At 70.3% G+C, this 57,671-nt stretch carries 41 protein-coding genes (2 of these 41 only partly in view); 19 read left to right on the top strand and 22 right to left on the bottom strand.

The window, feature by feature from the left end; translation table 11 throughout:
* Window positions 1-651, bottom strand: partial view of a protoporphyrinogen oxidase gene (gene hemG, locus OG247_RS33175; RefSeq protein ID WP_327255646.1) — the 5' end (the start) only. The gene continues 843 nt to the left of window position 1, outside the view; only the first 651 of its 1,494 coding nucleotides appear in the window; it begins with the start codon at window positions 649-651; its stop codon lies beyond the left edge, outside the window.
* Window positions 652-825: 174 nt separating this feature from the next.
* Between hemG and OG247_RS33170 the strand changes: the two genes are divergently transcribed.
* Together OG247_RS33170 and OG247_RS33165 are read left to right on the top strand one after the other, a co-directional pair.
* Entirely contained in the window at window positions 826-1,863 is a 1,038-nt protein-coding gene (locus tag OG247_RS33170; RefSeq protein ID WP_327255645.1) for a DUF4349 domain-containing protein, read from the top strand.
* 64 nt (window positions 1,864-1,927) lie between these two features.
* Window positions 1,928-3,316 (top strand): FAD-dependent oxidoreductase, encoded by a 1,389-nt coding sequence (locus OG247_RS33165; RefSeq protein ID WP_327255644.1) that lies wholly within the window; start codon window positions 1,928-1,930, stop codon window positions 3,314-3,316.
* On the opposite strand, the gene OG247_RS33160 is transcribed toward OG247_RS33165, so the two are convergent.
* Together OG247_RS33160 and hemE are read right to left on the bottom strand one after the other, a co-directional pair.
* Window positions 3,313-4,452: an NADAR family protein gene (locus OG247_RS33160; RefSeq protein ID WP_327255643.1), complete on the bottom strand. Its 1,140-nt coding sequence runs from the start codon at window positions 4,450-4,452 to the stop codon at window positions 3,313-3,315. The genes OG247_RS33165 and OG247_RS33160 overlap by 4 nt on opposite strands.
* A gap of 35 nt (window positions 4,453-4,487) precedes the next feature.
* Window positions 4,488-5,552, bottom strand: a complete 1,065-nt coding sequence (gene hemE / locus OG247_RS33155; protein WP_327255642.1) for a uroporphyrinogen decarboxylase — start codon at window positions 5,550-5,552, stop codon at window positions 4,488-4,490.
* 91 nt (window positions 5,553-5,643) lie between these two features.
* Between hemE and OG247_RS33150 the strand changes: the two genes are divergently transcribed.
* The 6 genes from OG247_RS33150 (at window position 5,644) to OG247_RS33125 (ending at window position 13,143) form a co-directional block, all read left to right on the top strand.
* The gene (locus OG247_RS33150; protein WP_327255641.1) at window positions 5,644-6,306 is read left to right on the top strand and encodes a DUF3000 domain-containing protein; all 663 of its coding nucleotides are present in this window, start codon (window positions 5,644-5,646) and stop codon (window positions 6,304-6,306) included.
* 278 nt (window positions 6,307-6,584) lie between these two features.
* The gene (locus OG247_RS33145) at window positions 6,585-7,247 is read left to right on the top strand and encodes a response regulator transcription factor (RefSeq protein WP_214956508.1); all 663 of its coding nucleotides are present in this window, start codon (window positions 6,585-6,587) and stop codon (window positions 7,245-7,247) included.
* A 133-nt stretch (window positions 7,248-7,380) separates the two neighbouring features.
* The gene (locus tag OG247_RS33140; RefSeq protein WP_327255640.1) at window positions 7,381-8,697 is read left to right on the top strand and encodes a ribonuclease D; all 1,317 of its coding nucleotides are present in this window, start codon (window positions 7,381-7,383) and stop codon (window positions 8,695-8,697) included.
* Window positions 8,698-8,847: 150 nt separating this feature from the next.
* Window positions 8,848-9,600 (top strand): ferritin-like domain-containing protein, encoded by a 753-nt coding sequence (locus tag OG247_RS33135; protein ID WP_442813481.1) that lies wholly within the window; start codon window positions 8,848-8,850, stop codon window positions 9,598-9,600.
* 187 nt (window positions 9,601-9,787) lie between these two features.
* Window positions 9,788-11,014: a thiolase family protein gene (locus tag OG247_RS33130; protein ID WP_112447308.1), complete on the top strand. Its 1,227-nt coding sequence runs from the start codon at window positions 9,788-9,790 to the stop codon at window positions 11,012-11,014.
* Window positions 11,011-13,143, top strand: coding sequence for a 3-hydroxyacyl-CoA dehydrogenase NAD-binding domain-containing protein (locus OG247_RS33125; protein ID WP_327255638.1), 2,133 nt, complete (start codon window positions 11,011-11,013; stop codon window positions 13,141-13,143). The genes OG247_RS33130 and OG247_RS33125 overlap by 4 nt, the downstream gene beginning before the upstream one ends.
* Window positions 13,144-13,230: 87 nt before the next feature.
* Here OG247_RS33125 and OG247_RS33120 read toward each other — a convergent pair whose 3' ends face one another.
* The 6 genes from OG247_RS33120 to OG247_RS33095 form a co-directional block, all read right to left on the bottom strand.
* A complete protein-coding gene (locus OG247_RS33120) occupies window positions 13,231-14,490 on the bottom strand; it encodes a phosphodiester glycosidase family protein (protein ID WP_327255637.1) in 1,260 nt (419 codons plus the stop codon).
* Window positions 14,483-15,211, bottom strand: coding sequence for a hypothetical protein (locus tag OG247_RS33115; protein ID WP_327255636.1), 729 nt, complete (start codon window positions 15,209-15,211; stop codon window positions 14,483-14,485). The genes OG247_RS33120 and OG247_RS33115 overlap by 8 nt, the downstream gene beginning before the upstream one ends.
* Window positions 15,208-15,987 carry a rhamnogalacturonan acetylesterase gene (locus OG247_RS33110; protein WP_327255635.1) on the bottom strand — a complete coding sequence of 260 codons (780 nt, stop codon included), beginning with the start codon at window positions 15,985-15,987 and terminating at the stop codon, window positions 15,208-15,210. Before OG247_RS33110 ends, OG247_RS33115 begins: the two co-directional genes overlap by 4 nt.
* A gap of 21 nt (window positions 15,988-16,008) precedes the next feature.
* Window positions 16,009-20,448 (bottom strand): bifunctional glycosyltransferase/CDP-glycerol:glycerophosphate glycerophosphotransferase, encoded by a 4,440-nt coding sequence (locus OG247_RS33105; protein ID WP_327255634.1) that lies wholly within the window; start codon window positions 20,446-20,448, stop codon window positions 16,009-16,011.
* Window positions 20,445-21,626 carry a CDP-alcohol phosphatidyltransferase family protein gene (locus OG247_RS33100; RefSeq protein ID WP_327255633.1) on the bottom strand — a complete coding sequence of 394 codons (1,182 nt, stop codon included), beginning with the start codon at window positions 21,624-21,626 and terminating at the stop codon, window positions 20,445-20,447. Before OG247_RS33100 ends, OG247_RS33105 begins: the two co-directional genes overlap by 4 nt.
* A gap of 217 nt (window positions 21,627-21,843) precedes the next feature.
* Window positions 21,844-23,418 (bottom strand): hypothetical protein, encoded by a 1,575-nt coding sequence (locus OG247_RS33095; RefSeq protein ID WP_327255632.1) that lies wholly within the window; start codon window positions 23,416-23,418, stop codon window positions 21,844-21,846.
* 189 nt (window positions 23,419-23,607) lie between these two features.
* Here OG247_RS33095 and OG247_RS33090 point away from each other — a divergent pair, with 189 nt between their 5' ends.
* On the top strand, window positions 23,608-24,684 hold the full coding sequence (locus OG247_RS33090; RefSeq protein ID WP_442813480.1) for an LCP family protein: 1,077 nt from the start codon (window positions 23,608-23,610) through the stop codon (window positions 24,682-24,684).
* Between the two features lie 83 nt (window positions 24,685-24,767).
* Here OG247_RS33090 and OG247_RS33085 read toward each other — a convergent pair whose 3' ends face one another.
* From OG247_RS33085 to OG247_RS33060, 6 genes are all read right to left on the bottom strand, one after another.
* The gene (locus tag OG247_RS33085) at window positions 24,768-26,282 is read right to left on the bottom strand and encodes an amino acid permease (protein WP_327255630.1); all 1,515 of its coding nucleotides are present in this window, start codon (window positions 26,280-26,282) and stop codon (window positions 24,768-24,770) included.
* Between the two features lie 111 nt (window positions 26,283-26,393).
* Entirely contained in the window at window positions 26,394-28,310 is a 1,917-nt protein-coding gene (dxs, locus tag OG247_RS33080) for a 1-deoxy-D-xylulose-5-phosphate synthase (RefSeq protein ID WP_327255629.1), read from the bottom strand.
* Between the two features lie 251 nt (window positions 28,311-28,561).
* Complete coding sequence (locus tag OG247_RS33075; protein ID WP_327255628.1) at window positions 28,562-29,833, bottom strand: sugar ABC transporter permease; 1,272 nt, start codon at window positions 29,831-29,833, stop codon at window positions 28,562-28,564.
* A complete protein-coding gene (locus OG247_RS33070; RefSeq protein ID WP_112447331.1) occupies window positions 29,830-30,618 on the bottom strand; it encodes an ATP-binding cassette domain-containing protein in 789 nt (262 codons plus the stop codon). The genes OG247_RS33075 and OG247_RS33070 overlap by 4 nt, the downstream gene beginning before the upstream one ends.
* A gap of 157 nt (window positions 30,619-30,775) precedes the next feature.
* On the bottom strand, window positions 30,776-31,891 hold the full coding sequence (locus OG247_RS33065; RefSeq protein WP_327255627.1) for a substrate-binding domain-containing protein: 1,116 nt from the start codon (window positions 31,889-31,891) through the stop codon (window positions 30,776-30,778).
* Between the two features lie 118 nt (window positions 31,892-32,009).
* Window positions 32,010-33,224, bottom strand: coding sequence for an ROK family transcriptional regulator (locus tag OG247_RS33060; RefSeq protein ID WP_327255626.1), 1,215 nt, complete (start codon window positions 33,222-33,224; stop codon window positions 32,010-32,012).
* A 602-nt stretch (window positions 33,225-33,826) separates the two neighbouring features.
* Between OG247_RS33060 and mgtA the strand changes: the two genes are divergently transcribed.
* Window positions 33,827-36,547 carry a magnesium-translocating P-type ATPase gene (gene mgtA, locus OG247_RS33055; RefSeq protein ID WP_327255625.1) on the top strand — a complete coding sequence of 907 codons (2,721 nt, stop codon included), beginning with the start codon at window positions 33,827-33,829 and terminating at the stop codon, window positions 36,545-36,547.
* Between the two features lie 48 nt (window positions 36,548-36,595).
* Entirely contained in the window at window positions 36,596-37,321 is a 726-nt protein-coding gene (locus OG247_RS33050; protein ID WP_266885779.1) for an MgtC/SapB family protein, read from the top strand.
* Window positions 37,322-37,330: 9 nt separating this feature from the next.
* On the opposite strand, the gene OG247_RS33045 is transcribed toward OG247_RS33050, so the two are convergent.
* The 5 genes from OG247_RS33045 to OG247_RS33025 form a co-directional block, all read right to left on the bottom strand.
* Window positions 37,331-38,260: a carbohydrate ABC transporter permease gene (locus OG247_RS33045; protein WP_327255624.1), complete on the bottom strand. Its 930-nt coding sequence runs from the start codon at window positions 38,258-38,260 to the stop codon at window positions 37,331-37,333.
* 12 nt (window positions 38,261-38,272) lie between these two features.
* A complete protein-coding gene (locus tag OG247_RS33040) occupies window positions 38,273-39,217 on the bottom strand; it encodes a carbohydrate ABC transporter permease (RefSeq protein ID WP_327255623.1) in 945 nt (314 codons plus the stop codon).
* A 43-nt stretch (window positions 39,218-39,260) separates the two neighbouring features.
* Window positions 39,261-40,712: an N-acetylglucosamine/diacetylchitobiose ABC transporter substrate-binding protein gene (gene ngcE, locus OG247_RS33035; RefSeq protein ID WP_327255622.1), complete on the bottom strand. Its 1,452-nt coding sequence runs from the start codon at window positions 40,710-40,712 to the stop codon at window positions 39,261-39,263.
* 305 nt (window positions 40,713-41,017) lie between these two features.
* Window positions 41,018-43,747: an aconitate hydratase AcnA gene (gene acnA, locus OG247_RS33030; protein ID WP_327255621.1), complete on the bottom strand. Its 2,730-nt coding sequence runs from the start codon at window positions 43,745-43,747 to the stop codon at window positions 41,018-41,020.
* Between the two features lie 139 nt (window positions 43,748-43,886).
* Window positions 43,887-44,960, bottom strand: coding sequence for a LacI family DNA-binding transcriptional regulator (locus OG247_RS33025; protein ID WP_327255620.1), 1,074 nt, complete (start codon window positions 44,958-44,960; stop codon window positions 43,887-43,889).
* Between the two features lie 132 nt (window positions 44,961-45,092).
* Here OG247_RS33025 and OG247_RS33020 point away from each other — a divergent pair, with 132 nt between their 5' ends.
* The 5 genes from OG247_RS33020 to OG247_RS33000 all read left to right on the top strand — a co-directional run bounded on the left by OG247_RS33020 (window position 45,093) and on the right by OG247_RS33000 (window position 51,527).
* On the top strand, window positions 45,093-47,051 hold the full coding sequence (locus tag OG247_RS33020; protein ID WP_327255619.1) for an amidohydrolase: 1,959 nt from the start codon (window positions 45,093-45,095) through the stop codon (window positions 47,049-47,051).
* Between the two features lie 143 nt (window positions 47,052-47,194).
* Window positions 47,195-47,779 carry a MarR family winged helix-turn-helix transcriptional regulator gene (locus OG247_RS33015; RefSeq protein ID WP_327255618.1) on the top strand — a complete coding sequence of 195 codons (585 nt, stop codon included), beginning with the start codon at window positions 47,195-47,197 and terminating at the stop codon, window positions 47,777-47,779.
* A gap of 67 nt (window positions 47,780-47,846) precedes the next feature.
* Window positions 47,847-49,376 carry a helix-turn-helix domain-containing protein gene (locus OG247_RS33010; protein ID WP_243331486.1) on the top strand — a complete coding sequence of 510 codons (1,530 nt, stop codon included), beginning with the start codon at window positions 47,847-47,849 and terminating at the stop codon, window positions 49,374-49,376.
* 258 nt (window positions 49,377-49,634) lie between these two features.
* The gene (locus OG247_RS33005; RefSeq protein WP_327255617.1) at window positions 49,635-50,336 is read left to right on the top strand and encodes a hypothetical protein; all 702 of its coding nucleotides are present in this window, start codon (window positions 49,635-49,637) and stop codon (window positions 50,334-50,336) included.
* A gap of 423 nt (window positions 50,337-50,759) precedes the next feature.
* Window positions 50,760-51,527 carry a hypothetical protein gene (locus tag OG247_RS33000; protein WP_327255616.1) on the top strand — a complete coding sequence of 256 codons (768 nt, stop codon included), beginning with the start codon at window positions 50,760-50,762 and terminating at the stop codon, window positions 51,525-51,527.
* A 26-nt stretch (window positions 51,528-51,553) separates the two neighbouring features.
* Here the strand turns inward: OG247_RS33000 and OG247_RS32995 are convergent, their stop codons facing one another.
* On the bottom strand, window positions 51,554-52,201 hold the full coding sequence (locus OG247_RS32995) for an ADP-ribosyltransferase (RefSeq protein WP_327255615.1): 648 nt from the start codon (window positions 52,199-52,201) through the stop codon (window positions 51,554-51,556).
* A gap of 272 nt (window positions 52,202-52,473) precedes the next feature.
* Here OG247_RS32995 and OG247_RS32990 point away from each other — a divergent pair, with 272 nt between their 5' ends.
* The gene (locus OG247_RS32990) at window positions 52,474-53,058 is read left to right on the top strand and encodes an excalibur calcium-binding domain-containing protein (protein ID WP_327255614.1); all 585 of its coding nucleotides are present in this window, start codon (window positions 52,474-52,476) and stop codon (window positions 53,056-53,058) included.
* 131 nt (window positions 53,059-53,189) lie between these two features.
* Window positions 53,190-54,626, top strand: a complete 1,437-nt coding sequence (locus tag OG247_RS32985) for a cytochrome P450 (protein ID WP_327255613.1) — start codon at window positions 53,190-53,192, stop codon at window positions 54,624-54,626.
* Between the two features lie 3 nt (window positions 54,627-54,629).
* Here OG247_RS32985 and OG247_RS32980 read toward each other — a convergent pair whose 3' ends face one another.
* A complete protein-coding gene (locus tag OG247_RS32980; protein WP_442813479.1) occupies window positions 54,630-56,207 on the bottom strand; it encodes an MFS transporter in 1,578 nt (525 codons plus the stop codon).
* 97 nt (window positions 56,208-56,304) lie between these two features.
* Here OG247_RS32980 and OG247_RS32975 point away from each other — a divergent pair, with 97 nt between their 5' ends.
* On the top strand, window positions 56,305-57,671 hold the 5' portion of the coding sequence (locus OG247_RS32975; protein WP_327255612.1) for a S9 family peptidase. 721 nt of this gene lie beyond the right edge of the window; the window shows 1,367 of its 2,088 coding nt (coding positions 1-1,367); the start codon lies at window positions 56,305-56,307; its stop codon lies off the right edge, out of view.

Raw genomic sequence — 57,671 nt, 5'->3', positions numbered from 1 at the left:
GGCCCGGGCCTGCAGTTCCCGTACGCCCTCGCCGAGGGAGGCGTGGCTGCGGGCGGCCTCGAAGAGCTGGGGGACGGCGGCGCGCATCGAGATGCGGTAGGCGTTGCCGGCGTAGACCCCGCCGAGGAGGGGTTCCACGAGCCGGTCGACGACCTCGTGGCCCAGGCGGGCGGCGACGTACTCGCCGAGGGCCACGTCCTCGCCGATCTCCTGCGGTGCCAGCGCGTGTTCGGCTCCGGCCCGGGCCAGGCCCTCGGCGGAGAGCACTCCGGAGGCGGCGAGCGGGCCCAGGTCGCCGGGCACGCCCATGACGTGACCGCCCGGCAGGGGGCGCAGCACGCCGCGGGTCCAGAGGCGGGCGGTGGCGGTGGCGGGTGGCTGCAGGGCCTCGCCGAGGCCCACGGCGCGGGCCAGTTCGAGCGCTTCGGGGCGGCGGGCGAGTACGGATTCGGCGCCGAGGTCCACGCGCAGGCCCGCCAGTTCGCCCGAGCGCAGCTTGCCGCCGAGGCGCGGGCCGGCTTCCAGGAGGGTGACGCGAAGGCCCTCCGCGAGCAGCCGGTGGGCCGCCGCGAGGCCCGCGATCCCGCCGCCGATGACGACGACGTGACCGGCGGGGGCCGGCCGGTCCGTACGCGTGTCCGCTTCGTGCATGGACACATCGTCTCAGACCCCTCATCGGGCGATCGCCGAGGCCTGACCGTGACCGCTTCGGGATCACCTCGGGACCGCGCGTACGAAACCCGGGACGGGACCCCGTACGTCACAACGTCGAGGCACGGACAGATGCGCGTCCGACGATTCGGACACTTACGGGGGGACCCGACGATGCACACCCAGCACAGACGTTACGGCCGGCACGGACGGCGCTCGGCGACGGCTCTGGCGGCGCTCTCGCTGACCGGGGCGCTCGTCCTCACGGGCTGCTCCGCCAGTGACGGCCAGACGATGGGCAAGTCGGACGCGGCGGCTCCCCAGCAGCGGGAGGCCGTCGGGGAGGGCGGGGCGGCCGCGGCCGCGTCGGGCGCGCCGGCCCCGGGCGCCGACAAGAGCCAGCCGCAGGCTCCGGCCGTCCGCACGCAGATCATCCGCACGGCGACGCTCGGCGTGGAGACGGCCGACGTCCAGAAGGCGACGGCCGGTGCCCGGACGGCGGCGGAGAACGCGGGCGGGTACGTCGGCAACGAGGGCACCACGCGCGCACCCGACGGGTCGATGACCTCGACGGTGACCCTGCGGGTGCCGGGCGAGCGCTTCGACGCGGTGCTCGCCGCGATGGAGGGCGCCGGGAAGCTGCTCGCGCGCAAGGTCGAGGCGCAGGACGTGACGCAGAAGGTCGCGGACGTCGACAGCCGGGTCAAGTCCCAGCAGGCGAGCGTGGTGCGGGTGCGCGAGATGATGGAGAAGGCCTCGGGGCTGACCGAGGTGGTCACGCTGGAGGCCGAACTCGGCAAGCGCCAGGCCGATCTGGAGTCGCTGCTCGCCCAGCAGACGGCGCTCAAGGATCAGACCTCGCTCGGCACGATCACGCTGACGTTCTCGGAACCGGGGAAGCAGCCCGTCAAGGAGAAGGAGAAGCCGGATCCGGGCTTCTCCGACGCCCTGATCGGCGGCTGGAAGGTCTTCGCCGCAGCGGTCCTGTACCTGTTGATGGCGCTCGCCGCGGCCTCGCCGTTCCTGCTCAGCGGCGCGTTCCTGCTGCTCGGCTTCCGGCTGTACCGCAAGTGGCGGCCGGCGAAGCAGAAGCCCGACCCCGCGGCGCGGCGCCTTCCCGCGCAGAGCGGACCGGTGTGGCCGGGGCACACGGCCGCCACCCCGGCGGATGCGGCGCAGCCGGACGCGACGCCGCCACCGGTCCAGGACTGACCGGCCGTGCGCCCGTAGCGTGGGGCCCGCAGGCACAGGCGGCGGGGAAGGACGGTACGGGCACATGGGGAACGGCACGGAACGGCTGGTGGTGGTCGGCGGTGACGCGGCGGGGATGTCCGCCGCGTCACAGGCCCGGCGGCTCAAGGGTCCGGCGGAGCTGGAGATCACCGCCTTCGAGCGCGGGCACTTCACCTCGTACTCGGCGTGCGGGATCCCGTACTGGATCGGCGGCCTGGTCGGCGGCCGGGACGAGCTGATCGCCCGGACTCCCGAGGAGCACCGCGCGCGGGACATCGACCTGCGGACGCGGACGGAGGTCGTGGAGCTGGACCTCGCGGGTCGGCGGGTGCGTGCCCGGGATCTGGAGTCGGGCGCCGAGTACTGGACGGGGTACGACAAGCTCGTCCTCGCCACCGGCGCCCGGCCCGTCCGCCCGCGGCTGCCCGGCATCGGCGCGCACGGGGTGCACGGGGTGCAGACGCTGGACGACGGACAGCGGCTGATGGCGGATCTGGAACGGACGGCGGGCCGCCGGGCGGTGGTCGTGGGCGCCGGCTACATCGGCGTGGAGATGGCGGAGGCCCTGATCGGGCGGGGCTTCGAGGTCACCGTGCTGCACCGGGGCGAGCAGCCGATGTCCACGCTGGACCCGGACATGGGCGGCCTCGTCCACAGCGCGATGAACGCCATGGGCATCCGTACGGTCGCGGGCGCCGAGGTGACGGAGATCCTCACCGACGGGGAGGGCCGGGCCCGCGCGGTGGCCACGGCGGCCGGGGAGGAGTACCCGGCGGACCTGGTCGTCCTCGGCATCGGCGTCGAGCCGCGCACGGCGCTGGCCCGCGCGGCGGGCCTGCCGCTGGGCGAGTCGGGCGGGCTGCTGACCGACCTCTCCATGCGGGTCCGCGGCCACGAGAACATCTGGTCGGGCGGCGACTGCGTGGAGGTCCTGGACCTGGTGGCTGGCCGGATGCGGCACATCGCGCTGGGCACGCACGCGAACAAGCACGGCCAGGTCATCGGCTCGGGCGTGGGCGGCGGCTACGCCACCTTCCCGGGCGTGGTCGGCACGGCCGTGAGCAAGGTCTGCGACCTGGAGATCGCCCGTACGGGCCTGCGCGAGCGGGACGCGCTGTCCGCGGGGCTTCGCTTCGTCACGGCGACGATCCGCTCGACGAACACGGCGGGCTACTACCCGGGGGCGACGGAGATGACGGTGAAGATGCTGGCGGAACGCCGTACGGGCCGCCTCCTCGGCGTCCAGATCGTCGGCGGCGCCGGCTCCGCGAAGCGGGTGGACATCGCCGCGGTGGCCTTGACGGCCGGTATGACGGTGGACCAGATCGTCTCCCTGGACCTGGGCTACGCCCCGCCGTTCTCCCCGGTGTGGGACCCGGTGCTGGTCGCCGCCCGCAAGGCGGTCTCCGCGGTGCGGGCGGCGGGGGTCTAGTCGGCCCGACCCGCGTCCGCGCCCGCGGCGAAGAGTTCGGAACGGATCAGCTCCAGCAGGCGGCCGGTCCAGTTCCGGCCGCCGCGGGGGCCCTCGTGCCAGAAGGGAGCATCGGAGCCGCCGTAGAGGATCGAGCCCTCCCCGGTGGCGACCAGCAGCTCCGCCAGCCGCGGGTGCTGGTCGAACTTGGCCCGCAGCAGTCCCGCCATGACGGCGAGCCGCCTCGCGGGCCAGTCGGCGCTCCCCGAGGCCGCTGCACCCAGCTCCCGCGCCTCGCGGGCGCTCGCGGCGGCGCGGATCCGGTCGTGGTCGGCCCGGTCGGCGGCGAAGAGGGCCCAGTAGCCGTGCACCACGGTGGGGTAGGTCTCCCCTTCGTAGGTGAAGGGGGCGTCGTAGTCGTTGCGCAGCGCGAAGTCTCCGAGCTTGGCCGGCCATCCCCGGGTGTACACGGTCTCGCGGAGGACGACCGGGGGCTGCGGGTCACCGGCCGGCGCATCCGCGTAGCGGACGGCCCGTTCCCGCTCGGCCCGCTCGACGCTCGCGTCCCCGTCGGCGAAGTAGTCCAGGGAGTCCTGGTGCATCTCCGGCGTGGCCACGGGCCCGTCCCCGTCCACGGGCTCGCCGAGATCGGTCACCAGAATCCGCAGCGGCCGGTCCTGCTGGTCCATGTCCCCCAGGACGAAGACCCGGCGGTGGGCGGGGACGGCCAGGTACGCCTCTCGGAGCAGGGACCGGTTGGCCTCCGTCGTCTCGCGGCGGTAGGCCAGGACGGCCTCCATGAGCAGGTCGACGGTGGTGGGCCGGCCCGCCAGCCGGGAGATCTCGTCGGCCACTTCCACGAGGAAGCTCTCGTCGGTCAGCGGCTCGGGGTAGCGGGCGAGCCACTTCGAAGGCTTTGGGGTCCACTCCCGGCCGTCCGGCGGTGCGAGCGCGACCTTCCCGGAGGCCAGCAGTTTTCCCAGCCCTACAAGATCGGTCGCGTCGTAGTGGCCGCGAGTGATCCTGCCGTCCGCGTAGACGAACAGGTCCTCGGGGTAGTAGTCGTCCTGAAAGTCGTGCTTCCACCACACGAGGCGCCAGGCCCCGTCGATGGTTTCTCCGTCGGATATGCGAAACGTCGGCCCGTGCCATGTCATGCAGGGCACGGTACCGACGTCGGCGCAGTCTCGGGTCAGACCGCCGTCTGCGTGTGGACGTAGTCCACCAGGCGGGTCAGGGCGTCCGGGTTCGTCGTCGGGAGGACGCCGTGGCCCAGGTTGAAGATGTGGCCTTCCAGGTCCGCCGCGGCGTCCAGGACCTCGCGGGTCTTGGTCTCCACCGCCTCGGTGGTGGAGAAGAGGACCGCGGGGTCCAGGTTGCCCTGGAGCGCCTTGCCGGGGCCGACCCGGTGCACGGCGTCCTTCAGGGAGACCCGGTAGTCGACGCCCATGACGTCGGCGCCGGCCTCGCCCATGAGGCCGAGCAGCTCGCCCGTGCCCACGCCGAAGTGGATGCGCGGGACCCCGTACGAGGCGACGGACTCCAGGACCTTCGCGGACGCGGGCATCACCGAGCGGCGGTAGTCCGCGGGGGCGAGCGCGCCGACCCAGGAGTCGAAGAGCTGGATCGCGGAGGCGCCGGCCTCGATCTGGACCTTCAGGAAGGCGGAGGTGATCTCGGCGAGGCGGTCCAGCAGGTCGGCCCAGAGCTCGGGGTCCCCGTACATGAGGGCCTTGGTGTGCTCGTGGTTCTTCGAGGGGCCGCCCTCGACCAGGTAGCTCGCGAGGGTGAAAGGCGCGCCGGCGAAGCCGATCAACGGCGTGGAGCCCAGTTCACTCGTGAGCATGCCGATCGCCTCGGTGACGTACGAGACGTCCTCCGGGGTGAGGTCGCGCAGCTGTGCGAGGTCTTCGCGGCGGCGGATCGGCTGGGCGACGACCGGGCCGACGCCCGGCTTGATGTCCAGGTCGATGCCGATGGCCTTCAGCGGGACCACGATGTCGGAGAAGAAGATGGCCGCGTCCACGTTGTGGCGCCGGACCGGCTGCAGGGTGATCTCGGTGACCAGGTCGGGCCGCATGCAGGATTCCAGCATCTGCGTGCCCTCGCGCACCTTGCGGTACTCCGGGAGGGAGCGCCCCGCCTGCCGCATGAACCACACGGGGGTGTGTGGCACCGGCTCGCGCCGGCACGCCTTCAGGAAGGCGGAATCGTACGTCTGGCTCGGCGTGCCCGTGGGGCGGGTGTTGGCGCTCACGACTCAAATCTTCGCACGTATGAAGAAGTGCCCGGCCCGGCGCGGGTGTCCCTGCGCCGTACGAGCGCTCGTTCCGCCTAGTCTTCCCCGCATGGCTGCGGCTCAGGGACGATTTTCAGATGGCGCTGACGGTACGGACAGCGCGAAGGACAGCTCCGTCCCACTCCCGTTCCGGCGGGCGGTCGACGGCTTGAAGAAGGCGAGGCTGCGGCAGGGGATCGAGATCGACCCCACCAAACCGCCACAGAGGCTGGCACCCCACGCGTACGCGCTGGAAGCGGCGGTCGTGGACGGTGACGAGGACCTGGCCGACGGCCGGCTCATCCTCTTGCACGACCCGGCCGGGCACGACGCCTGGCAGGGCACCTTCCGGCTGGTGACGCTCGTACGGGCGGAACTGGAGCCGGAGATGGCCGTGGACCCGCTCCTCCCGGAGGTGTGCTGGTCCTGGCTGACGGGGGCGCTGGACGCGCGCGGGCTGACGTACGGGGAGGCGAGCGGGACCGTGACCATGGCCGCCTCGCACTACTTCGGCGGACTCGGAGAGCGGCGGCCGGCGACACAGATCGAGATCAGGGCCTCGTGGACGCCGCGCGAGGGGGTGGGCGGGGTGCCGGACACCTCCGCACACCTGTCGGCCTGGTGCGAACTGCTGTGCCAGATCGCGGGGCTGCCGCCGGTCGGACCGACCGAGACGGTGACCGGCGTGGTCTCGCTGCCCCAGCGCCGCGGTCCGCATCACCCTCAGGGGTAGTTCCGCGAGGCCGGGACCCGTGCCGGCCCGCGCCGATCCATACCGGCCCGGGCCCCTGCGCGGGGGCCGGATGTCGTTACAGGGCGCCCGTTGCGGGCTTCTGATCACCCTATGATCGATCGTGCGTCCGAATTGCCCGAATTGTTACTCACCAAATCGTGATCATTCCCTAAAGCCGGGCGGGTGACGTGCCGAAGGAGTCATAGACCATCCGCACGGTTCGCACCGGCTTCCTTCCCCGAGCCGGCCGTCCCGCCACTCCCCCCCAGGAGGCCTAGGTGTCCGTTCTTCTCGAGCAGCCCGCAAGCCTGGTCGCCTACCGCCCGAACAAGCCGACGGCCATGGTCGTCGTGGCCGACCCGCGCGTGCGTTCCACCGTGACCCGCCATTTGTGGGCCCTCGGAGTTCGCGACGTGATCGAGGCTTCGTCCATCGCGGAGGCCCGTCCACGCATCGGCAGCCCGCGCGACATCTGCGTGGCCGACGTACACCTGCCCGACGGTTCCGGTCTCACCCTGCTCTCCGAGACCCGCGCCGCCGGTTGGCCGAACGGCCTGGCCCTGTCCGCCGCCGACGACATCGGCGCCGTACGCAACGCCCTCGCGGGCGGAGTGAAGGGCTACGTCGTCACCGGCACCCGGACCAACATCGGGCTCCCGTCCCGGCCCGGCGCCGCCCCCATCGGCGCCGCCGCGGCCCGTATGCACCGCCGCCCCCCGGGTGCCCCGAGCCACCCGGGCGGCTACCGAGAGCTCTCCGGCCGCGAGGTCGAGGTCCTGCGCCTCGTCGCGGAGGGCCAGTCCAACAAGGCCATCGGCGTTTCGATGGGCCTGTCCGCCCTGACCGTCAAGTCCCACCTCGCACGGATCGCCCGCAAGCTGGGCACCGGCGACCGGGCCGGGATGGTCGCCGTCGCCCTGCGGACCGGGATCATCCACTGACCCGGCCGATACCCCCCGAAGGACCCCGGGAAAACTCCCGGAGAACCCGGGGAAACGTCCGTACTCCCCCCTCGCGCCCGTCGCCGGAACGTTCCGGCGACGGGCGCGTCGCATCCACGGATACCCTTGACCGGTGACCGACGCCCAAGAAACCGCAGCAGGCCTGCGCACCACCACCGGGGGCGGCCCCCCGGACGACGAGGTTTCGTCCGACGGGCTGCCCATTCCCTTGCTAGAACCCCGTGAGGGCATCCCTCCGGTGGTCGCCGACGCCGCCGCGCTCGCCGAGGTGGTCGCGGCCTTCGCCGCGGGCACCGGCCCCGTCGCCGTGGACGCCGAGCGCGCCTCCGGCTACCGCTACGGCCAGCGCGCCTACCTCGTACAGCTGCGCCGCGAGGGTGCGGGCTCCGCACTGATCGACCCGGTGGGCTGCCCCGACCTCTCCTCCCTCGGCGAGGCCCTGTCCGGCACCGAGTGGATCCTGCACGCCGCCACCCAGGACCTTCCGTGCCTGCGCGAAATAGGCATGGCGCCCACCTCCCTCTTCGACACCGAGCTGGCGGGCCGCCTCGCCGGCTTCCCGCGGGTCGGACTCGGCGCGATGGTCGAGGGGGTCCTCGGCTACGTGCTGGAGAAGGGCCACTCGGCCGTCGACTGGTCGACCCGTCCGCTCCCCGAGCCGTGGCTGCGCTACGCCGCGCTCGACGTGGAGCTGCTCGTGGACCTGAGGGACGCGCTGGAGAAGGAGCTGGACCGGCAGGGCAAGCTGGAATGGGCCCACCAGGAGTTCGACGCCATCGCCGCCGCACCGCCCGCGCCGCCCCGCAAGGACCCGTGGCGCCGGACGTCCGGGATGCACAAGGTGCGCCGGCGCCGGCAGATGGCCGTCGTCCGGGAGCTGTGGGAGTCCCGGGACCGGATCGCGCAGCGACGTGACGTGTCACCGGGCAAGGTGCTGGGTGACGCCGCGATCGTCGAGGCCGCGCTCGCCATGCCGCTGAACGTGCAGGCCCTCTCCGCCCTGCCCGGCTACGGGCAGCGCATGGGCCGGCGCCAGCTGGACCAGTGGATGGCCGCCGTGGACCGGGCGAAGGCCCTGCCCGAAGCCGAGCTGCCGCTGCCGGGGGCGACCCCGGCGGGTCCGCCGCCGCCGCGTTCCTGGGCGGACAAGGACCCGGCGGCCGCGGCGCGGCTGGCCGCGGCCCGGACGGCCGTGTCGGCGCTGGCGGAGGGGCTGAACCTGCCGCAGGAGAACCTGATCACTCCCGACACGGTCCGCCGGCTGTGCTGGGAGCCGCCCGAGCGCCTGGAGGCCGACGCGGTGGCCGAGGCCCTGGCGGGCTACGGCGCCCGCCCGTGGCAGGTCGAACAGGTGACGGCGGCGCTGACGACCGCACTGGCGACGACGCTGCCGCCCGAACCGGAGCCGGAGCCGGAGCCGGCCGACTGAGGCGTCGCGCCCGGGCCCGGGTCGGCCGCCCGTGATCGCGTGCAAGAGCCCCCCGTCCTGTGGACGGGGGGCTCTTGTGCGTCCAGGTCCCCTCGAAGAGTCCGGTCCGCACATCTTTTGAACACGCTCAAAGTCTTGTAGTTTTTGAACGTGCTCAAACATGGGTGGGGATACGAGGAATGGGTGGCCGAGTTCGAGGCCGAGCGCGAGCGGCGGGCCGAGCGGGGCGATCCGGACTGGAGCCGGGTCACGACGCTCCCCGCGGAGCTCACCGGAAGCCTGCAGCGGTTCCAGCTGGGAGAGGGCGGGGACGGCGCCGAGCTGGTCGCCAAGGCCGAGCGGGCGGGCGATCCGGTGTACGCGCGGGCCGTACGGCTCTTCGTGGCGGAGGAGCAGAACCACGCGCGGATGCTGGCCCGGCTCCTGGAGGCCGAGGGCGGGGGGACCTTGGCAGGTCACTGGAGCGATGCCGCCTTCGTCGGGTTGCGCAGGCTGCTCGGGCTGAAGGTGGAGCTGCTGGTGCTGATGGTCGCGGAGGCGGTCGCCCTGCGGTACTACGAGGCGGTGCGCGACGGCGCCGCCGACCCGCTGACCTCGGAGGTGGCGGGCCGGATCCACGCCGACGAGGTGCGCCACGTCCCCTTCCACTGCCTGCGCCTGCGCGAGGCCCTGGCACCCCTGCCCACCCCCGCCCGCCGGGCGGCGGCCCTGGCCTGGCGGGCCCTGCTGGCCGGCGCGGCCGCCCTGGTCGCGGTGGACCACGGCCCGGCGCTGCGCACCCTGGGCGTCAGCCGCCGCGCCTTCGTGGCGGACACCGTCCGCTCCTCCTCCCCCATGGCCGCCGCCATGAGCGCGGCCCGGCCCACCGCGCCGCGGCCCGGCCGACGGGTCCCGCTCGGGTAGCGCCGGGGCCGTGATGACCGGTGCGGCGGCCCTGAGGAGCGGGGCCGCGGAGTGTGACCTTCGCCGCTCCTCCCACGAGGGCTGTGCATGCCGGTTACCGGCAAGTAGCATGGAGAGGTGAGCGGGCGCTCAGTAATGGGCACGCCCCCGCGCAGCAGTGCACACCCGCACCTGGAGGAGAGCCAACGTGCCTCGTACCGTCAGGGACGTCGTCTTCGTCGACGGCGTCCGCACCCCGTTCGGCAAGGCGGGCCCGAAGGGCATCTACAACGAGACCCGCGCCGACGATCTCGTCGTCAAGGCGATCCGGGAGCTGCTGCGCCGCAACCCGGACCTGGACCCCGCGAAGATCGACGAGGTCGCCATCGCCGCGACCACGCAGATCGGCGACCAGGGCCTGACGCTGGGCCGCACGGCCGGCATTCTCGCGGGCCTCCCGCAGTCCGTCCCGGGCTACTCGATCGACCGCATGTGCGCCGGCGCGCTCACCGCCGTGACCGCCGTCGCGGGCGGCGTGGCCTTCGGTGCGTACGACGTCGCCCTCGCCGGCGGTGTCGAGCACATGGGCCGCCACCCCATGGGCGAGGGCGTGGACCCGAACCCGCGCTTCGTCTCCGAGAAGCTGGTCGACGAGTCCGCCCTGTTCATGGGCATGACCGCCGAGAACCTGCACGACCGGTACCCGACGATCACCAAGCTCCGCGCCGACGAGTACGCCGTGCGCTCGCAGGAGAAGGCCGCCAAGGCGTACGCCGACGGCAAGATCCAGCAGGACCTGGTGCCGATCTCGGTGCGCAACAACAACGAGGCGGCCGGTGAGACGGGCTGGGGCCTGGTCACCGCCGACGAGCCGATGCGTCCGGGCACCACCCTGGAGAACCTGGCGGGCCTCAAGACCCCGTTCCGGGTCCACGGCAACGTCACCGCGGGCAACGCCGCCGGTCTCAACGACGGTGCCACGGCCGCGATCATCGCGTCCGAGGACTTCGCCCGAGAGAACAACCTCCCGGTCAAGATGCGCCTGGTCTCGTACTCCTTCGCGGGTGTCGAGCCGGAGGTCATGGGCTACGGCCCGATCCCGGCCACCGAGAAGGCGCTGGCGCAGGCCGGTCTGACGATCGACGACATCGGCCTCTTCGAGGTCAACGAGGCCTTCGCGGTCCAGGTCCTCGCGTTCCTGGAGCACTACGGCATCGCCGACGACGACGCCCGCGTCAACCAGTACGGCGGGGCCATCGCCTTCGGTCACCCGCTCGCCTCCTCCGGCGTCCGCCTGATGACCCAGCTGGCCCGCCAGTTCGAGGAGCAGCCGGAGGTCCGCTACGGCCTGACCACCATGTGCGTCGGCTTCGGCATGGGCGCCACGGTCGTCTGGGAGAACCCGAACTTCACCGCCGAGGGAGACAGCAAGTGAGCACCACCACCACTGAGCTCCTGAAGGGCGCGGCCGAGCTGTTCCCGGACGAGGTCGTCACGCGCGCGCTCGTACGCCACCTGGACCTGCCCTTCGGCGCCGGGCGCTTCGCGCTCGTCACGCTGGACAACGGCCTGGACCACACCAAGCCGACCACCTTCGGCCCGCAGTCCCTCGCCAACCTGAACGCGGCGATCGACCAGGTCGAGCAGGAGGCCCTCGCGGGCTCCATCGTCGGTGCGGGCCTGACCGGCAAGCCGTTCATCTTCGCGGTCGGCGCCGACCTCAAGGGCGTCGAGCTGCTGAAGAAGCACGACGAGGCGCTCGCCATCGGCAAGGGCGGCCACGACGTCTTCAAGCGCCTCGCGGCGCTGGCCGTCCCCACCTTCGCGTACTACAACGGCGCGGCGATGGGCGGCGGTGTCGAGGTCGGTCTGCACTGCACCTACCGCACCGTCTCCAAGGCCATCCCGGCCTTCTCGCTGCCCGAGGTCTTCCTCGGCCTGGTTCCCGGCTGGGGCGGCTGCGCCCTGCTGCCGAACCTGATCGGCGCGGACCGCGCGGTCTCGGTCATCATCGAGAACTCGCTGAACCAGAACCGTCAGCTGGGGGGCAAGCAGGTCTTCGAGCTCGGCATCGCCGACGCGCTGTTCGAGGGTGCGGACTTCCTGGAGCAGTCGCTCCTGTGGACCGCCCGCGTGCTGAACGGCACCACCGAGGTCGTCCGCGACGAGATCGACCGCGGCGAGGCCTGGGACGCGGCGGTCGCCCGCGGCCGCTTCATCGCCGACTCCAAGATGCACGGCGCGGCCCCGGCCGCCTACCGCGCGCTGGAGATCATCGAGGCGGCCAAGGACGGCGACCTGCAGAAGGGCTTCGACGCCGAGGACGCGGCCCTGGCCGACCTCATCATGGGCGGCGAACTGCGCTCCGGCATCTACGCCTTCAACCTGGTCCAGAAGCGCGCCAAGCGCCCGGCCGGCGCCCCGGACAAGAACCTGGCCCGCCAGGTCACCAAGGTCGGCGTCGTCGGCGCGGGCCTGATGGCCTCGCAGCTGGCGCTGCTGTTCCTGCGCCGCCTGGAGGTGCCGGTGGTCCTCACCGACATCGACCAGGAGCGCGTGGACAAGGGCGTGGGCTACGTCCACGCCGAGATCCAGAAGCTGCTGGGCAAGGGCCGCATCAACCAGGACAAGGCCAACCGCCTGACCGCCCTGGTGACCGGTGTCCTGGACAAGGCCGAGGGCTTCGCGGACGCGGACTTCATCATCGAGGCCGTGTTCGAGGAGATGTCCGTCAAGCAGAAGGTGTTCGCGGAGGTCGAGGCGGTCGCCCCGGCGCACGCGATCCTCGCCACCAACACCTCCTCGCTGTCGGTCTCGGAGATGGCTTCCAAGCTCCAGCACCCGGAGCGCGTGGTCGGCTTCCACTTCTTCAACCCGGTCGCGATCCTCCCGCTGCTGGAGATCGTCCGCGGTGAGCAGACCGACGACGCCTCGCTGGCCACGGCCTTCGGTGTCGCGCGGAAGCTGAAGAAGACCGCGGTCCTCACCAAGGACGCCCCGGCGTTCGTCGTGAACCGCATCCTGACCCGCTTCATGGGCGAGATCCAGAACGTCATCGACGAGGGCACCCCGGTGGTCACCGCCGAGAAGGCCATCGAGCCGCTCGGCCTGCCGATGTCCCCGCTGGTGCTGCTCGAGCTCGTGGGCCCGGCGATCGGTCTGCACGTCTCCGAGACCCTGAACCGCGCCTTCCCGGAGCGCTTCACCGTCTCGCCGAACCTCGCTGCGGTCGTGAAGGCCGGCAAGCGCGGGTTCTACAAGTACGACTCCGGTAAGCCGGAGCTGGACCCCGAGGTCGCCGCCCTCCTCGTGCAGGGCGATGTCGTCCTGACCGAGGAGCAGGTCCGCGACCGCGTCCTGGACGCGGTGGCGCAGGAGATCGGCCTGATGCTGGAGGAGGGTGTCGTGGCCGAGGCCCAGGACATCGACCTCTGCCTCATCACGGGCGCGGGCTGGCCCTTCCACCTGGGCGGCGTGACTCCGTACCTGGACCGTGAGGGCGTCTCCGAGCGGGTGAACGGCAAGAAGTTCCTGGCCCCGGGCCTGGCGAGCGTTCCGGTCTGATCCGGGCTCCCACACGAAGACGGCCGGCGCCGCACCGCCCCGAAGGGGGTGGTGCGGCGCCGGCCGTCGTAGGCGGGCCGGTCGTGCTCAGCGCGCGAAGAGTGCCAGCGCGTTGGCCACGGGCCGTTCGATGACCTTCCCCGGGGTCTCCCGGGGGTTGTTGCGCAGTTCCCCGCGCACGACCATGCTCGTGGACCCGCCGCCGTCGAGGCCGATGGCGTCCTGGGCGCCGAGCGAGGCGAGGAGCTCGGCGGCCTCGGCGAGCGTGGCTCCGGCGTCCACACCGGGATTGCGGCCGTCGATCGTGACCAGGAGGAGCGCGCCGTCCGCGGTGACGCCGGCCAGCGTCCGCGGGGCCTTCCTGGGGGTGGCCGCCGCGGCGCCGAGTGCGGACTCCCCGTCCTTCAGCAGCCGGTAGCGGCCGCCCACCGCGGTGTCGACCTGACCCTCCACGGGCAGTCCGACCATGTCGTTCATCTGGACGGACCGCTTGATCCGGTGGCCCTGGCGGGCGTGGGACTGCAGCCAGTCCGCGCCGTCACCCGTCGCGTAGAGCGTGCTGCCGTTGCCGGGGAGGCGTCCTCCGGCGGGCTTGCGGACGTCCACCACCCGCCCGTCGGCGTCGAGTACCGCTTCCATGCTGCCCGGGGGGCCGGGCGGAGTGCGCTCGCCCCACTCCCCCGTGAAGGCCACGAGCTCGTCGCCGTCCGTGCACAGTCCGCCGTACGGCTCCTCCATCGGCTCTTCCGTGACGGCCTCGCGGTCGCCGCCCACGCCTCCGCAGCCGAGGACGCGGCCCGGGACCCGGTTGATGCCGTCCAGTTCCCCGCGCGATCCGTCGTCGGAGATCACCTGGCCCTCGGTGGTGACCTCGTCGATGCGGGCGTCGAGGCGGCCGTCGCGGGTGCCGAGCAGCAGGGTGGTCCGGCCGTTCGTCGCCTCGCTGAGCAGCCGTCCGCCTTCGGTGTAGAGGCCCAGCGGGTCCCCGTCGTAACCGCCGTAGTTCTTGCCGGTGCTGATGTCGAAGTAGGAGGCGTTGACGGCGGCCAGCGCCCCGGCGGCCGCGGCCATCTCCCGTACCGTCTCGGCGTGGGCGAGGGAGGTCCCGTGGACGGACCCGACGCGGACCTTGGCGTCGGGCCGGATCGCCAGCATCTGTACGTGGGATTCCGCGCGGCCGTCGAGTTTGCGGACGAACTCCTTGTAGGTGACCCCCTCGGGCAGCGCGTCGTCCGGGACCGGCGCCCGGGAGGGGAATCCGGAGTCCGGGAACTCCGACCCGCTCGAACATCCCGCCAGGGCCAGGGCCAGGGCCAGGGCGGCCGCCAGGCGGGCGTGTCTAGCCATGGAAGGCACTCAGCGCCCCCGGTGACATGCCCAGGTCGCCTATGCGGATGGTGACGTGCGAGCGGACGGAGTGCCCGTCCGCGTCCTCGTAGGTGCAGGTGAAGAAGTCGTAGCCCTGGTAGGCGGCGGGGGCCTGGTAGACGACCGTGCCGTCGGGGGCGCAGTGCAGCATGCCCTGCCGGGGGATGCCGACGCCGGTGCGGCGCAGACCGCGCTCGGCGTCCGGGGGCAGGGTGACCTGCGCGCCGGGGGGCAGGTGCAGGGCCCGGCCGGGGACGCTGTGGCGGCGGATCCAGAACCCCTGGTCCTCGATGCCCGAGCTGGGGATCAGCTTGTCGCCCTGGGCGGGCATCAGGCCGACCACCACGCGCGGGAGCATGATGGCGCCGTCGGGGGCGTCCGCCTTCACCTTCACGGTGCAGGTGTGGGTGGCGGCCTCGGTGCCGGAGGCGAAGCCCATGTAGCGGCCGTTCTTCAGCAGCCGCAGGCCCTGCAGGTCACCCATGACCACCGCGTCGCCCAGGGTTTCGCCGAGGACGTAGCCGTACGTGCGGTACGCGCCGCCGCTGGGGGTGATGGTCATGGCCAGGGTGAACTCCTGGCCGGGGACCAGGGGCCGGGCGGGGTCGGCCGAGGACGCCAGGTCGAGCACTCCGCTGTCGGCGCCCTGGGTGATCCAGGCGCGGACCACGGGGAACCAGGCGGTCACTTCGCTGCTCATGCCGTCGCTCCCACTATTGCTGCGCCGACCCGCTCCTTGGTGAGCCGGTCGAATTCGACGTCGTCCAGGAACTGCACGGCCTGGTTCGCGTCGAACTGGTTCTCGATGTTGCGGAAGAACGAGGCGGGCAGCAGCTCCCTGGACCGCAGCTCGCCCGCGACGAACCGCGCGCACTCCACCGCGCCGACCGGCCGCATGTGCGAGTTGTCCCCCACCCCGTCGGGGTAGTTGGGGTGCTCACCCGGTTCGAGGTACAGGAAGACCTGCTTGCAGCCCTGCGGGCCGAGCTGCCGCCACCAGGCGACGCTCCACTCGTTGAGGTCGATCAGGGGCGCGGACATCTGCGCCGCCACCTCGCGCTTGGCGGCCGGGTAGAGCTTCAGCGGCCGGCGGAAGTTGCCGAACCGGTCGAAGACCGCCCGCTCGTGGCTGGGGACGAGCACGGGGTGGGCGCCGCGCAGCCGGGTCTCGATGACGTAGCGGCGCAGGTTCCCCTGGTAGTCGTCGAAGGGCTCGGTGTGCAGGCCCGCGCCGGGCTTCATGTCATTGGGCCCGAAGGAGATCAGGTGCAGGTCGCCGGGACGGATGTTTTCCATGATCCATCCGAGCCTGCCGCGCTCCATGAAGCTCTTGGTGCTGGCCCCGGCCCGGGCACAGTTGATCACGTCCACGCCCTGCATGAAGAGCGGCATCGCCTGCCCCCAGCCGGTCATGGGCGCCATGCTGCCCTGGCGGCTGCACACGCTCGATCCGCCGGACAGGAAGATTGCCGTCATGGTGCGTCCTTCATGTGTCTCTCAGAACTCCCCGAAGCCCCGTGCCCCGAGGTGCAGCTGCGCCCGCTGGTCGCCGACGATGTTGGCGTCCATCGTGTCGATGACCTCGAAGGCCCGTTCGCAGTTGGACGTGTCGCGCAGGACGAAGAACTCCTCGGCGCGCTGCCTGTACTGCGGTTCCACCTCGAACTGCCGCTCGATGATGGCGATGATCTCGTGCACGGCGTGGTCGACCGTGCGGCAGGCCGGGCCGAAGCCGTCCCGCGCGAGGTCGAAGTAGCCCCGCTTGTAGTGCTTGCTGTAGAAGGACTCGTCGTCGAAGTTCGTGTAGACGATGGGCTTGCCCATGTACGCCACGTCGAAGAACACCGAGGAATAGTCCGTGACCAGCATCGAGCACTCGCGCATCGCGAGCTGCACGTCGCGGCCCGTCGTCGACACCGTGACCGACGGGTGGTCGATCTTGAAGTGGTTCAGGTACGGGCGGATCTCGTAGTGCGGCATGAACTCCAGCTCCACGCCGTAGTACTGGATCGCGCTCAGCAGCCGTTCGTTGCGCAGCAGTGCGGAGAAGAACCGGTAGTACTCGGACGCGGCGAAGGGGATCTCGGGCTTGGCCGCCCTGTTGTACGAGGGCGCCACGATGTCGCGGCGCCAGGTCGGCATGACCAGGATCCGCCGCGGCCCGTTGACCGGCTCCAGGGCGTCGAAGCGCGGCAGGCCGGTCGCCGCGACGCGCGCGTAGCCGTAGCCGCAGTGCTCGGCGTAGTACGACCGCTCGCTGCGCCCCGTGGTGAGCACCATGTCGACGTTGGTGGCCTGGCCGTGGATGGAGGCGACCACGTCGTTGTAGACGACTCCGTGCTGGAGGAAGACCCGCTTGTAGCGCAGCAGGTCTCCGTAGCCGCGCAGGAACGCCCGCTTGAGGAGGCCCGGGAAGCCCAGGTAGGCCTCCAGGTCGTAGGCGTTGATCAGCCGTTCCGCGTGGAGCAGGTAGGCGCGGTGCTTCCATGACAGCCGGTCGATGACCTGCCCGTACCGGGCGACCTTGTCCCAGTCGGGGGAATCGCCGTTGATCGAGTAGTAGACCTTGGTCTTGGGCCGGTTCTGCCGGATCCACTTGAACAGGTGGTAGCTGTTGTCCTGGGCGGTGTCCTCGCGCTCCCCGATGATCCAGATGCCCCGGTTGTGGAGATAGGGGTACGTGAACCAGTACATGAGGCGGGTGCGCCAGCCGGGGCGGCCCGGCAGCGAGTTGCGCAGCTCCCACTTGAACCGGCGCAGCTTGTCCTTGCACCGGGCCGCGAAGCCGCGTACCCAGCGGACGGTGACCTGCTCGTCGTCGTCGATGGACACGACGAAGCGCTGCCGGCCCTGGGTGTGCACGCCCTTGAAGCGGTGCAGCATCTGGCGGGCCGCCAGCGGGACGTCGTGGTGGCGGTCCTCGTCGATGACCCGGAGAACCATGTTCAGCTCGGTGTTGGCCAGCGAGTCGAGGGCGCCCGGGCGGGCCGTGGCGCGCCAGCCGGAGAACCAGTCCTGGTTCTTGCGGGTGCGCCAGCGGTCGCGGCGGTAGTGCTGCTCCACGGGGAGCGTGACCTCGCGCCGCCCGTCGGAGAGCACGAGCTGGATCCGGTTGGTGTACCGGGCGTTGATGTCGACGCCGGACAGGACGAGGAGCCCCTCGAAGTGGATCTCGCCGTCGGTCCAGTCGAAGGTCTCCAGGACGGCGCTGGCCCGCGGAACGCGCAGCAGCGTGGTGCGCACCGGGTCGGACACCAGTCTGCGGTAGACGCCCTCTTCGTCGAGGAAGAGCGTGGGCAGGTACTCCGACGCTCCCAGCGGGTCCGCGAAGAGGTCGAGGTTGCCGGTGACGATGGCGTGGTGCTGGACCTTGGACTGCGGGTGGACGGCGTACTGGAGGATCACGTCGTCGGGGATCTGGCTGTAGACCGAACCCAGCAGGGGCAGGACCGAGGCGAGCTCGGGCCGGCTCATGATGCGGTGCATGTTGCGCACGTAGGGCTGGAGCGTACGGACGACGAAGCGCTGGGCCAGGACGACGGTCCGCGGCGGGGCTCCCTGGACCGAGGCCAGTACGTGCGCGGCGAGCCGGACCCGGTCCACCGTTTTGACGGGGTCGTTCCACGGCGAGTCGAAGAGCGAGTTCTGGTTCTGCTCGTCGCGCTCGAAGAAGCGGGCGTCCTGCGCGATCGCCACGACCCGCGCGTACAGGACGGCCGGGACGGTGAACCAGTCGTCCTCCAGACCCGGGCCGGGACCGCCGCGGAAGCCGTGCTCCCGGATGTAGGAGGTCTTGAACAGCTTCCCGCCGAGCAGCGTGGAGAAGACGAGGTACGGCGCGTCGGCCAGTCGGCGGACGGAGTCATTGGCCGTGAAGTACCGCTGCCACGGCTCGTCCTCGCTGCGCCACGGGCCGGGGAAGTTGTCGGCCTGGCCGGCGACGACATCGGCGCCCTTGACCCGGCGGGCGGCCGCGAGCAGCCTGCCGATGGCGTCCTGGCCGAGGATGTCCCGGGCGCGCGCGAACATCACGTAGGGGGCGACGGCGTACTGCAGCCCGTGGTCGAAGGCCGCACTGGCGCCGAGGCTGTGCTGGGTGACGACGCCCGCGTTGGGGTAGTAGGCGGCGAAGGCCGCGAGCTGCCGCGCGGTGCTGTCGTTCGACCCGTCGTCGACGAACACCACCTGGGTGCGGGCGAAGCTGCGCTGGGCCACGAGCGAGGCGAGGAACTCGCGCAGGTGGTACTCGTCGTTGTGGCAGTGGACGACGAGCGTGGCGCCGTAGCTCTCGGGCTGTTCGACGGGCCCGGTCGGTTCGACGTCCTGCCACCACAGCCACGGGGTGCCCCGGTCCGAGGTCTTGGCCCGCTGCTCCCCGGTCTCCGGGCGCAGGCCCAGGTTGCCGCTGACGGTCTCGTAGACCTCGAAGACGCCCGCGTCGCAGGAGTGCCGCAGGCCGGCGACGTCGATACCGCTGATGTTCAGAGCGGTGGAGGCGCGCTCGCCGGCGTGCCGGATCTGGACGAAGAAGTTCCAGTTGCCCACCCGGTCGGTCTTGTCCAGGGTGGCCTTGAGATCGATGGTGGTGTGGTACCGGATCCAGTCCTTGTCGATCTCCACACCGGAGACGGGGAAGTGGTGGTCGGCCTTGGTGCTGCGGCGGCGCAGCACCGCGATGAGCTCGACCTTGTCGTCGGCGCCGAACCGGCTGAACTGGTTGCGGATCGCGCCGGAGACGTGCAGCTCGCCGTCGACCATCTCGATCGACGAGGCCTTGTTGTACATGCGCGAGTCGGCGAGCGCGTGGCCGGTCAGCTCCAGCTCGGTGACCTCGAGGAAGCTCTCGGCATCGGGGTGGCCTAGCAGCGACCCGGACCAGAACACCCTGTCGTCGCGCTCCACGATGTCGGAGCTGATGACGCTGCGGCGCTTCATGTAGTCGGAGGCCGACACGGCGATGTCGACGCGTCCGTGCATCAGGCCGAAGGCGCGTACCCGCTCCATGGGGCCGCACAGTTCGAAGGTGCCGGGGTCGAGGCTGTGCAGGTACGGGGCGACGGCCTGGAGGAACCCGCTGTGGAAGGCGTGGTCGCCGGCGCGCAGCTCGGGCGTGTAGAGCCGCAGGTCGTGCGAGAGGAACTTGGCGCCCTTGCGGGCCAGCAGGTCCGGCCGGCCGACGCTGCGCAGGAAGCTGTCGGTGTACTGGTGCACCAGGACGCGGTCGCTGATGCTGCGCAGCTCGTGGCGGCGGTTGGTGATGGACGGCTGGTCGGACTCCCTCTCCCACATCCACCGGTAGACGGGGGTGGCGAGGATGGTGAAGGAGCGCGCGTAGAAGTTCGCGACCGTGGAGAAGTAGGTGTCCTCGAAGAAGACGCCCTCGGGGAAGCGGATCCCGTGGTTGTCGAGGAAGTCCCGGCGGTACAGCTTTCCGGCGGCGATCGGGTCGTCGATGAGTTCCGGCATGCCGCCCAGGCCCGCGACCGTCTGGTCGGCCGGGTACAGCTGGGGCTGCCAGACGGTGAGCTCGTCCGTGGCGTGGTTGATGCGCACGACACGGCCGGCGGTGATCTCCGAGCCCGTGACGAGGGCCGAGGACAGGAGCGTCTCGGCGGCCTTGAGCGGCAGCTCGTCGTCCGCGTCGAGGAACATCACGAACTGGCCGGAGGCCGCTTCGATCCCGTTGTTGCGGGGCGCGCCGCAACCGCCGCTGTTCTGCGGCCGCTCGATGACCCGGACGCGCCCGTCCTGGGCGGCGAACTGGTGGGCGAGGGCGAGGGTGCCGTCGGTGGAGCGGTCGTCGACGACGAGCACCTCGACGCTGCGGTGCGTCTGCGCCAGGGCCGACTGGAGGGCCCGCGCGAGCGTGGCGCTCGCGTTGAAGGCCGGTATGACGATGGTGACGCCGTAGTGCGATATGTCGACCGGGAGGCTCATCGAGAGTAGTGCTCCGGTTCGACGTAGCCGGGCCGCAGGGCCTGGGCCGGAATCTTGGAGAGTTGCATGGTGTCCGTCACGGCGCCCGTGTACTCGTCCGGGTAGGGCCGGGGGTACGGCACGAAGCCCGGGTCCTCGTACGGCTCGGGGGCGGGGAAGCGCTGGGCGGCTTCCTCCACCTCGCTCAGGCCGTCCTCGCCGCGCCGGCGGTGGCGTCCGGCGTGCAGGTGCTCGGCGATGGAACCGGCGCGCGTCGGGATGTTGCCGGGGTCGAGGCGTTCCATCGTGCGCGTGAAGTCCCGGGTGGAGAGCCAGAACTTGAACATGATGACGAGCTCGAAGCCGCCCATCAGCACGGCCGACACCGCCGTGGTCCACAGGATGTGGCCGATGACGGGGCCGACGATGAAGATGAACATCTGGAACTCGATGCCGCTGATGAGGTGCGGCCGGATGCGGCTCTGCACCAGCGCGTGGCGCACCCGCGCGTACCAGGGGAACTTCTCGCGGAACTGCTCGTGCAGGTCGATGACCTCGGCCTGCTCGGCGTCCGTGCTCTGGCGCTTGAGCTCGTCCGCCTGGCCCAGGGGGTTCTCGCGCAGCAGGTCCTCGATGAAGACGACCTTGCGCTCCTCCTCCTCGACTCCCTGTTCCGCCTGGCGGGCGAGGGTGACGGCGGCGATCTTGGCGCGCATGGACATGCGCATCTTGTAGATCTGGAGGGCGTCGACGTAGCGGAGCATGTCGAGGAAGATCACGACGAGGGCCGCGAGCAGGTACACCTCTTCGTCGTTCTTGACGAACTGCCCGCCCATCAGGGTCAGCGCGCAGATCAGGACGCGGATGCGGTCGAAGACGTAGTCGAGCCAGCCGCCGAAGATGGTCCCGTTGCCCTTGAGGCGCGCGAGCTTGCCGTCGATGCAGTCGAGGATGAAGCTGAGGTGGTAGAGGGCCGCGCCGATGCACAGCGAGACCCAGTCGCCCTGGAAGAAGTAGTACGCCGAGCCCAGGCCCACGAAGAGCGCGGCCCACGTCACCCGGTTCGGCGTGACGAAGTTCCATCGCGCCAGCACGCAGACGAGGCGGGTCGCTATCGGGTCTACCAGAAGGACCGTCCACCAGGCGTCCCGCTTTTTGCAGGTGAGCTTCTGGACGGCCTTCAGTGACAGCTTCGACATAACCCCTCAGTCATCGACACCGGCACGGGATGTACAGGCAGAACCTTCATCCTGTGATCACGTGTGACGGCATGTGGCGGTCAGTGACCCCAACCATTCACTTATGGTTCAGGTAAAGGGCGTTCTTTAGACTTTAGCAAGACGTGACAGACACGATCCAGGCCAGAAGTTGACAGCCGCCCTCACCAAACCGGTACACGGTCCGACGAAACGACCGCTATGGGACGCGCCAGGGAGTGAACTCCAGGCCATCGGATCCCAGTTGCTGCCGGGCGACACGCAGCCGTCCGTCCATTCCCACCGTGACGATCACCACACGGCCCTGGCTGTCGAAGGCCGCGGCGGGCGGGACGATCGAGCGCTCCCCCGAGGGCGACCACCACACCCCCGTGTCCGGCCGCCCGTCCGGGTGCGCGCCGATCGCCGGTACTCCCCCGTGGCCGGAGCGCACGAGCACCGTGCAGCCCCAGCCCTGGATGTCGGCTCCCGCGACCCCGGTGACCGGTCCGTCCCCGTCGGGTCCGCCGAGGCCTATCGGCGCGTGGGCGCCCGGCCACCAGACGCAGACCTCGTTCGTCGCTCCGTAGCGGAAGCGCACCATTCCGGCTTCCGGGGCGACCGAAAGGCTGCCGGCGCGCAGGCTCACCGGGATCCGGCGGTCCTCCTGCCACTCCGACGCCGCGCCCCGGTGGTACCAGTGCACGGCGGCGCCGTCGTCCCGGGTCCGGGCCACCAGGTGCACACTGCCGTCGGGCGACGCGAAGGCGGCCATCTCGTCGGCGACCTTCCGCCCGCGCAAGGCCTCCCAGCCGCTCAGGACCCCCTTCGGGGACTGCTTGCGCACGCTGACGCCGCGTCCGAAGTTGCGGACGAAGACGTGCATGAAGCCATCGGCGGCGAAGGCGGCCACCGGGAACCCGATGGAGCGGGCCACCTGCCAGTTCGTGTGGGGGTTGCCGAGCGGGACCCACGGCCCGAGGGGCCGGCCCGTCTGGTACTGGGCGGCGCACACCACCTCGATGTCGGCGCCGCCCTCCTTGCGCTTGGTCCGGCTCAGGCCGATCAGGTACGCGTAGCCCTCGGGCCCCTGCACCACGGTCAGGCCCGGCATGAGGTCCGGCCCTTCGAGCAGCTCGGGTCCGCTCCACCCCTCGGCCTCGCTGCGGCCCTCGGTCCAGCGCACGACACCGGCGGCCGTGGGCAGGTACGCGGACAGCCGGCCGTCCTTGCCGCTGACCAGCCACCGGGTCGGCAGCGGATACCGGGTGCCGGACTCGGGAGGCAGCCCGGGGTCCGTGCCGGCCGCGCGGCAGTCCACGAAGACGGGTACGCCGACGTCCCGCTGGTACCGGCGGGCCGCCCTCAGGGCGCTGCGCGTGACCTGGCCGCGCGCCGCGGGCTCGGTGACGATGGGAAGCCTGCGCTCTTTGTCGAAGCCGACGTGCGTGGGATCCGGATCGAGGGTCCGCACCCGGACGGGCCCGGTCTCGTGGAGCACGTCGAGGATCTGCCCCGTGATGCTCCCCGCCCCGGCGTCGAGGACGAAGGGGTCTCCGGAGAACCGGCAGCCGCGCCGGCGCGCCTCGGCCACGGCCGCTTCCAGAGCGCGGTACTCGGCATCGCCGCCGCCGTCGAGGCAGACGATCTCGATCGCCGAGTCGTCGGGCTCCGAGGCGATCAGGGGGATGGCCTCACCGGGCGTGGCGACGACGATGACCACCGGAGCGGCCCGGCCCGCCCCCGCACGAGGGGCCGCCGGCGACTGCTCACGGGGCGTGGCGCCGCGTCTCACTCGGCGTCCGGTCGCTCGGACCATTGGCTCTGCCCCCCATTCCTCGCACGGCTGCGCTTATCCACTCCATACCAACCCCGAAGACGATAGGCGCTCTCCCGTTCGAGTTGAAAATCTGCCTATAGTGCAGCGGCATCCGGCCTACCGCGCCGTCCGTCAGCCGACCGAGGCCCCGAGGATTCGAGCAGTATGACCCAACAGACCGCCACGCCCAGTCACCGGAACACCGGGCGGCGAGGAGTGCGTCCGCCCAGGTCACGCGGGCGCCGCGCGATGAAGATCGTCCTGGTGGTGGTGGTCCTGCTCCTGATCGGCGCCGCCGGCACGGGCTGGTGGGCGTACAACCACCTCAACGGGAACATCGACAGCGTCGACCTCGACCAGGCGATCGGTGTCGACAACCGGCCGGCGAAGGTCCCGGACAGCGGGCAGAACATCCTGGTGCTCGGCTCGGACTCGCGCGCCGGTGCCAACGGTGAGCTCGATCACGGCGACGTCAGCGGTTCCCGCTCGGACACCAACATGCTGGTGCACATACCCGAGGGCCGGAAGAAGGCCACCGCGATCAGCATCCCCCGCGACACCCTCGTGACCCGGCCCGAGTGCAAGGACAAGAACGGCAAGACGGTTGCCGGGGCGAATCGCGTCATGATCAACAGCGTCATCGGAACCGGCGGCCCGGCCTGTGTCGTCAAGACCGTCGAGCAGATGTCCGGCGTCCGCGTCGACCACCTCGTGAAGGTGGAGTTCGCCGGGTTCAAGGAGCTCGTGGACGCGCTCGGCGGCGTGGACGTCACCCTCGACAAGCCCATCAAGGGCGGCCTGAACCTCGACGCGGGCACGCACCGGCTGAACGGCACCGACTCGCTCAAGTTCGTTCGCACCCGCCACGGTTACGGGGACGGCAGCGACCTCGGACGCATCGACCTGCAGCAGAAGTTCATGATCGCGATGCTGTCCGAGATCAAGAAGCAGGACGTCCTCAGCAGCCCGGCCCGCCTCTACAAGCTCGCCGACGCCGGCACCAAGGCGCTGACCACGGACGCCGAACTCGACTCCCTCAAGGGCCTGTCGGACTTCGCCCAGAGCATGAAGGGCGTGGACCCGGCGACCATGGAGACGATCATGCTCCCGGTCGCCTACGACAAGATCGACAAGAACCGCGTCGTCGCCGTGGAGCCGCAGTCCGGCCAGCTGTGGGAGGCCCTGCGCAACGACCGGCCGATCCCGGCCGCGGCCAAGAAGTCCCCCGCCACCGGCGGCTGACACACCCCGCCTCCGGCTCACGACGCCGACGAGCCCCGGCCCCCATGGGCGCCGGGGCTCGTCGGCGTGGTGAGCCGACGCGTTCAACGGCCCTCGCGCGCCGGGTTCGGCGTCATGCCCTCGCCCCGGCCCAGCCGGCTGTGCTGCTTCCCGTAGAGGAAGTAGACGGCGATGCCGATCACCATCCAGATCCCGAAGCGCAGCCAGGTCTCGGCCGGCAGGTTCAGCATCAGCCAGACCGACGCGGCGATCGACAGGATGGGCACCAGCGGCACCCACGGGGTGCGGAAGGCCCGGTGCAGGTCGGGCCGGGTGCGGCGCAGGACCATCACGCCGAGCGCGACGACGACGAAGGCGAAGAGCGTGCCGATGTTCACCAGGGTCGCCAGCTCGTTGATGCTGGTGAAGCCGGCGACGATCGCGATGATCCCGCCGAGCAGGATGGTCGGCCGGTAGGGCGTACGGAACTTCGGGTGGGTCCGCGAGAAGAACCGCGGCAGCAGTCCGTCGCGGCTCATCGCGAAGAACACCCGGGTCTGGCCGAGCAGCAGGATCATGCAGACCGTGGTCAGGCCCACCGCCGCGCCGAAGCTGATGATGCCTCCGTAGACCGGATGGCCGGCGGATTTGAAGGCGTCGGCCAGCGGGGCGCTGACGGAGAGCTCCTTGTAGTTCTGCATGCCGGTCACCACGATCGAGACCGCCACGTAGAGCACGGTGCAGATGATCAGCGAGCCGAGGATGCCGCGCGGCATGTCCCGCTGCGGGAGCTTGGTCTCCTCGGCGGCGGTGGCCACCACGTCGAAGCCGATGAAGGCGAAGAAGACCACGGAGGCGGCGGTGAAGATGCCCATGATGCCGAAGTTGGTGGGCTCGTAGCCGAAGAGGAGCTGGACGAGCGGGGCATCCAGTCCGGAGCCGCCCGTCTGGGGTTCGGCCGGCGGGATGAACGGCGTGTAGTTGGACTTCGTGATGAAGAACGCGCCCGCGATGATCACGATGAGCACCACCGTGACCTTGATCGCGACGACCACCGCGGTGATCCGCGCGGACAGCTTCACCCCGACGACCAGGATCGCGGTGAGCACCAGGACCAGGATGAAGGCGAGCAGGTCGAAGGTGCCGCCCGGAACGTCGGGCCCCTGGAGCGAGGCGGGCAGGTGGAGGCCCGCGTTGTCCATGAGCGAGCGGACGTACCCCGACCAGCCGACGGCGACGACCGCGGTGCCGAGCGCGAACTCCAGCACGAGGTCCCAGCCGATGATCCAGGCGGGCAGCTCGCCGATCGAGGAGTACGAGAAGGTGTACGCGGATCCGGCCACCGGGACGGTGGAGGCGAACTCGGCGTAGCACAGGGCGGCGAGCGCGCACACGATACCGGCGGCGACGAACGCGAGGGCCGTGGAGGGTCCGGCGGTCTCCTTGGCGACCTTGCCCGTGAGGACGAAGATGCCGGTGCCGATGATCACGCCGACGCCGAAGACGGTCAGGTCCCAGGAGGAGAGCGACTTCTTGAGCGCGTGTTCCGGCTCTTCCGTGTCGAGGATCGACTGTTCGACTGATTTGGTACGGAAGGGACCGTTCTGGTTCCTACTCACCGACGCACCTCCGCAGGGCAGACCGCATCGAAACGAAACGGGCCGGAAGGCCCACCCTCCAAGGGTGAACCTCCCGGCCCGTGGCGTGCAACCGCAGATGATCAGTCGGGCTCAGTCGACGGCGGCGGCCGGCTCGCTGTCATAGCGCCCGTCCAGCTTGGCCACCAGGCCCGTGACCTGCCGCGCGATGTCCGGGGCGGTCAGACCGATCTCGGCCATGACCTCCTTGCGCGTGGCATGGTCCAGGAACCGCTGCGGAATGCCGAAGTCACGCAGCGGTACGTCGACCCCCGCGTCCCGCAGTGCCTGCGCGACGGCGGAGCCCACACCGCCGGTACGGCTGTTGTCCTCGACGGTGACGACCACCCGGTGGCCGTCGGCGAGCGGGGCCAGGGCCTCGTCCACCGGCTTGACCCAGCGCGGGTCGACCACGGTCGTGGAGATCCCCTGCTTGTCGAGGAGGTCGGCGATCTCCAGGCACATCGGGGCGAGCGCTCCGACCGAGACGAGCAGTACGTCCGGACGGGTGACCTCGTCGGCCGGACGGCGCAGCACGTCCATGCCGCCGATCCTACCGACGGCCGGCACGGCCGGGCCGACGACGCCCTTGGAGAAGCGCACGACGGTCGGCGCGTCCTTCACCAGGACGGCCTCGTTCAGCTGCGCGCGCAGCTGCTCGGCGTCGCGCGGGGCCGCCAGGCGCAGGCCCGGCACCACCTGGAGGATGGACATGTCCCACATGCCGTTGTGGGAGGCGCCGTCGGTGCCGGTGACACCGGCACGGTCCAGGACGAAGGTGACGCCGCACTTGTGCAGGGCCACGTCCATCAGGACCTGGTCGAAGGCGCGGTTGAGGAAGGTCGCGTACACCGCGAAGACCGGGTGGGCGCCGCCGGAGGCCAGGCCCGCCGCCGAAGTGGCGCCGTGCTGTTCGGCGATGCCGACGTCGAAGATCCGGTCCGGGTAGGCGTCCGCGAACTTCTTCAGGCCGACGGGCTGGAGCATGGCCGCGGTGATGGCGACGATGTCCTTGCGCTCCCGGCCCAGCTTGACCATCTCGTCGGCGAAGACGGAGGTCCAGCTGGCGGCGTCCGTGGAGACGGGCAGGCCGGTGTCCGGGTGGATCACGCCGACCGCGTGGAAGCGGTCCGCCTCGTCCTGGACGGCCGGCTCGTAGCCCCGGCCCTTCTGGGTGAGGCAGTGCACGATGACCGGTCCGCTGAAGCGCTTGGCGCGCTGCAGGGCCGATTCCAGGGCCTCGATGTCGTGGCCGTCGATGGGGCCGATGTACTTCAGGCCCAGGTCCTCGAACATGCCCTGCGGGGCGATGAAGTCCTTGAGGCCCTTCTTGGCGCCGTGCAGGGTCTCGTAGAGGGGCTTCCCGACGACCGGGGTGCGCTCCAGGAGGTCCTTGCCGCGGGCCAGGAAGCGCTCGTAGCCGTCCGTGGTGCGCAGGGTGGCCAGGTGGTTCGCGAGGCCGCCGATGGTGGGGCCGTACGAGCGCTCGTTGTCGTTGACGACGATCACCAGGGGGCGGTCCTTGGCGGCGGCGATGTTGTTCAGCGCCTCCCAGGCCATGCCGCCGGTGAGGGCTCCGTCGCCGATGACCGCCGCGACGTGGTGGTCCTCCTTGCCGAGCACCTCGTTGGCCTTCGCGAAGCCGTCGGCCCAGCCCAGCACGGTGGACGCGTGCGAGTTCTCGATCACGTCGTGGTCGGACTCGGCGCGCGAGGGGTAGCCCGACAGGCCGCCCTTCGTGCGCAGGCCGCCGAAGTCCTGGCGGCCGGTGAGCAGCTTGTGCACGTAGGCCTGGTGGCCGGTGTCGAAGAGGACCTTGTCCTTGGGCGAGTCGAACACCCTGTGCAGAGCGATCGTCAGCTCGACGACACCGAGGTTGGGGCCGAGGTGCCCGCCGGTCTTGGAGACGGCGTCGACGAGGAAGGTCCTGATCTCTGCGGCGAGCCGGTCGAGCTCCTCCTGGCTGAGCCGGTCCAGATCGCGCGGTCCCTTGATGCGGGTCAGCAGCACCCGTGCCTCCTTGCAGTCGCTTGCTGGTCTGCCGAGTCTAATGTTCGCCGGTTGGGCGTAAGTGAAGCGCGGTCCCGGTCAGGTCACACCTTTGTCATACCTGTACACATCCGCACGGAGCCACACCCCCCAAAAGGGTGCATACCCGCACATCTGTACGTACACGCCCACGCGCAGGTGCCCGGCACCATATGAGTGGCACCGGGCACTGTGACGGTTCTTACCGCCGTTTCACGCTCCGCGCACGCCGGTCAGGCGCGCCCGGCCGTCTTCTGCGTCTTGCGGGTGACCGAGTCGATCACCACGGTGGCGAGGAGGACCGCGCCGGTGATCATGTACTGGATCGGCGTCGCGATTCCCTCCAGGGCCAGACCGTACTGGATGGAGGTGATGACCATGACGCCGAGGAGGGCGTTCCAGGTCCGGCCGCGGCCGCCGAAGAGGCTGGTGCCGCCGATGACGGCCGCCGCGATCACGTTCATCAGCAGGTCGCCGGCGCCGGCGCTCTGGTTCGCCGCCGCGATCTTGGAGGCCCAGAAGAGGCCGCCGATCGCCGCGAAGGTGCCGGCGATCGCGAAGACCGTGATCCGGACCCGGTTGACGTTGATGCCGGCGCGCCGGGAGGCCTCGACGCTGCCGCCGAGGGCGAAGACCTGGCGGCCGAAGGTGGTGCGCCGCAGGAGGAAGTCCGTGCCGACCAGGGCCAGCAGGAAGAGCACGATCGCCAGCGGCAGGCCCTTGTACTGGTTGAACACCATGGCCGGACCGAAGGTGAACACCGCGAGGAGCCCGGTGCGCAGCAGGATCTCGCCGAGCGGCCGGGAGGGCACCCCTGCGGCCGCGCGGCGCCGGTTGTCGGAGAACGTGGCGAGGAAGTACGCCACCACGGCGAGGGCGGCGAGCCCGTAGCCGACGGCCACGTCCGAGAAGAAGTACGTGGTCAGCTGCCCGACCACGCCCTCGGAGTCGAGGTTGATCGTGCCGTTGCTGCCGAGGATCTGCAGCATGGCGCCGGACCAGAAGAGCAGGCCCGACAGGGTGACGGCGAAGGCCGGGGCGCCGATCTTGGCGAAGAAGAAGCCGTGGAGGGAGCCGATCAGGGCGCCTCCGGCGATCGCCGCGAGGATGGCCAGCCATTCGTTGACGCCGTTGGTGACCGAGAGGACGGCCACGATCGCACCGGAGACGCCGCTGACCGAGCCGACCGAGAGGTCGATCTCACCGAGCAGCAGGACGAAGATGATGCCGACCGCCATCATGCCGGTGGCCGTCATCGTGATCGCGATGTTGGTGAGGTTCTCGGCGCCGAGGAAGTTCGAGTTCAGGCCCTGGAAGATGCTCCAGATGATGATCAGGCCGAGAACGACGGGCACGGAGCCCAGGTCGCCGGCCTTGAGCTTGCGGCCGAACTCGTTCACGTACCCGGCGAAGCCCTGCTCGCGGACGAGCAGGCGGGGGTCCACGGCCGGGATGGCGTCGTGGGCGGCAGCCGGGTTGACGGGGTCTATGTGTTGGGTGCTCACTTGCGGGCCTCCCCTGTGCGGGCCGCCCGGCGGGTCACGGCGTTGTCCGTGGCCCCGGTGATGGCGGAGATGATCTCTTCCTGCGACGTGTCCTTCACGGAGAAGACGCCGTTGTTGCGGCCCAGCCGCAGGACGGCCACCTTGTCGGCCACGGCCTTCACATCGGCCATGTTGTGGCTGATGAGGATGACGGCGTGACCGCGCTCGCGCAGCCGCTCGACCAGGTCGAGCACCTGTGCGGTCTGCTCGACGCCGAGGGCGGCGGTGGGTTCGTCGAGGATCACGAGCTGGGGCTCGCCCAGCATGGAGCGGGCGATCGCCACGGTCTGGCGCTGACCGCCGGAGAGCGAGGCGATCGGGATGCGGACACTGGGGATCCGGATGGACAGGGTGGTCAGGAGCTCGCGTGCGCGCCGCTCCATCTCCACCTCGTCGAGGATGCCGCGCCGCTTGAGCTCGCGTCCCAGGAAGAGGTTGCCGACGACGTCGATGTTGTCGCACAGCGCGAGGTCCTGGTAGACCGTCGCGATGCCCAGGTTCTGGGCGTCGTGGGGCTTGGTGATCGAGACCGGGCGGCCCTCCCACTCGATGACTCCGTCATCGATGGGGTGCACGCCGGCGATCGTCTTGACCAGCGTGGACTTACCGGCGCCGTTGTCGCCGACGAGGGCGACCACCTCGCCGGAGTGGATCTCGAGTTCTACGTCGGTGAGGGCCTGAACGGCGCCGAACCGCTTCGAGACCCCGCGCAACGCCAGTACGGGCGCAGCGGACACATGAACCATCTCCTTGCCGCCTGACCGGCGGGGATGTCGTGCAAAAGAGCAGGACCACGGGGGATTTGAAAGAAAGGTTTCTGTCCGGCGCCCCGCCAGTGGCGGGATGGAGGCGGGAGCGCCGGACAGGCATGGGGGCCGCTCGGCGGACCGAGCGGCGGGGGCCTTACTTCAGGCCGGCGGTGGCGCAGGCGGCCGCGTACTTGTCGGTGCAGATCTCGTCGACCGTGTAGACGTTGTCGCGGATGACGGTGTCCTTGACGTTCGCCTTGGTCAGCGAGATGACCGGGATCAGCAGGGACGGGACGCCCTTGGTGGTGGGGCTGTCGACCTTGGCGGTGGCCGTGGTGGCGATCGACTCGCCCTTGGCGAGGGCGACGGCCATCTTCGCGGCGGCCTCGGCCTCGGGGGCGTACGGCTTGTAGACGCTCATGAACTGCTCGCCCGCGACGATCCGCTGCACACCGGCGAGTTCGGCGTCCTGGCCGGTGACCGGGGGCAGGGGGGACACGCCGGCCGCCTTGAGGGCGGTGATGATGCCGCCGGCCATGCCGTCGTTGGCGGAGTAGACGCCGATGACCTTGTCCTTGCCGAGCGCCGAAAGCGCGGCCGCCATGTTGGTGTTGGCGTTCTCCGGCTTCCACTCGACGGTGTCGTACTCCTTGCCGACGTTCACGTTGCCGTCGAGGACGGAGTGTGCGCCCTTCTTGAACAGCGCGGCGTTCGGGTCGGTGACGGAGCCGTTCATCATGACGATCTGGCCGTCCTTGGCCTTGGCGCCCAGGGCCTCCAGGAGCGCCTTGCCCTGGACCTTGCCGACCTCTTCGTTGTCGAAGGAGGTGTAGGCGTCGATCGGGCCCTCGGCGAGGCGGTCGTAGGCCACGACCGGGATGCCGGCCTCCTTGGCCTTCTTGACCGAGCCGGCAATGGCCTTGGAGTCCACCGCGTCGATGATCAGGACGTTCACCTTGTTGGTGATCATCGTGTCGACCTGCGAGTTCTGCGTGGTCGCGTCCTGCTTGGCGTTGGCGTAGACGACCTCGCCCTTGCCCGCGGTCAGGTCCTTGACCGCCTTCTCGATGAGCGGCTTGTCGAACTTCTCGTAACGCGCGGTCTGGTTCTCCGGCAGGAGCAGACCGACCTTGATCGCGCCGCCCTTGACCGCGCCGGTGGCGTTGTCCTTCTTGTCCCCGGACTCCTTCGCGCTGCCGCAAGCGGCAAGCGAGACGGCCATGGTGCCGGCGGCAACGGCGACGGCGACTCTGCGCATACGCGTGTTCATTACTTGAACCTCCCTGACGAGGCCGCAGCACTGCGGCCGAGGTGGATGTGAGTCAACCCCGGCCGCGAGTTTGTCGTCAAGGAGTGAATGCTTAACGAGATGACAACGACGCCATTCGTTATCTAACTGAAGACAAGACGGCGGGAGCCCGCACTCCACTTCCATTTTCCGCCAAAAGCGTCGAATCGCCCATCTCACTCAGTACGAGGGCCAGCGCGCCCAGCACCTCGGCCCGCCCGCCCAGGGACCCCGTGAGCACCGACAACTGCCGGGCGGCGCTGGGAATCGCGTACCTCCCCACGGATTCACGGATGGGAGCCAGGACCAGTTCACCGGCGTCCGCGAGGGAGCCGCCCAGGACCACCCGGCTCGGGTTCAGGAGATTGCACAGACTGGCCACACCACTGCCGATGTGGCGGCCCACGTCCGTGATGACACGACGGCAGCCGGGGTCTCCGCCCCGGGCCAGTTCCACCACCCGCTCCATCGTCAACTCCGGTCCGTGGCTGCTCTGCAGGAGCGGCAGCACGTACCGGGCGGCGGCGAAGGTCTCCAGGCAGCCGCGGTTGCCGCAGCGGCAGACCGGGCCCGATTCGTCGAGCGTGATGTGCCCGATCTCGCCGGCGGTGCCGCCGGGTCCCCGGTAGATCTGGCCGTTGATGACCAGCCCCGCGCCGACACCGCTCGCGACCTTGATGTAGGCCAGGTCCTTTACTCCCCGGCCGCTCCCCCAAACGAGTTCCCCGAGCGCCCCGAGGTTCGCGTCGTTGTCCACGTACACCGGTACGCCCAGGCGCTGCGAGAGCTCGCGCCGCGGGTTGATCCCGGCCCAGCCCGGCAGGATCGCGGTGGACCCGAGGGTGCCGGACTCCAGGTCGATGGGGCCGGGCACGCCGAGCCCCACGCCGATGACCTTGTCGCGGCCGATCCCGATGCCCTCGACGAGCCGTCCCACCAGGGCTTCCGCCCGGTCGAAGCCGTCGACCCAGGAAGCGTCCACGTCCAGCGGCTCGGACTCCTCGGCCAGCACCTGGTGGGCCAGGTTCCCCACGGCCACCCGCAGGTGGGTGTGGCCGAAGTCCACGCCGATCACGATGCCGGCGTCACCGCTGAGCGAGACGCTGCGCGCCCGCCTGCCCCCGGCGGATGTGTCCGTGACCTCGACCGTCCCGGCCTCCTTGAGCTCGCGGACGATGTTGGAGACCGTGGCCGCCGACAGTCCGGTGCTCCGGGCGATCTCCGCCTGGGTCAGCGAGCCGGCGAGCCGTACCGCCCGTACGACGCGCTCCAGATTGGCGCGATGCAGTGAAGACTGCGATCCGGGAGTCTGCACGACTCATCCACTCCTGCCCATAAGCAACGGCAAGCCGTCGCCCCCCGGCCGGGGTCGTCAGCGGCTGCGTGCTCCGGCTGACACGAGACCCCGGCGTCTCTCCAACTTGTGAACCTTAAGTCGAGCCTTTGCGCCTCGCGACGTCAAGAGGCCGCCACAGTACGAATCGGCCACTACCGGTCATAAGTATGAGAGAAACCTCCATCCTGATCGTGCTACGGTCGCCGTGGCGCTGGTCTTCACGGTCTTCACGGCCGGATCGGGCGCCCTCTGTCATGCAAGCGCTACGCGAGGAGGTGTTCGGGATGAGTCCCGATCGAAGTCCTTGCAGCGCTCTCTTCGGCTGAGCTCCCTGAGCTACTTCACTGAGCGGCCGGTCTCTCTTCGAGTGTGCACGCCCGCGGCCCCGCGCCGCCTCCGTGCGTTCCTGCATTCATCTTCGTAACCCCTTCCGCACGCCCTGACGCTTCCGCCAGGCGTGCGTCATCCATGCCCATCGGCGTGCCCCGTGGCCGTACGTGCCACCTCGCGCCGACCCATGATCACTCCACGTGACCGAACGGCTTCGCGCTGCCCGGACGCCGTGGAGGGAGGTTTTTGCCATGACCATGCTCACCCCTCGTACCCCCACGAAGCTCGCACCCCCGGGCCGGGCCCGCCGCGAGCGCAAGGCCGCCGAGCTGGAGGCCCGCACCCGGGTCGTCGGCGAGCGGCTCGTCGCAATCAGCGCCCGCCCGGGCGTCCGGGTCCTGCAGGAAGCGGACGCTTCCCGCAACGGCCTCACCCACACCGAGGCCGCGCTGCGCCTGGAGCGCCACGGCTCCAACGTCATCGCCCAGGAGCGCGCCCCGCGCTGGTACGTCCAGCTGGCGAAGGCGTACGCGAACCCCTTCATCGCCGTCCTGGTCTTCCTGGCGGCCGTCATGTACTGGCAGGATCCCGCCGACCCGGGCGTCATCATCCTCTCGGTGATGGTCGGGATCAGCGGCGTGCTGCGCTTCTGGCAGGAGTACCGCTCGGGCCGGGCGGCCGACGCCCTCAAGCAGCTCGTCACCACCACCTGCGCGGTGCAGCGCCGGGCCGGCAGCGGCTCCGGGCCCACCACCTTCGAGATCCCCATGGACCAGGTGGTCCCGGGCGACGTGGTCAAGCTGGCCGCCGGCGATCTGATCCCGGCCGACCTGCGGCTCATCACCTCCAAGGACCTGATGGTCGGCCAGGCCGCCCTGTCGGGCGAGTCCCTGCCGGTCGCCAAGGCCGACACGCGCACGGACGACCTCGGCCAGCACGAGACCACCGACCCCGTCGAGGCCGACAACCTCTGCCTGATGGGCACCTCGGTGACCTCCGGCACCGCCACCGGACTCGTCGTCGCCACGGGCTCCGACACCTACTTCGGCTCGATGGCCGGCTCCCTGGTCGGCGAACGCCCGGAGACCAACTTCGACACCGGTGTGCGCAAGGTCAGCTTCCTGCTGATCCGCTTCATGCTGGTGATGGTCCCCGTCGTCTTCATGATCAACGGCTTCACCAAGGGCGACTGGGAGGCCGCCTTCCTCCTCGGCATCGCGGTGGCGGTGGGCCTGACCCCCGAGATGCTGCCGATGGTGGTCTCGGCCAACCTGGCGCGCGGCGCCGTGGCGATGTCCAAGCGCAAGGTCGTCGTCAAGCGGCTCAACGCGATCCAGAACCTGGGCGCCATGGACGTGCTCTGCACGGACAAGACCGGCACCCTCACCGAGGACCGGATCGTCCTGGACCGCTACCTCGACGTGCACGGCGACGAGGACAACGAGGTCTTGGAGTACGGCTACCTCAACTCCCACTTCCAGACGGGCCTGAAGAACCTGATGGACCAGGCGGTCATCGACCGCGTGGGCGAGGCCGAGGAGGTTGTCGTCGATGCCCGTTTCTCGATGGTCGACGAGATCCCCTTCGACTTCGCCCGGCGCCGGATGTCCGTGGTCCTGAACCGCAACAGCATCGTGGGCGGCTCCGGCCGGCCCGAGCACGTCATGATCACCAAGGGCGCCGTCGAGGAAGTCCTCGCGCTGTGCACCCACATGACGGACCGCGGGCAGAAGGTCGAGCTGACCGAACAGCTCCGGTGGCACGTCACCCGCATCGCCGAGGACAACAACCGCCAGGGCCTGCGCGTCCTCGCCGTCGCCACCCGCACGATGGCCACCCCCCGCGACACCTACACGGTCGCCGACGAGGACCGGCTGACCCTGGTCGGCTTCCTCGCCTTCCTCGACCCGCCGAAGGCCGACGCCGCCCGGGCCCTGCAGGGCCTCGCCGACAAGGGCATCGCGGTCAAGGTGGTCACCGGCGACAACGAGCTCGTCGCCGCCCGGGTCTGCGCCGATGTCGGTCTCACGGTCGGACACGTCGTGGGCGGCACCGAGATCGACGCCCTCGACGACGCCGGACTGCGCGCGCTGGCCGCCCGTACGACGGTCTTCGCCAAGATCAACCCGGTCCAGAAGGCCCGGATCGTACGGGCCCTGCAGGCCGACGGCCACACGGTCGGCTTCCTCGGGGACGGCATCAACGACGCGGCCGCGCTGCGCGACGCGGACGTCGGCATCTCGGTGGACACCGCCGTGGACATCGCCAAGGAGTCCGCCGACATCATCCTGCTGGAGAAGGACCTGACCGTCCTGGAGCAGGGCGTGATCCAGGGCCGGACCACCTTCGGCAACACGATCAAGTACATCAAGATGACGGCCAGTTCCAACTTCGGCAACGTCTTCTCCGTGCTGGTGGCGAGCGCCTTCATCCCCTTCCAGCCGATGGTGGCGATCATGCTGCTGGTGCAGAACCTGGTCTACGACATCGCCCAGCTGGCCACCCCCTGGGACCGGATGGACGAGGAGTACCTGCGCAAGCCCCGCAACTGGGACGCCAAGGGCATCGGCCGGTTCATGCTCTGCATCGGCCCGATCAGCTCGATCTTCGACATCGCGATGTTCGTCATCATGTGGAACGTGTTCGCCGCGAACACCGAGGCGCACGCGGCGCTCTTCCAGTCCGGCTGGTTCATCGAGGGCCTGCTCTCGCAGACCCTGGTCGTCCACATGATCCGCACCCGCAAGATCCCCTTCATCCAGTCGCGGGCCTCCTGGCCGGTGATGGTGATGACCGTCCTCGCGGTGCTGACCGGGCTCTTCCTGCCCTTCTCGCCGCTGGCCTCCTCACTGGGCTTCGTACCCCTGCCGGCGAGCTACTTCCCGTGGCTGATCGGCGTACTGCTGGCGTACTGCACGCTCACGCAGCTGCTGAAGACCGTGTACATCCGCAAGTTCGGCACCTGGCTCTGAGAAAGCCCGCACGAAGAGAAGACACGAAGAGGAGAAGGGAGAAGGCCGATGATGCTCACCGAATGGGAGATGGCCGGGCACCTGGTCGCGGCGCTCGGATTCGGGGCGGCCATCGGTCTGGAACGGCAGTGGCGGGCCCGGATGGCGGGCCTGCGGACCAACGCCCTGGTGGCGGGCGGGGCCGCGCTGTTCGTACTGCTCTCGCAGTACGGGTTCATGAGCGAGGTCTCGGAGGTCCAGTACGACGGCTCGCGGGTCGCCGCCCAGATCGTCTCGGGGATCGGCTTCCTGGGCGCCGGCGTGATCATGCGCGACGGACTGAGCGTCCGGGGCCTGAACACGGCCGCCACCCTGTGGTGTTCGGCGGCCGTGGGCTGCCTCGCGGGCACCGGGATGTTCGTCCTGGCGGCCTGCGGCACGGTGGGCGTGGTGGGGGCGAACCTCCTGCTGCGCCCGCTGGGCCGGCGGATGGACCGCGAGCCGGGGGGCGGGGCCGAGGTGGCCACCGACTTCCACTTCGAGGCCGTGTGCCTGGAGGCGGAGGAGGCCCACATCCGCCACCGGCTGGTCGACGCGCTGGGCCGGCCGGGCTACCAGCTGCGCTCGATCCGCAGCCAGGACGGCCCGGAGGCCGGCCTGGTGACGGTGTCCGCGCTGCTGACCGCCGAGGGCGAGGGGGGCCGGATGCTCGAGGAAGCCGTCAGCAACCTCTCTCTCGACCCCTCCGTCTCGGCGGTCAGCTGGTCGGTCGTGCCCGACCCCTCCGCTGCGTGAGCGGAGGCGCTACTTGAGCGTGGCGGAGGTCAGTCCCGCCTGGATCTGCCGCTGGAAGGACAGGTAGACCACCAGCATCGGGATCATCGCGATGGTCACACCGGCGAACAGCACCGGCAGGTCCGTCTCGTAGCCCATCTGGTACTGCAGCTGGATCAGGCCCTGGGTGAGCATGTAGCGCTCGGGGTCCGATCCGGTCTGCGGCTGCATCAGCACGGACGGCAGGATGTACTGGTTCCACTGCCCCAGGACATTGAATATCCCGACGCTGATCAGGCCGGGCTTGGCCATCGGCATCATCACCTGGAAGAAGATCCGGGTGTGGGAGGCCCCGTCGATCACGGCGGCCTCGTGCACGGCCGTCGGCAGCGTCCTGAAGAACGAGTGCATGAAGAAGACGGTGAACGGCATCGAGTACGCCACGTACACCAGGATCAGACCCTGGAACGTGTTGAGCATGTCCAGCCGCTTCACCATGAAGAACAGCGGGACGAGCGCCAGGAAGACCGGGAACATGGCCCCGCTGACGAAGAAGTAGTAGATCGGCCGGTTGCCCCGGAAGGGGTAGCGGGCCAGGACGTACGCGGCCATCGAGCCGAGCAGCATCGTCAGCGGAACCGAGAACACCATCACGATGAGGGTGTTGGCGAAGTAGCTGCCGATGCCCTTGTCCCAGGCGCGGGGGAAGGCGTCGAAGTGCCAGTTGGCCGGCCAGCTCAGGGCCGACTCGCCGATCTGCACGTCGGTCTTGAACGATCCGAGCACCAGCCAGATGAGGGGCAGGATGATCATTATCCCCCACACGGCGAGGAAACCGTGCGAGAAGACGTTGAGGACCATGCCGTCGGAACCGCTCTTGCGCTTCCCGCGGGGGTGCCCGGTGGCGGAGGCGCGCTTCTCGGCCGCCGCCTCGCCCGGTGCTTTGATCACAGTGGTCATCGTGGTCTCCCGCTAGAACTCGACGTGCTCGCGGCGAGTGGCCCGCAGCGTGATGGCGGAGAGGATCAGGGTGAGGACGAGCATCACGACCCCCATGGCGCAGGCGTAGCCGGCCTTGCCGAAGTAGAGGAAGTTACGCATCAGCACCGTCGCCATGACCTCGCTGTGGTGGTCCGGTCCGCCGCCGAACTGGCCCGAGGTCATGGTCGACACGAGGACGAACATGTCCATCGCGGCGATGCCCAGATAGACCGCGGAAGTCTGTACAGAGTCCCACAGCAGGGGCAGCGTGACCTTGAAGAAGGTCTGGGCGCGCTTCGCGCCGTCGAGCAGGGCGGCTTCGTAGATGTCCTTGGGGATCGACTGCATGGCGGCCGAGAAGAGGACGAGGTAGAAGCCGACCCCGTGCCAGACCACGACGAGCAGCAGGCACCAGAGGACGAAGTTCGGCTCGTTGAGCCATTCGATGGGGTGGGCCGGATCGACCAGGCCCAGTTTGGTGAGGAATCCATTCAGCAGCCCTCCCTCGTCGCTGCGGTACACGGCTCCGAAGAGCACCGCGAGGATGGCGAGGGAGAGGACCTGCGGGAAGAAGTAGATCACCTTGTAGAGGGCGGAGCCCGCCACTCCCTGGACTCCGCCGGCTCCGCTGCGCCCTCCGGCGTTCAGCATGAAGGCGAAGAACAGGGAGATCAGGATGGTGATCGCCGGGACGAACACCAGGAGCAGCAGATTGTGCAGCAGCGCGCCGCGGAAGACCTCGTCCTTCATCAGGGCCGAGTAGTTGTCCAGCCCGACGAAGTCGAAGGTCGGTGACTGACCCGTCCAGTTGGTGAAGGAATAGCCGAACGTCTGAATGTACGGCCAGATGACAAAGGTCAGGTACAACGCGAGGGGCAGGATGAGGAAGCCGGCGATGAAGCCGCCCCGCCCCTTGCTGTTTGCTACGTGGCTCATGGTGTCCGTCCCTGGTGTTTCCGGGTGCCCGGTGGACGCGGTGTCAGCTGCGCTTGTTGTTCTTGGCGTTCGGGTCCTTCGTGGCCTTGTCTACCGCAGCCTGGGCCCGCTTGATCCATTCCTTGGGCTGGATGCGCTTGGCCATCAGCTCATTGGACGCGTTCTCCAGCTCGGTACCCATCTCGCTGTACCAGTCGCCGTAGCGGTAGTTGAAGGTGTTGTCCCCGGCCGCCTTGAGCGCCGTGACGGCCGACTGGGTACCCGGGCGGAGCTTGACCGCCGGGTCCACGCCGTCCTTGAGGACGGTGAGGGAGTTGGCCTGCTGGGCGAAGAGGGTGGACCACTCGCGCGACAGCATGGAACGGAGGAACTCCAGGCCGCCGGCCTTGTTCGCGGCCTTCTCCGGGACGATGAAGGGCTCGCCGGCGCCGGCGCGGATGGCCTCGAAGGGCAGCTTGGACCCGGGCAGCACCGGCATCGGCAGGAACTGCATGTCGAAGTCGTCCGGGGTCTGCTTGAGCTGCTCGTTCTCCAGCCAGGAGCCGGAGGTGATGAAGGCGGCCTTGCCCTGGTTCCACTGGGTCTGGGACTCGGTGTGCGTCAGGCCGTTGGTGCCGGCCATCAGCAGGTCCTTCTCGACGATCTCGTAGATCGCCTCGACCGCCTCGAGCGCCACCGGGTTGTTCGCGAAGGCGTTCGGCTCCAGGTTGTCGATCGCCTTCATGGCATCCAGGCCGCCCTTCTTGGCGATCAGGTCCATGATGGCGACGTTGATGTAGTACGGGTACTTGCCCTGGTGGGCCAGTCCGCCGATGCCGGCCGCCTTGGCCTTCTGGCAGATGTCCATGAACTCGGGCCAGGTCTTCGGCGCGGTCCAGCCCTTCTCCTTGAAGAGCTTGCCCGAGTACCACAGGCCCCAGACGGTGTAGACGTACTGCAGCGCGACGAACTTGCCGCCGATCATGCCGCCTTCGATGGTCCCGGGCATCAGCGTGTCCCGGACCTTCTTGGTCGGGTCGTCGAGCGACGGGGCGTCGAGCACCACGGTGAGGTCGGCGAGCTGGTTGCCCTTGGCGAGCACGTCCAGCTTGATCTGCTGCGCGCCCGAGTCGTCGACGACGTCCGGCGGGTTGCCGCCGTTGAAGCGCGGCTGGAGCTTGGAGGTGATCTCCTGGGTGGAGAGGTGCGAGGAAGTGGTGCCCCACTTCTTGTCGAACGCCGCTTCCCAGGCCTTGGCGTAGTCGTCGCCGTAGCCGCCCTTGAAGACGACCACGTCGAGCTTGCCGCCCTTGGCGACGCCGAACGGGTTCTCCTTGGTGACGGCCACCTTGGACTCGTTGCCCTTGGTCGTCTCGTCGGAGCCGGAGGCGCACGCGGACAGGAAGCTCATCGTCGGAACCGCGATGAGGCCGAGTGCCGCGGAGCGCTTGATCAGGTCCCGGCGGCCGAAGCCCTCACCGTTGCTGTTCTCGCCGTGGGCGGAGGTGGATCCCATGCTCAAGTCCTCGCCTTCGTCAGGAGTGTGAAGGAGGAAGGAAAGTGCGACTGCTGCCGCCCAGCGGACATCACCGCAGGTCCCCGCCATCCCCCCGCCCGGAGCCGCTCGTTTCGCGGTGACCCGGACGGGCACAGGTATAGTCCACTTCCGCTCCTGTGAGCAAGATCATGTACCGGTATGGGCCCCTACTTTTCCGAGTTGAGACCTCACCGTCACCTGAGCCGGACCGTCGGAGCCGCCCGCAGAAACGGAAGGGCCGTACCCCCTTAACGGAGGTACGGCCCTTTGGTGCCGGTATGCGCTTAGCCGCGGATGAGGTTGCGGAGCACGTACTGCATGATGCCGCCGTTGCGGTAGTAGTCGGCCTCGCCCGGGGTGTCGATGCGGACGACCGCGTCGAACTCCACGCCGGTGTCGGTGGCGACCTTGACCGTGCGCGGGGTGGTGCCGTTGTTCAGCTCCTCCACACCGGTGAAGGAGAAGGTCTCCTCGCCGGTGAGGCCCAGGGAGGCCGCCGTGACGCCCTCGGGGAACTGCAGGGGCAGGACGCCCATGCCGATCAGGTTGGAGCGGTGGATGCGCTCGTAGGACTCCGCGATGACGGCCTTGACGCCGAGCAGGGCGGTGCCCTTGGCGGCCCAGTCGCGCGAGGAGCCCGAGCCGTACTCCTTGCCCGCCAGGATGACCAGCGGGATGCCGGCGGCCTGGTAGTTCTGCGAGGCGTCGTAGATGAAGGAGACCGGGGCGCCCTCGACGGTGAAGTCGCGGGTGAAGCCGCCCTCGGTGCCCGCCGCGATCTGGTTGCGGAGGCGAATGTTGGCGAACGTACCGCGGATCATGACCTCGTGGTTGCCGCGGCGGGAACCGTACGAGTTGAAGTCGCGGCGCTCGACGCCGTGCTCGGTGAGGTACTTGCCGGCCGGGGTGTCGGCCTTGATGGCGCCGGCCGGGGAGATGTGGTCGGTGGTGACCGAGTCGCCCAGCTTCGCCAGCACACGGGCGCCGGCGATGTCGGAGACCGGGGTGGTCTCCATCGTCATGCCCTCGAAGTAAGGGGGCTTGCGCACGTAGGTGGACTGCGGGTCCCACTCGAAGGTGTTGCCGGTCGGGATGGACAGCGCCTGCCACTGGGCGTCGCCCGCGAAGACGTCCTGGTAGGACTTGTTGAACATGTCCTCGCCGATCGCGTTCGCGACGACGTCGTTGACCTCGGCCTCGGTGGGCCAGATGTCCTTCAGGAAGACCGGGTTGCCCTCGGAGTCGGTGGCGATGGCGTCCCTGGTGATGTCCACCTTCATGGAGCCCGCGATGGCGTACGCGACGACCAGCGGCGGGGAGGCCAGGTAGTTCATCTTGACGTCGGGGTTGATGCGGCCCTCGAAGTTGCGGTTGCCCGAGAGGACCGAGGTGACCGCGAGGTCGGCGTCGTTGATCGCCTTGGAGATCTCCTCCTCCAGCGGACCCGAGTTGCCGATGCAGGTGGTGCAGCCGTACCCGACGAGGTTGAAGCCCATCTTGTCGAGGTACGGGGTCAGGCCGGCCTTGTCGAAGTAGTCGGTGACGACCTTCGAGCCCGGGGCCAGGGTGGTCTTGACCCACGGCTTGCGGGCGAGGCCCTTCTCGACGGCCTTCTTCGCCACGAGCGCGGCGGCGACCATGACGTAGGGGTTCGAGGTGTTGGTGCACGAGGTGATCGCGGCGACGGTGACGGCGCCGTGGTCGATCTCGAAGGAGGTGCCGTCGGCCAGGGTCACCGGGGTGGGCTTGGTGGGCACACCGTTGGTGGACGCCGGGGAGTCGGACGCCGGGAAGGACTCCTTGCCGGACTCCTCGTCGTCGGTGACGTAGTTGCGCACGTCCTGCGCGAACTGCTGCGAGGCGTTCGCGAGGATGATGCGGTCCTGCGGGCGCTTGGGGCCGGCGATGGAGGGGACGACCGTGGAGAGGTCGAGCTCCAGCTTCTCGGAGAAGTCCGGCTCGGCGGCCGGGTCCAGCCACAGGCCCTGGGCCTTGGCGTAGGCCTCGACGAGCGCGACCTGCTGGGCGTCGCGGCCGGTCAGGCGCAGGTACTTCAGGGTCTCGTCGTCGATCGGGAAGATCGCGGCGGTGGAACCGAACTCCGGCGACATGTTGCCGATGGTGGCGCGGTTCGCCAGCGAGGTGGCGGCGACGCCCTCACCGTAGAACTCGACGAACTTGCCGACGACGCCGTGCTTGCGGAGCATCTCGGTGATGGTCAGCACGAGGTCGGTGGCGGTGGTGCCGGCCGGCAGCTCGCCGGTCAGCTTGAAGCCGACGACGCGCGGGATCAGCATGGAGACCGGCTGGCCGAGCATCGCGGCCTCGGCCTCGATGCCGCCGACGCCCCAGCCCAGTACGCCCAGGCCGTTGACCATCGTGGTGTGCGAGTCGGTGCCGACGAGGGTGTCGGGGTACGCCTGGCCGTTTCGGACCATGACCGTGCGGGCCAGGTGCTCGATGTTGACCTGGTGGACGATGCCGGTGCCCGGGGGGACGACCTTGAAGTCGTCGAAGGCGGTCTGGCCCCAGCGCAGGAACTGGTAGCGCTCCTTGTTGCGGCCGTACTCCAGCTCGACGTTCTGCGCGAAGGCGTCCTTCGTGCCGAACTTGTCGGCGATGACCGAGTGGTCGATGACCATCTCGGCGGGCGAGAGCGGGTTGATCTTCGCCGGGTCGCCGCCGAGGGCCTTCACGGCCTCGCGCATGGTGGCGAGGTCCACGACGCAGGGGACGCCGGTGAAGTCCTGCATGATCACGCGGGCCGGCGTGAACTGGATCTCCTCGCTGGGCTGGGCCTGCGAGTCCCAGCTTCCGAGCGACCGGATGTGGTCGGCGGTGATGTTCGCGCCGTCCTCGGTACGGAGCAGGTTCTCCAGCAGGACCTTCAGGCTGTAGGGAAGGCGGGCGGAGCCCTCGACCTTGTCCAGCTTGAAGATCTCGTACGACTCGTCGCCCACCTGCAGCGTGCTGCGGGCGTCGAAGCTGTTCGCCGACACGACAGTCTCCTTCATGCATGAATTCGCGCGTATTGCCGCAATCCTGCCGCGAGGCACTCTGGCCTTTCCGCTAAGGTGAGGCTAAGTTAGGTAACCCTTACCAACGGGGCGGCTGCGGCACGTCCGGGGCAGATATCTCGATGTCGAGATAACTCTAGTACATGCCGGGGGCGCGGGACGAGGCACGCACCCTCAGGCCCGCCGGTACCGTCAGCCGACCAGTGGATTCCGCATGTCCGGATTCGATGAGCTTGACCAGGGACGAAACCGCCGTTTCGGCAATCCGCTCGGGATCGAAGGTGACGGTGGTCACGGCAGGTTCGTTCTCGGCGTACGCCGGGTCCTCACTGGCACAGACCAGCAGCAGGCCCTTCTCCCCCGGACCCGCGGCCGGTCCGGCGCCGGGGGCGGCGCCGGGGATGGCGATGCCGTGGCGCGCGGCTGCGGCCAGCACCTGCCGGCCCCCCGGGTCGTACACGCAGTAGACGGCGTCGGGCCGGTCCGGCCGGTGCCGCCCGTCCGGCCCCGCGAAGGCGGAGTCGAAGGCGTGTCCGGCGTCGTCATTGGGGTCGAAGGGGATCACGAGCGGGGTCCGGCGCCGCTCGGCGCACCAGTGTTCATAGGCTGACGTGACGGCCCCGGTGTAGAACTCGCGGCCGTAGCCCGCGTGCAGCGCGATCCGCCGGGCCCCGGAGGCCTCCAGGTGGTCCAGCACCTCGCGGGTGGTGGCGGTGTGGTCGTTGTCCACCCATACGTCGCCCGGCCGCGGATCGGCCGGAGGCCCGTCGAAGACCACCGGCAGCCCCCGCGCCCGCAGTGCGCGCAGCACCGGGTCGTCGGCCGGGCTGTCGAGCAGCAGCATCCCGTCCACGGCCAGGGTGTGCCACAGCGGCTCGGCGCCCCGGTCGGCGGGCAGCGTGGTCAGGGCGTAGCCGTGGGCGTGCGCCGCCGAGGTGGCGGCGATGAGCAACCGGGCGTAGTAGGCGATCCGGGCGAAGTCCCAGGCGAAGCCCGCGTACGTGGTCACCGCGATGCCCAGGCTGCGGTTGTGCGGGCCGCGCCGGGCTCCGTAGCCGAGGGCCCCGGCGACCTCGCGCACCCGGCGGCGGGTGGACTCGCCGAGGCGGCCGGTGCCGTTGAGCGCGTGGGAGACGGTCGCGGTGGAGACCTCGGCGGCGCGGGCGATGTCGGCGAGGGTCGGACCGGGAACCGGCGCGGGCGGAGGCATCGGGACATGTCCTGATGCGTGAAGAAGGGGGGCGGGCACGGCGCCATCGTACGGATTTCGTCGCCGGAGGCGGCTTCTGGTTAAGCCCTTAACCAAACAGCCTCCTGGCCACGCCAACGTTTTGGAGTGTGCATGCAGTCTTCCCCTTCCCCCCGGTCCCCGCTGTCCGGCCGCTCCCCCCTGTCCCGCCGGGGGCTCCTCGCGGCCGCCGGAGCCGCGGGCGCGGCGGGCCTGCTGGGCGCGGGGCCCGCCGCGGCGGCCGCCCCGCCCGCCGCCCCGCCCGCCGGCGGGCGCAACTCGGCCGCGATGGTGATCCGCAACGCCTCGGTTTTCACGGGGGTCACCGGGACCGAACGCCGGGGGCCCGTGCGGGCCGTCGCGGTCGGCCGGGACGGGAAGATCCTGGCCACCGGGACCGACGCGGCGCTGCGCCGGTACGTGGGCCGGGACACCGAGGTGGTCGACGCCCGCGGCAACACCGTGATGAGCGGGATCCACGACGGCCACGTCCACCCGCTCGGGGCCGGCGAACGCTCGCTGTCCCCCTCGCTGGAGAGCGCGGAGACCACCCCGGCCGAGCTCCTGGCGATCCTGACCGGCTTCCTCGCCGACACCGGCGGCGCGGGCGCCGAGCCCGACGGCTGGCTGGTGGTCGAGGACTGGAACCCGGTCGGGCTCCTCCCCGTGGGCACCGCTCCGCACCACTCGGTGCTGGACGCGCTCCCGACGCGGCGGCCCGTCGTCCTGATCGGCGGCGACGGGCACAACCTGTGGGCCAATCAGCGGGCCCTGGACATCGCCGGGATCACGGCGGCCACGCCCGACCCCGTCGGCGGCAAGGTGGTCAAGGGCGCGGACGGGAAGCCGACGGGCGTCCTCAAGGACGACGCACAGGGGCTGGTGAGGCGCCTGATACCCGAGCACACCCGCGCCGAGCTGGTGGCGGCCTGCGCCGAGGTGCTGGGGCTGGCGGCCGCGTCCGGGGTCACCACGATGATGGACGCCCTGGTGGGGCGACACGAACTGGAGCTGTACCAGGCTCTCTCCGCGGCGGGCAGGCTGCCGCAGCGGATCGTCCCGGCGATCCGGCTGGACGCGGACCAGGCCAAGGACCCGGCGGGCTCGCTGGCGTACGCACGGGGCCTGCGCAAGGACTTCGGGGGCGTTGCGGGGATCCGGTTCGGGATGATCAAGGTCTTCCTCGACGGGGTCATCGAGTACCCGGCGCAGACCGCCGCCCTGTTGGAGCCGTACCTCGACGCGAACGGCAAGCCGACCGCGAACCGGGGCGAGCTCTACACCTCGGCCGCGGACTACGGCCGGCTCAGCGCCGCCTTCAACCGGGCGGGCTGGCAGATGCACGCCCACGGGCTGGGCGACCGGGCGGTACGCACCGCTCTGGACGGGTACGAGTACGCCCGCAAGGTGACGGGGCAGCGGGACGCCCGCAACGCGGTGGCGCACCTGCAGATCGTGAACCCCGCGGACCTGCGGCGCTTCGCGCGGCTCGGGGTCGCGGCGTGCATGCAGCTCCAGTGGGCGGCGCGGGACACCTGGACGGTGGAGGCCCTGCTCCCCTACATCGGGCCCGAGCGGCACCGGTGGCTGTACCCGGCGCGCAGCCTGGAGAAGGCGGGCGCACGGCTGACGGGCGGTTCGGACTGGCCGGTGGACGCCCTCCAGGTGTGGAACCAGCTCCGGACGGCGATCGACCGGCAGGGCTCGGAAGGGGCGGGTGAGCTGTACCGGGCGCAGGAGGCGCTGAGCCGGGACACCACCTTGCGGATGCACACCTCCGGGACGGCCTGGCAGCTCCGCCAGGAGGAGCTGACCGGCACGCTGGAGCCGGGCAAGGCGGCGGACCTGGTGGTCCTGGACCGGGACGTGACGCGCTGTCCGGTGGCCGACATCAGCGGGACGGGCGTACGGATGACCCTGGTCGGCGGCCGCGTGGTGCACGAGGCGGATTCCGCGTCGGGCCGGGCGGCTTCGGCCCGGCTGGCCCGCGCCGCGGCGGCGGGCGCGCGCCCGGCCTCGTACGCCTCGGTCCACGGCGGCGGCAAGGGCCGGCACCACGCCTGCGGGCACTGAGGATGCTCCGGGGCGGGGACTCCTTGCGATCCCCCGCCCCGGGCGGCCACGTCCGCCGGTTCGCCGCCGATCGGCGGGGAGCGGGCGAACCGGAGCGGGGGGAGCCGGCTCTCGGGGGTCGGGTAGGGGACGGCGTAGACGGCGTGGTCTGCCTCGCTCAGCGTGCTCGGCACCGTCTTGCCGATGCTGTCCTCGATGAAGAGGTTCCGCTCCGGGATCATCTCCTCCCGGTCCTGTCCGACGAGGACGAACTCGTCGAGGCCGAGGGCCTCGAACCAGGCGTCGAGGTGGCGGGCGTGTCGGCGAAGCGGTACGCGCCGCGGGGCTTCCCGGAGCGGCCCATCCCGATGGGGTCGGGGGCGAGGACGCGGACCCGGCCCCCGATCCGGGGCAGTACGCCCCGCCACAGGTGCCACCGCAGCGACCTGGTCGCCGTCATCAACGAACTCGCCGAACGCGGGCTGGTCGAGAGGACCCCCGACCCCGCCGACCGGCGGCGCAACGTCATCACCCTCACGGCCGGCGGCCGCCGGCCGGCGCCGCCTGCCCGCAAGCTGGAGCAACTGCTCGCCGCGGCCCAGGAGGAGCTTCTGTCCCCTTTGTCCGCAGCGGAGCGCGAGCAACTCGTCGGGCTGCTCGGCCACCTCGTCGCGCCCCACACACACGCCGGCCCACGATGGGAGCTGACGACCGGTAAGTCCCCTTTGGGGCCCGTTGATGCCCGTTGATGCCCACTGACACCCGTCTGCCACGCCCAACGCGATCGACATCTCATATCTGAGATACGGTGCATCCATGGCAGACGACTACCTCGTACGCATCGGCAAGCTCATCCGTGACGCCCGGCAGCACCGGGGCTGGACACAGAGTCAGCTCGCGGACGCTCTCGGCACCAGCCAGAGCGCCGTGAACCGGATCGAGCGCGGCAACCAGAACATCAGCCTTGAGATGATCGCGCGCATCGGGGAAGCCCTCGACAGCGAAATCGTCTCCCTCGGCTACGCCGGTCCGATGCACCTGCGTGTGGTCGGCGGCCGCCGCCTGTCCGGCGCCATCGACGTCAAGACGAGCAAGAACGCGTGCGTGGCCCTGCTGTGCGCCTCACTGCTCAACAAGGGCCGTACGGTCCTTCGCCGGGTCGCCCGCATCGAGGAGGTCTACCGCCTCCTCGAGGTCCTGAACTCCATCGGCGTCCGCACCCGCTGGATCAACGACGGCGTCGACCTGGAACTCGTACCGCCGGCCCGCCTCGACATGGACGCCATGGACGCGGACGCGGCCCGCCGCACCCGCAGCATCATCATGTTCCTCGGTCCCCTCCTCCACCGGATGGACCACTTCAAGCTGCCCTACGCGGGCGGCTGCGACCTCGGCACCCGCACCATCGAGCCGCACATGATCGCCCTGCGCCGCTTCGGCCTGGACATCACCGCGACCGAGGGCATCTACCACGCCCAGGTCGAGGCCGGGATCTCCCCGGACCGCCCGATCGTACTGACCGAGCGCGGGGACACCGTCACCGAGAACGCGCTGCTGGCCGCCGCCCGGCACGACGGCACCACCGTCATCCGCAACGCCTCCTCCAACTACATGGTCCAGGACCTGTGCTTCTTCCTGGAGGCGCTCGGCGTCCGGGTCGACGGCGTGGGCACCACGACCCTGACGGTCCACGGCGTCCCGAACATCGACGTCGACGTGGACTACTCCCCCTCCGAGGACCCGGTCGAGGCGATGAGCCTGCTGGCCGCGGCGGTCGTCACGGAGTCCGAACTCACCATCCGCCGGGTCCCGATCGAGTTCATGGAGATCGAGCTCGCGGTCCTGGAGGAGATGGGCCTCGACCACGACCGCTCCCCCGAGTACACGGCCGACAACGGCCGCACCCGCCTGGTGGACCTCACCGTCCGCCCGTCGAAGCTCGAAGCGCCGATCGACAAGATCCACCCGATGCCCTTCCCCGGGCTGAACATCGACAACGTCCCCTTCTTCGCCGCCATCGCGGCCGTGGCCCAGGGCCAGACCCTGATCCACGACTGGGTGTACGACAACCGCGCCATCTACCTCACGGACCTCAACCGCCTCGGCGGCCGCCTCCAACTCCTGGACCCCCACCGCGTCCTGGTCGAGGGCCCCACCCGCTGGCGCGCGGCAGAAATGATGTGCCCCCCGGCCCTGCGCCCGGCGGTCGTCGTCCTCCTGGCGATGATGGCGGCCGAGGGCACCTCGGTCCTGCGCAACGTCTACGTCATCAACCGCGGCTACGAGGAACTGGCGGAGCGCCTCAACTCGGTGGGCGCACAGATCGAGATCTTCCGGGACATCTAGGAAGTCGGACGTGGCGCATCGAAGCGAGCGTTGCCAACACCCCCTCGGAAGTTGCCACTGACCTGCGGTAATTCATTCCGCCGCCCCTCGGTACTGCGGCGCGAGGCCCCGTCACCCCCCAACGGAGGGTGACGGGGCCTCGGTCATTTCAGGATCGTTCACGCCGTGTCTCACCTGCCGTGCACGGCGCCGAGCAACGTCAACAGTTTGTATAAGATCCGCGCGAAGTGACGCGCTTTGCCACCCGAGGAGCCCTCTGTGAGTCGTACCCGCACACCGTTGTCCACCATCGCCCTGGCTGCCGTTCTTGCGCTCGCCTCGACGGGCTGCCAGGACTCCGGGGGCGACGGGAACGAGCCTCCGAAGCCGCGGTACGACTCCAGCGCCCTCACTCCGGCAGAGAAGCGGTTCATGGATGTGATGTGGGAGGTCGGCAACCGCGACACGCTCCAGAAGGCGACGGCTCAGGAGATCGCGGCCTCGCCCCGCTATTACGCGATCCAGTGCATGAGCGACGCGCAGCAGCGGGCGAAGTTCGTCGACGAGAACGACCGCGATCCGAAGTTGACGCCGGAGCAGCGGGTGAAGCTGCTGGAGTCCTTCGAGCGGGACCTGTGCGCGAACACGGCGGCCGGCGATCCGGAGAAGGCTGCGCCCGACGCGGCCCAGGACGTCGAACTCGGCAAGCCGGAGATCACGACGAAGTACTCGATGACCGAGATGAAGATCCCGCTCACGGTCACGAACCACAGCTCGAAGAAGTCGAACTACTCGGTCGAGCTGGAGTGGGTCGACGCGGAAGGTACGCGGGTGCACAACGAGACGGCGTACATCGAGAACGTGCGGCCGACCCAGGCGACGAAGAAGAACCAGGACGTCTACGCCGAGGAGGCCGTGATGGAGAAGATCAAGGATCTGCCGGTGAAGATATCGGGTGTGAAGCGCACCGAGTCGTTCTGAGATCAGCCGCGCTTCCGGCCCGGCGCACCCTCCCCGGCCCCGTCACCGCCGCCGCCCCAGCGCCTGGCAGAAGGAACGGCATGGACAGCCTGACGGGTTCGCTCCCGGGCCCCCGGAGGGCGACAGGTACGGCGGCATCATCGCGGGAACCGAGCACGGGCGTTGGCGGCAGCAGCCGCAGCGGTGGGTGTGCCGGTGAGCGCGCATACGCTTCAGCGGCGTGCGGGCCGGCCGGCTTCGGTGTTCGGGGTGTCGGGCGGCGTTCGCGGATGAGGGTCACCGATCAGTACCGCGACGTCTGGGAAGTCGAGCGAGGTCCCTGCCTTCGGGCGGGTGCCTTCGTCATGTTCAGGGATGTCCCCACGGCTTCGTCGGCCGGGCGCTAAGCTCCCCCGGAATTCGACGAAGTGTCAGAGGAGCCCCGTGCCCAGCCTGCCCACCTACGGCGCGCCCCTACCGGACCAGCCTCCGCCGCCGGGCCGGTTCGGTTCCCCGCAGAGGACCCTCCTGGGATGCGGCGGGATGGCGACGGTCTTCCTCCTGCTACTCCTGGTCGTCGCGGCGTGCTCCGAAACGACGCCGGCGAAGCCCCTGCCGGCGCCTACGGTCACCGCCACGGTCACCGTCACCGCACAGCCCACACCTGCTCTCCGTGCCATGCCCCAGATCGTGGGATCCACGTACGCGGACGCCGCGAAGCAGATCGAAGTCCTCGGCGGAGGCTCCCTGCAGCGCAGGAGCGTCTATACGGACGTCGTCCTCCCCGCCGATACCGGCGCCTGGCTGGTGTGCATCCAGGGACCGGCCCCGGGCGAAGGGATCACCAACGGCGGACAGCGGGTTGCCCTGGCCGCGCCGGATGCGACATGCCCGGAGGGGGAAGGGACTCGACTCCACCCGGAGCCCCGACCGACCCCCACTCCGCCCCCGGCACCGGCCCCCGCGCCCCCGACGGGGGACGGCAAGGGGTCGTCCTCCGGGGGCAGTAGCAGCGGCGGCACGCCCTCCGGAGGCGGCAGCACGAGCGGAGGCGCGAGCGGCGGAGGCACAAGCGGCGGCGGAGGCAGGAGCGGCATCCAGTTCGGCCAGTCCTGCTCTCCTGTCGGCGCCAGCGCGACGACGTCGGACGGCCGCCCGGCGAAGTGCTTCATGGGCAGGGACGGCCACGCACGCTGGGGATACCGGAACTAGCCCGATGCCCGGGTGGAACGACGGCTTCAGCCCGGGTAGTTGGTGCGCCAGGGCTCGTAGTACGGGTTGTCCTCGCAGCGTTCCATGATCTCCACCTTCTTCACCGTGTCCACCGGGCAGACGGCCACGATGAACGAGCGTGCGATGCCGCCCGGGAAGGCCACCTCGACCTGAGAGGCGTACTTGTGGGTGTCGCCGATGGTCTGGTTGACGTCCACGCCGCCCGGGGCGTCGATGTAGTAGTTCCAGCCACTCTTCCAGGACTTGTACAGGTCGTGGTTGTAGGTCGTGGAGACGTACGGGGAGGCCTGGTTGACCAGGACGTAACTCTCGATGTCGTACTGGCCGTTCAGGGTGTCCCTGGGCAGGAAGCCCTCCTCGAAGACCACCGACGGCGGGCGGCCGTCCGAGCGGTAGAGCTGCTTGCAGTTGATCCGCCAGGACGGGGAGGGAGTGATGCGCCCCACCTCCACGCGTTCGTCGGCGGCGGCGAAGAGGTGGTCCCGGACCCGGGGACAGGAGTTCGCGGGAGCTGCCGCGTGGAGCGATCCGGGAGCGGAGGCCGGGGCGGCGGCGGGTGCGGACGCGGAGGCGGAAGCCGGGGGCAGCAGGGCGGCGGCGAGGGCGGTCGCGAGCACGGCGGCGCGACGGCGCAGGGCACGAAGGGTGATCATGGGTCCACCCTGGTGCCGTCGGGCTGCGCCCCGGGGCATCCTCACCCGTTGGTGAGCGTGTCGAATTTCGCCTCGACTGCCTTGCACAGGGCGCGAGTTGATGATGGAACGATCCTGCTGGGCCGGAGCGCGTCGGGGGGCTCTGGGTAGGCTCGCGCACCACGGCGGTTCCATGCCGCGTGATCTTGGGGGGTCATTTCATGTCCGTACATCGAGGCGTTCTTCGGGACGTTCATCGAGGCGTTCATCGAGGCATTGCCCTGGCAGCCGCCGTGGGGGCCGCCGTCCTGCTCCTCGCCGGGTGCGGGGAGCCGGCCACCCCGAAGGGCAAGGACTCCGGCAAACCGGCATCCGCACCCACCCCGACCGGGTCCGGGCCCTCGATGCCGGGGCTCATCGGGAAGACCTCCGCCGAAGCCGGGGCCCTCGTCGCACCGGTGCTCCCCAAGCCGGTCGAGGCGCGCAGCGCCTACGACGACGTCCCGCTCGCCGCCGATCACGGCCAGTGGACGGTCTGCTTCCAGACCCCGGCTGCGGGCACGCCCGTGGCGGGCGACACCTCCGTCGAGATCTCGCTCGTCGCACCCGGGATCCAGTGCCCGGCCGCGGCCGGCGCCTCCCTGCATCCGCCCAAGGGGTCGAGCCCCGCCAAGACCCCGGTCCCCTCCGCGGACCCGGGCCATCCGAAGCCGAAGCAGCCGAAGTCCAGCCCGACCCCGGCCCCCGGCCCCCGGGACGTCCACTACAAGAACTGCACCGAGGCCAAGGCCGCCGGCGCCGCCCCGATCCGGCGCGGCGAACCCGGCTACGGCAAGCACCTCGACCGGGACGGCGACGGCATTGCATGCGACAAGTAGGAGGGGAGGGAGAGGGGCCGGGGCGCCCCGCGCTGCGGCGAAATTCGGCCATGCGCCCGCAAGCCTAGCCCCCGGTGGGGGTCCGCCCCCAGAATCGCCCGGTCGGCACAGTTCTGAGGGCGGGCGGAGCCATGGCATCAGCGCAAGCGGCACGGACGGGCACCGGTGGCGGTACGGAGATACCCCGGCTGGAGGGCGCCCCGCTGCTCGGGTCGCTCGCCGACCTGAAGTCGGACGCCCTCGGTACGTATCAGCGGGCGCGGCACCGGCACGGTGACGTCGTGCGGATCACGGCCGGTCCGCCGGGGCTGCGCACCGAGCTGCACTGCGTGTTCTCGGCGGAGGGGGCGCAACAGGTCCTGGCCTCGCAGGCGGCCAACTTCCGCAAGGACAACGCCCTGTACCAAGAGGTCCGCGACGCCCTCGGCAACGGCCTGCTCACCAGCCAGGACGAGGACTACCTGCGCCAGCGGCGGCTGGTCCAGCCGCTGTTCACCAAGCGCCGGGTGGACGGGTACGCCGAGGCGGTGGCGACCGAGACCGCCTCCGCCCTCGCCACCTGGGACGCGGCCCCGGACGGGGTCGTCGACGTCGCGGACGAGATGATGACGCTGGCGCTGCGCGCCGTCGCCCGGATCCTCTTCGGTACCGACGTGGACGCCACCGCCGATGTCGTGGACCGGTGCTTTCCGGTCATCACCGCCTATGTGATGCGCCGCGGCTACTCTCCCGTCAACCTCCCCCGCACCTGGCCCACTCCGGGCAACAAGCGGGCGGCCGCCGCGATGGACGAGCTGTACGCGGTGTGCGACGGGATCATCGCCGAGCGCCGCCGGAGAGCGGGAGCGAGCGCGGGAGCGAGTGAGGGGGCGAGTGAGGGGGCGAGTGAGGGGGACGGCCAGGATCTGCTGTCGCTGCTCGCCGCCGCGAGCAGCGCGGACGACGGGGAGTTCGACGCCACCGAGCTGCGCGAACAGGTCCTGATCTTCCTGCTCGCCGGGCACGAGACGACCGCCACCTCGCTCGCCTTCTCCCTCCACCTGCTGGCCCGCCATCCCGATCTCCAGGACCGGGCCCGCGCCGAGATCGCCGCGGTCCTGGGCGACCGTACGCCCGGGGCCGCCGACCTCGACCGGCTCCCGTACCTCGCCCAGGTGCTCAAGGAGGCCATGCGGCTCTACCCCGCGGCCCCCGTCCTCGGCCGCCGCTCGGTCGCCGCGGCCGAGGTCGACGGGCACATCATCCCGGCCGGCGCCGATGTGATCGTGGCGCCCTGGGTGACCCACCGCCACCCCGCCTACTGGCCGGACCCGGAGCGCTTCGACCCCGACCGGTTCACCCCGGAGGCGGAGGCGGCCCGGCCGCGTTACGCCTGGCTGCCCTTCGGCGGCGGTCCGCGCGCCTGCATCGGACAGCACTTCTCCATGCTGGAGTCGGTGATCGCGCTGGCGATGCTGCTGCGGGCCTACGAGTTCGAGGCGGTGGACACCGAGATCTCCGTCGTCGCCGGGATCACCCTGCTCACCGCCAGTCCGGCACGCTGCCGGATCCGTCGCCTGGAGACCTGAGGATCAGGCGCCCCGGGGGTCAGAGCCCGCCGCCGGTGTGTGGTTGCCCTGGAGGCGGGCGAGGTCGGAGGGCCGCACCTGGATGACGAAGAGTGCGATGAGTGCCGTGACCAGGGTGAACGCGGCCGCCGCCACGAAGGCGGCGCTGACGCCCGAGGTGAGGACCTGGTCGCTCCAGGGCTTGGGGTACTGCTTGGTCTTGGCGAAGAAGAGTTTCTGCTCGGGGGTGGCGGTGCGCAGGAACGAGCCCGCCTGGTCCCTGGCCTCGTTGCGGCTGGCCGTGCCGAAGACCGTGACCAGGATGGACAGGCCCAGCGAGCCGCCCACCTGCTGCATCGCGTTCAGCAGTCCGGAGGCCGCACCCGATTCCCGGTCGGGGACGTTCGAGAGGGCCATCAGGGTCAGGGAGACGAACTGCATGCCCATGCCGGCGGCGAACAGCAGCATCGGGCCCAGGATGCTGCCCAGGTAGGTCGAGTGGATGTCGGTCTGCGTGAGCCAGGCCAGTCCGGCGGCCGAGAACAGCGAGCCGGCCACCATGAAGGGTTTGGGCCCGAACTTGGGCAGCCCCTGGGAGGTGATCCCCGCCGTCACCGCGATCATCGCGCTGACCGGCAGGAAGGCGAGCCCGGCCCGCAGCGGGCTGAACCCCAGCACGTTCTGCACGAACAGGGTCAGGAAGAAGAACATGCCGAAGATCGCGCAGGCGAAGAAGAGCATGATCGCGTAGGTGCCGGCCCGGTTGCGGTCGGCGAACATGTGCAGCGGGGTGATGGGCTGGGGCGAGCGCCGTTCGTTGATGACGAAGAGGGTCAGCAGGACCACGGCCGCCGCGAAGGAGCCGAGCGTCAGCCCGTCCAGCCAGCCGTCCTGGGACGCGCGGATGAATCCGTAGACCAGGGCGACCATGCCGAGGGTGGAGAGCAGGGCGCCCGCGAGGTCGAAGTGTCCGGGCCGGCGCGCGGATTCGCGGATCACCTTCGGGGTGACCAGGGCGATCAGCAGGGCGATCGGGACATTGACGAAGAGCACCCAGCGCCAGTTCAGCCACTCCACGAGCACCCCGCCGGCCAGCAGCCCGATCGCGCCGCCGCCGGCGGAGACGCCGGCGAAGACCCCGAAGGCCCGGTTGCGTTCGGGTCCTTCGCGGAAGGTGGTGGTGATCAGCGCGAGGGCGGTCGGCGAGGCGATGGCGCCGCCGACGCCCTGGAGGGCGCGTGCGGCCATCAACTGGCCGGCGTTCTGGGCGAACCCGCCCAGCAGCGAGGCCAGGCCGAAGAGGAGGACGCCGAAGATGAAGACGCGCCGCCGACCGAGGATGTCGCCGGTGCGGCCGCCGAGGAGCAGCAGGCCGCCGAAGGTGAGGGTGTAGGCGTTGACGACCCAGGACAGGCTCTCGGTGGAGAAGTCGAGTGCGGTCTGGATGTGCGGCAGCGCGATGTTCACGATGGTGATGTCGAGAACGACCATGAGCTGGCAGGAGGCGAGCACGAGCAGGGCTAGTCCGTGACGGCCTTCCTTGCCTTGGACCTTGCCGTCGGTCCCGGTGCTGGTACTGCTCGGCGTAGCGTTCGGGTCCACTTTTTCGACGCTAAACCTGTACCCGGGGTGTCACCACTCGAACGGCCTAGTCTATGCGACATATGCCATGTGGTATTTCACATGACACACTGATTTCATGGATCGCATGGATGACTTCCTCAGGCTCTCCGCGAGCACGGCCCGGTTCACCTACGGCGCCCCGCGCGCCTTCTCCTTCGGCGACGAAGGCAGGCTCCTCTGGTTCCTCCGCTCCACCGGCCCCACCGATCCCTTCGACAGCCTCTGGGTCCTGGACACCGCCACCGGCACCGAAACCCGGCTCGCCGACCCCCGCGAACTGTCCCCGGAGCCCGCGCCCCTCCCCGTCGTCGAGCGCCGGCTGCGCGAGCGCTCGCGCCTCGTCGCCGCCGGGATCGGCTCCTACGCCCTCTCCGCCGACGGGCTCACCGCGGTGTTCGCCCTCTACGGGCGCCTCTACGAAGTCACCCGCGCGGCCGATGCCGGAACGCCCGCGCAGCCCAAGGAACTCCCCACCGCCGGGCCCGTCTTCGACCCGCGCCCGAGCCCCGATGCCTCGCGCATCGCCTACGTCACCGGCGACGCCCTCCACACCGTCCCCGGCGGCCGGATCAGCCCCGACGACGGAGCCCGCTGGGGCGTCTCGGAGTTCGCCGCCGCCGAGGAGCTCGACCGGCACCGGGGGCACTGGTGGTCCCCCGACGGGGAGCGCCTGCTGGCCGCCCGCGTCGACGAATCCGCCCTCCAGCGGCGCTGGTTCGCCGACCCGGCGCACCCGGAACTGCCGGCCCAGGACTTCGCCTACCCCGAGGCGGGCGGCCCCAACGCCGACGTGCGGTTCTGGGTGATCGGACCGGGCCCGGACGCCGCGGTGCGGCTCGACTGGGACACCGAGACCTACCCGTACGTCTCCGACGCGGAGTGGGACTCTCCCGCCGAGATCCTGCTCACCGTGCGGGACCGGCTCCAGCAGAACGTCCTGCTGCTCTCCGCCGACCCGGACACCGGGCGCACCCGGGAGCTGTCGCGCACCACGCACCCCCAGTGGGTGGACCCCATGCTCCCCGGCACCCCGGCACGCCTGGCCGACGGCCGGATGCTCACCTCGGCCGACACCCCCGGCGGGGCGGCCCGCGCGCTCGCGCTGGACGGCGTACTGCTCACCGGAGACGGGCTCCAGGTCCGCAGGGTGGCCGGCACCCACGGGAACCGGCTGCTGATCGAGGCCGGGCGGCGCGACCCCGCCGAGCAGCAGGTGCTCCTGCTGGACCCGGACACGGGCGAGGTGACCCCGCTCGCGGACGGGCCCGGGGTGCACACCGTCCAGGCCGCGGCCGGGATCCTGCTGCTGACCTCCGCCGACGCCGACGGGATCCGGCGCGTCCTGCGGACCGCCGACGGGAGAGAGTTCGTCCCCGGCGACCTGTCGCAGCCACTGCCGTACCGGGTGGTCCCGGTGCTGGAGCGGGTCACCGAGCACGGGGT

The sequence above is a fragment of the Streptomyces sp. NBC_01244 genome (genome assembly GCF_035987325.1).
Lineage (GTDB): Bacteria > Actinomycetota > Actinomycetes > Streptomycetales > Streptomycetaceae > Streptomyces.
The sequence above is the reverse complement of the archived record's forward strand: the minus strand, read 5'-3'. Positions and strand labels throughout refer to the sequence as shown.

Coding starts and splice junctions, on each gene's coding strand:
- OG247_RS33170 (WP_327255645.1), top strand. CDS start 826: ATGCACACCCAGCACAGACGTTACGGCCGGCACGGACGGCGCTCGGCG.
- OG247_RS33165 (WP_327255644.1), top strand. CDS start 1,928: ATGGGGAACGGCACGGAACGGCTGGTGGTGGTCGGCGGTGACGCGGCG.
- OG247_RS33160 (WP_327255643.1), bottom strand. CDS start 4,452: ATGACATGGCACGGGCCGACGTTTCGCATATCCGACGGAGAAACCATC.
- OG247_RS33150 (WP_327255641.1), top strand. CDS start 5,644: ATGGCTGCGGCTCAGGGACGATTTTCAGATGGCGCTGACGGTACGGAC.
- OG247_RS33120 (WP_327255637.1), bottom strand. CDS start 14,490: ATGGCTAGACACGCCCGCCTGGCGGCCGCCCTGGCCCTGGCCCTGGCC.
- OG247_RS33115 (WP_327255636.1), bottom strand. CDS start 15,211: ATGAGCAGCGAAGTGACCGCCTGGTTCCCCGTGGTCCGCGCCTGGATC.
- OG247_RS33110 (WP_327255635.1), bottom strand. CDS start 15,987: ATGACGGCAATCTTCCTGTCCGGCGGATCGAGCGTGTGCAGCCGCCAG.
- OG247_RS33105 (WP_327255634.1), bottom strand. CDS start 20,448: ATGAGCCTCCCGGTCGACATATCGCACTACGGCGTCACCATCGTCATA.
- OG247_RS33100 (WP_327255633.1), bottom strand. CDS start 21,626: ATGTCGAAGCTGTCACTGAAGGCCGTCCAGAAGCTCACCTGCAAAAAG.
- OG247_RS33090 (WP_442813480.1), top strand. CDS start 23,608: ATGACCCAACAGACCGCCACGCCCAGTCACCGGAACACCGGGCGGCGA.
- OG247_RS33070 (WP_112447331.1), bottom strand. CDS start 30,618: ATGGTTCATGTGTCCGCTGCGCCCGTACTGGCGTTGCGCGGGGTCTCG.
- OG247_RS33065 (WP_327255627.1), bottom strand. CDS start 31,891: ATGAACACGCGTATGCGCAGAGTCGCCGTCGCCGTTGCCGCCGGCACC.
- mgtA (WP_327255625.1), top strand. CDS start 33,827: ATGACCATGCTCACCCCTCGTACCCCCACGAAGCTCGCACCCCCGGGC.
- OG247_RS33050 (WP_266885779.1), top strand. CDS start 36,596: ATGATGCTCACCGAATGGGAGATGGCCGGGCACCTGGTCGCGGCGCTC.
- OG247_RS33045 (WP_327255624.1), bottom strand. CDS start 38,260: ATGACCACTGTGATCAAAGCACCGGGCGAGGCGGCGGCCGAGAAGCGC.
- OG247_RS33040 (WP_327255623.1), bottom strand. CDS start 39,217: ATGAGCCACGTAGCAAACAGCAAGGGGCGGGGCGGCTTCATCGCCGGC.
- ngcE (WP_327255622.1), bottom strand. CDS start 40,712: ATGGGATCCACCTCCGCCCACGGCGAGAACAGCAACGGTGAGGGCTTC.
- acnA (WP_327255621.1), bottom strand. CDS start 43,747: ATGAAGGAGACTGTCGTGTCGGCGAACAGCTTCGACGCCCGCAGCACG.
- OG247_RS33025 (WP_327255620.1), bottom strand. CDS start 44,960: ATGCCTCCGCCCGCGCCGGTTCCCGGTCCGACCCTCGCCGACATCGCC.
- OG247_RS33020 (WP_327255619.1), top strand. CDS start 45,093: ATGCAGTCTTCCCCTTCCCCCCGGTCCCCGCTGTCCGGCCGCTCCCCC.
- OG247_RS33010 (WP_243331486.1), top strand. CDS start 47,847: ATGGCAGACGACTACCTCGTACGCATCGGCAAGCTCATCCGTGACGCC.
- OG247_RS32995 (WP_327255615.1), bottom strand. CDS start 52,201: ATGATCACCCTTCGTGCCCTGCGCCGTCGCGCCGCCGTGCTCGCGACC.
- OG247_RS32985 (WP_327255613.1), top strand. CDS start 53,190: ATGGCATCAGCGCAAGCGGCACGGACGGGCACCGGTGGCGGTACGGAG.